Source organism: Amycolatopsis bartoniae, from assembly GCF_014191255.1.
Lineage (GTDB): Bacteria > Actinomycetota > Actinomycetes > Mycobacteriales > Pseudonocardiaceae > Amycolatopsis_E > Amycolatopsis_E bartoniae.
Genome location: NZ_JACHWH010000002.1, coordinates 1 through 55514, shown reverse-complemented (window position 1 = coordinate 55514; position 55514 = coordinate 1). Strand labels below are relative to the sequence as shown.

Here is a 55514-nt window from a genome sequence, read left to right as displayed (position 1 = left end):
GCGCGTGAACCCGGCCGTGAACGCCGTCGTCACGCTCGTCGCGGAGCGTGCGCTGGCCGAGGCGCACGAGGCCGACGAGCGCGCCGCCTCCGGTGTGGAACTGCCACCGCTGCACGGGCTTCCGGTGGCGCACAAGGACACCCACGACACCGCGGGCATCCGCACCACCTACGGTTCGCCGCTGTTCGCCGACCACGTGCCCGAGCGGGACGAGCTGGTGGTGGCGCGGATGCGGGCGGCGGGCGCGATCACCATCGGCAAGACGAACGTGCCGGAGTGGGCGGCCGGGTCGCACACCTTCAACCCGGTGTTCGGACTGACGCGCAACCCGTACGACCTGAGTCGCTCGGCGGGCGGCAGCAGCGGCGGTGCGGCGGTGGCGCTGGCCTGCGGGATGCACCCGCTGGCCGACGGCAGCGACATGGGCGGCTCGCTGCGCAATCCCGCGTCCTTCACCAATGTCGTCGGGTTCCGGCCGTCGCCGGGGCGGGTGCCGACCGTGCCCGCGAAGCTGGCGTGGAGCACGCTTTCCGTGCAGGGGCCGATGGCCCGGTCGGTGGAGGACGCGGCGCTGCTGCTGTCGGTGCTCGCCGGGCCGGACCCGCGTTCGCCGATTTCCCTGGCGGAGCCGGGATCTTCGTTCGCCCGGCCGCTGGCCCGGGACCTTGCCGGGGCGCGCGTGGCGTGGTCGCCGGACCTGGGCGGGAGTGTGCGGGTGGACCGCGAGGTGCGGGCGGTGGTGGAGGCGTCGGCGAAGGTGTTCGAGGAGCTCGGGTGCCGCGTGGAGCGGGACTGCCCGGACTTCTCCGGCGCGGACGAGGTGTTCCGGACGCTGCGGGCGTGGCAGTTCGGGGTGCGGTTCGGGCCGCTGCTGGGAACCGGGATGGTCAAGGAGTCGATCCGGTGGAACGTCGAGGAGGGCCGCAGGCTGACCGGACCGGACCTCGGCCGCGCGGAGGTGCTGCGGACGGAACTGTTCCAGCGGGTGCACGAGTTCTTCACGCGCTACGACTTCCTCGTGCTGCCGGTCAGCCAGGTGCCGCCGTTCGACGCCGGCCTCGAGTATCCGGTGGAGATCGACGGCGAGCCGATGGAGACGTACCTCGACTGGATGCGCTCGGCGTACTTCGTGTCCGCCACCGGGTGCCCCGCGCTGGCGGTGCCCGCCGGGTTCACGGGTGCCGGTTTGCCCGTCGGCGTCCAGATCGTGGGGCCGCACCGGGCCGATTTCGCCGTGCTGCAGGCGGGGCACGCGTTCGAGCGGGCCACGGGGTTCGGTGAGCGGCGCCCCGTGACGGACTAAGACGAATGTCATAAGGTGGGCTATGACAGGCGTCTTAGGAGGGCTTGATGACGGTCGAGGCAGTGCGGCAGAAGACGATCACGTGGGAGGACCCGCTGGCGGCGGCGGAGCGGGGCCGGAGCATGCCGGGCCTGGCGTACCTGACCGAGATCGCGGAGGGCCGGATCCCCGGCGCGCCGATCGCGGCGCACCTGGGGATGCGGCTGGTCAGCGTGAGCGACGGCGAGGTGGTCTTCGCCGCCGAGGCGGACGAGTCGCTGTACAACCCGATCGGCATGGTGCACGGCGGCGTGGCGGCGACGATGCTGGACTCGGCGATCGGGTGTGCGGTGCACACCAAGCTGCCCGCGGGGGTGTTCTACTCGTCCATCGACCTGAAGGTGAGCTATCTGAAGGCGATCCACCCGTCGGCGGGCGAGCTGCAGGCGCGTGGCTATGTGGTGAAGGTCGGCTCGCGGGTGGGCTTCGGAGAGGCGGAACTGCGGGACGCGCAAGGCACGCTGCTCGCCACCGGCTCGGGCAGCTGCCTGATCACGCGGCCGTGACATCGCAGATCGCCCCAGCACCGCGCACAGACCCCGCACGCCGGTCATGCCCGCGTGATCAGGCAGCTCCAGCACATCCCACAAAACCCGCACACCCATCACCGGCACCACCACCCCACAACCCCACCCCGGTCACGTACTTCAGGCCGCGGCCGTGATCGGCGGACGCGGCCTCTGGATCATGCTGGAGGCGATTCACGATGTCACCTGATCACACAGTCGTGATCCGAGCGCGGGAGCTGTGGGCCGTGCTGGAGGCGGTCCACGACGTCACCTACTTCACGCCGCAGGCGCGGGCGGCGCACGAAGCCGCCGGGCTGCGGGGTTTCTGGCGGGGCTACGTTGCGACCCGGGCGGCGCCGCTCGGTGCGGTCACCCTCGGCCCCGTCGTGGCCGCCTTCCACAACTTCGCCCCGTCGTTCCTGGCGCGCACGGTCCCGGCGATCTGGGCCGTCGTGCCACCGGAGCAGGCGCTGACCGCGAGGCTGGCGGGCGCGGTCACGGCGCTGCGCGAGCACCTGCCGGGCCTGGACCGCGAGCCACTGGCCGAGGTCGTTTCCGTGTTGTGGCGGATCGTCCGCTCAGCGAGCTGGGAGGGGCGCCCGCTCGGCGCGGCGAACGCGGACCTGCCGGAGCCCGAGGACCCGGTGGCCGCGTTGTGGCTCGCGACCACGGCGCTGCGAGAACACCGCGGCGACGGGCACGTGGCGGTCCTGGTGGCGGAGGGCATCGGCGGACTGGAGGCACACGTCCTACGTGACGCGGCGGACGGCAGTCGCGACCTCGTCCTACCTCATCGAGGGTGGACGGACGACGAGTGGTCGGCGGCGCACGCCCGGCTCGTCGAGCGCGGCCTGGTGGCGGACGGACTGACCGAGGAGGGCCGGCGCCTGCGCGAGCACATCGAGCGCCGCACCGACGAGCTGGCCGCGCAGGCATACGCGGCCGCGACGGAGGCCGAACTGGCTCGCGTCGATGCCGTGCTGCGCCCCCTCGCGAAGCGGCTCGCCGGGGGAGCGGTGCCCTATCCCAATCCGGTGGGAGCACCGGCGCCCTGAGTTGACGGTTAACCGCGGCTGGGATCTGCATTGGGTTGACTGTTGACCGCGGCTTACGCATCCGCACGCCTCCCGCTCGTGAGACGGGTGGCCGGAGGAGTGGTGTCGTCTCCGAATCCGGTCGGAGCCGGGCGTCTTGGTTGACGGTTAACCGCGACTTGTGCGCTCCCGCATGTCTCCTGCTCGCGAGGCCGCTGCTGAAGGGTGGTGGCGTCTCCCGAAGCCGGTTGGGAGCGCCGGTGTCTCGGTTGACGGTTAACCGGAGCCTGCGCAATCGCGGCTGGGTCCGCGGTTGACCGATAACCGCGGCTTACGCGTACGCACGCTTCCCCTCTCAAGAAGTGGTGCCGCATCCGGATCCGGCTCGAGCGCCGGTGCTTTGGTTGACTGTTAACCGGCGCCTGTCGGGTTGACCGTTAACGGTATACAGTACCCGCATGGAGAAGGAGTTCGTCGCGCGCGACGATCCGCGGTTCGCGCATTCGCACGCCTCGACCGTGTTGCCGCTGGGTGGCGGCGCGGCGCTGGTGGCGTGGTTCGGTGGCTCGCGGGAGGGCGCCGCGGATGTCGGCATCTGGCTGGCGCGTCGCGAGGGCACCTGGGGCACGCCGTGGCGGGTCGCGGGTGGGGACGAGCCGCACTGGAATCCCGTGCTGCACGCGGACGGCGACCGCGTCCTGCTGTTCTACAAGGCGGGCTCGCCGATCCCGCGGTGGCGGACCATGGTGCGCGAGTCCCGCGACGGCGGCCGCACGTTTTCGCCCGAACGCGAGCTGGTGCCCGGCGACCGAGGCGGGCGCGGCCCGGTGAAGAACAAACTCCTCGTGCTCGCCGACGGCACCTGGCTCGCGCCCGCGTCCGTCGAGGGGGAGCGCTGGGATGCCTTCGCCGATCGAAGCGAGGACTGCGGAAAGACGTGGCAGCGCGGCGAAAACGTGCCCGCCGGGCCGAACGTCATCCAGCCCGCGGTGTGGCAGAACGACCGCGGCCAGGTGCGGATGGTGCTGCGCAGTTCCGCGGGCGCCGTGTACGAGTCCACTTCGGATGATGGTGGCCGCACGTGGGCACTCGCCCGGCCGACGGAACTGCCGAACAACAACAGTGGCCTCGACGCGGTCCGGCTCGACGACGGGCTCGTGGTGCTGGCGCACAACCCGGTGGCCGCCGACTGGGGCGCGCGCAACCCGCTCGTGCTGTCGGTGTCCACAAGCGACGGTCGACGGTGGTTCCGGGCCGTCACGCTCGAAGAACGGGTGCCGGACGCGGACGCGATCGTCCCGGCCGAGACGGGCATCCAGACCGGTGGCCGGGCCGAGTTCTCCTACCCGGCCATCGTCCCTTGGTGCGACGGGGTCGCCGTCACCTACACCTGGCAGCGCCGCGGCATCGCCTTCGTGACCGTCAGCCGCGCCGAGCTGGAAGGTGCTCGTTGAGCGCCATCCGCCACCCGCCACTCGCGCGGAGCCGGAAGGCACCGGCGCCGGACCGTCGACCGCGGCGACGGCGAGGCGCTGGCGGTAAACGGTTAACCGTCGGCCTGAGAGGGCTGCGGTAGACGGTTAACCGCACGCCCGGGCTGGGAGGTGGCGGGGCGTGAACGGTTGCCGCGTCGGTCTGGAGGCGCTCGCGGTAGACGGTCGACCGCGCCGGACTGGGAGGTGCTGACGGTAGACGGATAACCGTCCCGTGTTGGAGGTGCTGGCCGTAAACGGTTTGCCGTGTCAGTCCAGGGGGTGGCGGTAAACGGTTAACCGTCTGGCCGCCGGGAGGCGTCGGATGTGAACCGTCGCCGTGGCGGTCTGGGACGCGCTGGCCGGTAGACGGTTAACCGTGCCGGGTTGCGGGGCGTTGGGTGCGAGCGGCTAGCCATGCCGGGTCCAGGAGGCGTTGGCGGTAAACGGTTAACCGCGCAGGCCGGGCTGGGAGGTCCTGGGTGTCAACGGTTAACCGTGCCGGGTTGGGAGGCGCTGATCGGGCCTGCCGCCTGCGCCGCATCGCCGCCTGCGCCGCGCCGCCGACTGGCACCGCCACCCGCCGTACCGCCTGCCGCCCGCATCGCCGCCTGCGCCGCGCCGCCGACCGGCACCGCCACCCGCCGTACCGCCTGCCGCCCGCACCGCCGCCTGCGCCGCGCCCCCCGATCGGCACCCGCCGTACCGCCTGCCGCCTGCGCCGCGCCGCCGCCGCCTGCGCCGCCCGCACCGCCGCCTGCGCCGCGCCCCCCGATCGGCACCCGCCGTACCGCCTGCCGCCCGCGCCGCACCGCCGCTGCCCCCGGCGGGGCTGGAAGGCCGTGGTCGCCCGGCCGCCGCTTGCACCGCCTAGAAGTGCAGCCAGCCGACGGCGGAGGACACCACGAGGGCCGCGATCAGCAGTGCCAGGATCACCGCGATCACAATCGTGATCCACGGGACCGACCTGGGCTGGTGCGGTTCCCGGTTCGACAGGCCGAGCGTCGTCGAGCCGGAGTCCGGCGGGGTGTCACCGGGTTGCACGCCGCCGCCCGGTTCGAGGCCCGGGGTGTTGTCGGGGTCCGGATCGGGGTTGCTGCTGCGGGTCATGGAGTGCTCACTTTCCCACCGAGGCGGTGACGTCGAAGGACAGGCCGTGCTCGCCGGCCGACACCCGCACCCGCGAACCGGGGCCGACGTCGCCGCGCAGCATCATCGTGGACAGCTGGTTGTCCACCTCGCGCTGGATCGTCCGGCGCATCGGACGGGCACCGAACTCGGGCTGGTAACCCTCGCGCGCCAGCCAGGAAACCGCTTCCGGCGTGAACTCGACCGCGATGTTCTGCGCGTGCGCCCGCCGCTCGGTCTGCTCCAGCAACAACCGCGTGATCCGCTCCAGCTGCTCGGCGTCGAGCTTGCGGAACACGATGATCTCGTCGATCCGGTTGAGGAACTCCGGCCGGAACGTCTCCCGCAGCCGCCGCATCAGCCGTTCCCGCAACGGGCGGTCGGTGTCGGTTCCGTCCGCGCGGCTGAAACCCAGCGCGCCCTGCGTGCCGCTGGTGATCAGCTCCGAGCCGATGTTGCTCGTCATGATCAGCACCGTGTTGCCGAAGTTCACCGTGCGGCCGCGGCCGTCGGTCAGCCGTCCGTCGTCGAGGACCTGCAACAACACGTTGAAGATCTCCGGATGCGCCTTCTCGACCTCGTCGAGCAGCACCACCGAGTACGGCCGCCGCCGCACGGCCTCGGTCAGCTGCCCGGCCTCCTCGTACCCGACGTAGCCCGGCGGGGCGCCGATCAACCGCGAGACCGTGTGCCGCTCGCCGTACTCCGACATGTCGATCCGGATCATCCGGTCCTGGTCGCCGAACAGCGCCTCGGCGAGCGCCCGCGCCAGCTCCGTCTTGCCGACACCGGTGGGCCCCAGGAACAGGAAGCTCCCGAATGGACGGTCCGGTTCGGACAGTCCCGCCCGCGACCGGCGCACGGCCTCGGCCACCGCGGAGACCGCCTCGTCCTGGCCGACCACGCGCTGGTGCAGGTGTTCCTCCAGACGCAGCAGGCGATCGCGCTCGTCCTCGGTGAGCTGGTGGACCGGCACCCCGGTGAGCCGCGAGATCACCTCGGCGATGTCCTCGGGCGTGACCTCGATCGTGCCGGTCGGCCTGCCCTGGGAGTCGGCGTCGTGGAGCCGCTCCCGGATCGCCGCGATCTCGTCGCGGGCCTGCGAAGCCCGCTCGAAGTCCTCCTCCGCCACGGCCTGGTCCTTGACACGCGTCAGCTGTTCGAGACGGTCCTCCAGCTCACGCACCTGGTTCGGCCTGCGGCCGGAACGCAGCCGCACGCGGGCACCCGCCTGGTCGATGAGGTCGATGGCCTTGTCCGGCAGGAAGCGGTCGGTGAGGTAGCGGTCGGACAGGTCCGCGGCCGCGGTGAGCGCGTCGTCGGTGAACCGCACCTGGTGGTGCGCCTCGTACCGGTCGCGCAGCCCGTGCAGGATCGAGATCGTGTCCTCCACGCTCGGCTCGGGCACCAGGATGGGTTGGAACCGCCGTTCGAGTGCCGGGTCCTTCTCGATGTTCTGCCGGTACTCGTCGAGCGTGGTCGCGCCGACGATGTGCAGCTCGCCGCGGGCCAGCGCGGGCTTGAGCATGTTGCCCGCGCCCATCGAACCCTCCGACGCGCCCGCGCCGACGACGGTGTGCAGCTCGTCGATGAACACGATCAGGTCGTCGCGGTGACCCCGGATCTCGCTGAGCAGGCTGGTCATCCGCTCCTCGAAGTCGCCGCGGTACCGCGTTCCGGCGACCATCGCGGTGAGGTCCAGCTGCACGACACGGCGTCCGGCCAGGCTGTCGGGTACGTCACCGTCGGCCAGCCGCTGCGCGAGCCCCTCGACGATGGCCGTCTTGCCGACACCCGCCTCGCCGATCAGGACGGGATTGTTCTTGGTACGACGGGAAAGCACCTCGATCGTCTGCTCGATCTCCTCGTCCCGCCCCACCACCGGGTCGATGCCGCCCTCGCGCGCCTGCGCGGTCAGGTCCCGGCCGAACTGGTCCAGCGTCGGGGTGTCGCCGCCGCGCTGTGTGCGGGAACCGCCCTGCTGCGCGCGTCCGGGGGGCGGGCTTTGCAGCGACTGGGGATCGGCACCGGCGCGCGCGAGGATGCGGCCCGCCGCGGACTGCGGGTTGACCGCCAGCGCCAGCAACAGGTGCTGCGGGCCGATGTAGGAAGAGCCCATGCTGCGGGCGATGCCGTGCGCGTCCAGCAACGCGCGCTTCGCGCCGGGCGCGAGTGCCGTCGGAGTCGTGCGCTCGGCGCCGGGCTGACCGCCGACCTCGCCCGCGAGGGCATCCGGTTTCGCGCCCGCGTTCTCCAGCAGCTGCCGCGTCACGGGCACCTGCGTGGCCGCCCACAGCAGGTGCTCGGTGTCGACGTCGGCACGCCCCTGCTCGGCCGCCTTCTCCGCGGCCTCGGAGATCAGTTCCCTGGCCTGGTCGGTCAGCAGCCGGGTGATGTCGACGGACTGCGGCCGCCGCCCGGGCATCGCGTTTCCGAAGAACTGCGCCAGGAACTGGTCGAAGGGGCTGCCGCCGCCGGGGAAGAAACCAGTCATGGCCTCGCGGCTACCCGGCGCCTTCCGGCGCGAAACGGCTCACGGCTCGTCGGTGAGCTTCTCGCGCAGGTGCTGCAGTGTCTGGGCGAGCAGCCGCGAGACGTGCATCTGCGAGATGCCGACGCGCTTGGCGATCTGCGTCTGCGTCATGTTGCCGAAGAAGCGCAGCATCAGGATCGTGCGCTCGCGCTCGGGCAGGTCACGCAGAAGTGGTTGCAGCGCCTCGTGGTTCTCGACCGACTGGAGACCGTTGTCCTCTTCGCCCAGGGTGTCCGCGAGCGAAGCGGATTCGCTTTCCTCTCCGGCGGGCTTGTCCACGGAGATGGCGTAGTAGGCGTTTCCGGCCTGCAGACCCTCGCTCACCTCGTCGACCGTGAGGTCCAGCGCGCGGGCGATCTCCGTCGGCGTGGGCGCGCGGCCGAGGCGCTGGCCCAGCTCGCCGCTGACCTGGCCGATCTGCAGGTGCAGCTCCTTGAGCCGCCGGGGTACGCGGACCGACCAGCTCGCGTCGCGGAAGTGGCGGCGGACCTCGCCCATGATGGTGGGCACCGCGAACGACAGGAAGTCGCTGCCGCGCTCGGGTTCGAACCGGTCCACCGCGTTGATCAGGCCCACGCGCGCGACCTGCACCAGGTCGTCGTAGGCCTCGCCGCGGCCGCTGAAGCGGCGGGCGATGTGCTCGGCGACCGACAGGTACTCCGTGACCAGCGCGGTGCGCAGGGTCTCGCGGCGCGGGTCCGCGGGGTCGGTGGCCGCCAGCTGCTTGAACAGCGAGACCTTCTCGTCCTCGGTCAGCTCGCCGCCGGAGGCCGGTGTACGGGGCTTCGCCACCGTCATGCTCCGGGCGCCCGGAGGACGGGGACCCCGCAGGTCCTGTGGTCTGCTCGCATGGTCCGGGCTACCCCGTCACTTCCGGGACCAATCCTGGTTGGCGACACCCTTCCCGGGAAACCCTGGCCGCAGAAAACCGGCGAGGAGGTAACACCATGACCACATCCGACACCCGTTCGCGTAAGCGCGTCGCGGTTCCGCGGGCGCTGGCGCTCGTGATCGGTGTCGTGTATCTCGTGCTCGGCGTCGTCGGGCTGTTCCTGATCGACCAGCCGATCCTGTGGTTCCACACCGGCCCGCTGCTGGACGTCGTGCGGATCGCGATCGGCGTGCTGGCGCTCGGCGCGGCCTGGCGCGGCGGTGCCGCGGCCCAGGTCATCGGGTTCGTGCTGTTCTTCGGGCTCGCCGGCTACACGGTGTACGGCGCGCTGTCGGCGGCGACGAACCAGCCCGGTGACGTGCGGCACTTCTTCGACGTCGGCTGGGGGGACAACGTGCTGCACGGGGTCACGGCCGTACTCGGACTGATCATGGGACTGCTGCCGCAGCGCGATGCACACGATGGGAGGAAGAACGAACACGGAGAGTAGCAGTTCTGCTTCCCGGGTTTAGCTGCTCCGCGCCAGGTGAATGTTCCCCAGCATGACGAGGGCGCAGCGCGATCGGCTCCGGGTACTCGTGTGGCACAGCCATGGCTCCTACACCGGGGCCTTCGTCCAGGGACGGCACGAGTACCTGTTGCCGGTGCTTCCGGAAGGCGGCAAGTGGGGGATGGGCCGGGCGGGACGGGCCTGGCCCGACACCGCGCGTGAGGTTTCCCCGGACGAGCTGCGCGACGAAGGGTTCGACGTCGCCGTCCTGCAGCGGCCCGAGGAGTTCGAGCTGCTGGAGCGCTGGACGGGGCTGCGGGCCGGGCGCGACGTGCCCGCGCTCTACCTGGAGCACAACACGCCGACCGGGGACGTGCCGCGCACGCGGCACTTCCTCGCCGACCGCGACGACGTCCCGATCGTGCACGTCACGCACTACAACCGCCTGATGTGGGACTCGGGACGGGCGCCGACGAGCGTGATCGAGCACGGCATCCCCGACCCGGGCGAGCGGTACACGGGCGAGGAGCCGGTGGCCGGCGTCGTGCTGAACGAACCGGTGCGCCGGGGACGGGCGGTGGGTACGGACCTGCTGCCCGTTTTCGCGGAGGTCGCACCGTTGCAGGTGTACGGCATCGGGGTCGAGAAGCTGGCCTTCGGTGACCGCGTGCGGCCGAGGGGCGACCTGGGTCAGGACGAGCTCTACACCGACCTGGCCCGGTGCCGCCTTTACCTGCACACCCCCCGCTGGACCTCACTGGGTCTGTCGCTGCTCGAAGCGATGCACCTGGGGATGCCGGTGGTCGCGGTGGCCAGCACGGAGGCCGCGCGCGCGGTGCCCCGCGAGGCCGGGTTCGTCTCGGCCGACCTCGCGGAGCTCACGAACGCGGTCCGTGAACTCGTTTCCGAACCGGAGCTCGCGCACCGCATGGGCAAGAGCGCGCGCGAGTTCGCACTGGCCCACTACGGGCTGGACGCCTTCCTGCGCAACTGGGACGTCCAGCTCACCGGGCTCGTGCGCAGCTGATGTCTGGAGGTAGAGCATGAAGATCTCGATGGTCTCCGAGCACGCCAACCCCTTGGCCGCGCTCGGCGAGGTCGACGCGGGTGGGCAGAACGTCCACGTGGCCGAACTGTCGGCGGCGCTGTGCCGGCAGGGGCACGAGGTGACGGTCTACACCCGGCGCGACGACGCCGGGCAGCCGGAGAGCGTGCGCACCGAGGCCGGGTACGAGGTGGTGCACGTGCCCGCCGGGTCGGCGCGGTACCTGCCGAAGGACGAGCTGCTCCCGCACATGACCGAGTTCGGCCGGTTCCTCGCCGCGCGCTGGGGCGCCGACCAGCCCGACGTGGTGCACGCGCACTTCTGGATGTCCGGGCTGGCCTCGATCCTCGCCACGCGGGAGACGGGCATCCCGGTGATCCAGACCTTTCACGCCCTGGGCGCGGTCAAGCGCAGGCACCAGGGCGCCGCCGACACCAGCCCGCCGGACCGCGTCCGGCTGGAGCGGCTGATCGGCAAGAACGCGGCGCAGGTCGCGGCGACCTGCTCGGACGAGGTGTTCGAGCTGGCCAGGATGGGCCTGCCCCGGGCGAAGATGTCCGTGGTGCCGTGCGGGGTGAACCTCGACCGCTTCGGTGCGGAGGGCCCGGCCGCGGAGCGCGGGGCGAAACACCGGATCGTCAGCGTCGGCAGACTGGTGCCGCGCAAGGGTTTCGCCACGGCGATCTCCGCACTGGCCGGGGTGCCCGACACCGAGCTGGTGATCGCCGGTGGTCCGGACCACGGCAAGCTCGCCGACGACGCGGAGGCGCGGCGGCTGCGCGAGCTGGCGCAGCGGTGCGGGGTCGCCGACCGCGTGCACCTGCTGGGCAAGGTTTCGCGCACGGAGATGCCGGCGCTGCTGCGCTCGGCCGACCTCGTGGTGTGCACGCCGTGGTACGAGCCGTTCGGCATCGTGCCGCTGGAGGCGATGGCCTGCGGCCGTCCCGTCGTCGCCGCGGCGGTCGGCGGGCTCACCGACACGGTGGTCGACGGCGTGACCGGTGAGCTGGTTCCCGCGAAGCGGCCCGACCTGCTGGCCGCGACCCTGCGCCGGCTGCTGGACAACCCGGCCCAGCGTGAAGCGTACGGCGTCGCCGGGATGGACCGGGCGCATTCGCGCTACTCCTGGGATCGCATCGCCGTGGACATCCTGCGGGTGTACGAGAAAGCGCTCCCCGAGCGGGTCGCCCCGTCTTCGCGGGCCGCGGTCGGCCGCGCCTGATCTTCCTTACCTCACAACGAAAAAAAGGAGGGGCCCTCACCGCGAGGGCCCCTCCTTCCGTCCTACGTGAGCTTGCTCTTCACCGACTGGGCCTTGCCCTTGACGGTGCCGACCGCGTCCTGGGTGGGGGAGTACGTGCCGTAGAGGGCCGGGTCCGGCTTCGGGGCCGTGCCCGGGCCGCCCAGCGGCTTCGGGTCCATCAGGTACTCGATGCGGTCCTCACCGGTGCTCCAGCCGCCCTTGTTGCCGTCGGGGCCGTCGGACAGGTGCCAGATCGTGTTGTTGTGTTCCTGGTTCTCCTCGTCGAACAGCGCGCTGGGGGCGATGTCGGTCTCGAGGCCGTCGGCTTCGAGCTCCTCGATCGCCCGCAGCCACTGCTTCTGGTGCACGGTGTCACGGGCGAGGTTGAACTTCAGCATCTCCTTCACGCCCGGGTCGTCGGTCATGTTGTACAACCGCGCGGTCTGCAGCCGTCCCTGCGCCTCCGCCGCCGCGTTCGCCCGGAAGTCCGCCAGCAGGTTCCCGCTGGCCACGATGAACTTCCCGTTCCACGGGTAGCCGTTCGAGTCCGCCGGCAGCGCACCCCCACCTGCCACGATGGCCTGCTGCGGATCCATGCCCCCGATCACCGCGGCCATCACCGGGTCCTTGACCGCCTCGGCGGTCATCGTGGCCGGCGCGCCCTCCAGTAGCCGCGCCACCATCGTCGCGAGCATCTCGACGTGCCCGATCTCCTCGGTCGCCGTGTCCATGATGAGGTCCTTGTACTTGCCCTCGATGCGGCAGTTCCACCCCTGGAACAAGTACTGCATGGTCACGGTCATCTCGCCGAACGCGCCGCCGATCAGCTCCTGCAGCTTGTGCGCGTATACCGGGTCCGGCCTTTCCGGCTTGGCCTCGAACTGCAGCTGCTTCGTGTGCCTGAACACTCGTTGTCCCTTCCTCGCGCTTCCGCCCAGTGCGGCGTGGGGACGGGCTTCCCCTTGTCGGCGGGGCTATTCACGGAATTTCCTGTGTGTTCGTCCGATCCTGATGTCAGTACCTGAAGTCGCTGCGGACAGTTTGAGAAGTCGCCACGGGGGGTAACAGAGCTGCGTGGGAGTGCGTCAGGGGAGTGACTACCGTTCGTGTCCGGCGGGGAACGCAGGGCAAGGTTCGGAAAACGGCGGAAAATTCCCGCTCCGGGATTTCCTCGCTGATTCCCGGGCCGGCCGGCTTCCCGATCTCGGCTGGTAGGCCCCGCGCGGGTGGATCTTCCCGGAAATTCCGGAATTGCCGCAGGTCGGGGCTTTCCGTATTTCACGCGCGACTCGTCCTCGTTTAGAAGTCGCTGCGCCGGGTAGCGGTAGTAGGAGAAGGAGGTGACCATGCGGATGACCGGAGCCGGGTACACGGTGGTCGTACCCACGAGCGGCCGGAACTCGCTGCAGGCACTCCTTTCCTCGCTGGAGCACGGCGCCGGGCCCGCGCCGGCCGAGGTGATCGTGGCCGGGCCCGTGCCGGACCTGCCCGGGCTGTCGGTCCCGGTGCGCGTGGTGGCCGGCGGGCGTAACGCCGGCTGGCGCGCGGCGAACACCGAATGGGTGGTTTTCCTCGACGACGACGTGCGGCTGCCCGCCGATTGGCGCGAGCGGCTGGCGACCGACCTGACCGGGCTCCCGTCGCGCGTGGCCGCGTCCTACGGCCACCTCGTCGTGCCGCCGCCCACCGGCGGCCGGCGCCCGGCCGACGACGAGCGCCGCTGCGCGGAGCGCGCGGCGGGCTGGCACCTCTCCGACTTCGCCTGCCGCCGCGACGTGCTCGCCGCGCTCGGCGGGTTCGACGAGCGCACCTCCCGCGTCGGCAGCGACTTCGTGTTGCGGCTGCGGCGGGCGGGGCTCGACTGGGAGCGCGGCTCCCGCCTGTCCCTGCAGCCTTCGCGGGAACGCGGTTTCTTCGACAGCGTGACCGAACAGCGGGCGCACGCCGGAGACGCGGTGCTGCGCCGCCGTTACGGCCGGACCTGGCGAGACCTCACGGACGCGGGTCCCAGCCCGATGGGCCGCCACTTCCTGACCACCGCGGCGCTCGCGGCCGCGAGCCTCGCCGGAAGGCGGCGCGGTGTCGCGGCCGCCGCCTGGCTGGCGCTCACCACCGACTTCGCGCTGCGCCGCATCCTGCCCGGTCCGCGAACGCCGCGGGAGATCGCGCGGATGGTGGTCACGAGCGCGCTCGTCCCGCCCGCCGCCGTGCTGTCCCGCCTGCGCGGGGAGATCGCGGCCCTGCGCGAGAAACCCAGTGCGCCCAAGGCAATCCTGTTCGACCGCGACGACACGATCATCGTCAACGAGCCGTACCTGGCCGACCCGAAGCTCGTGCGCCCGATGCCCGGCGCCGAGCAGGTGCTGCGGCGGCTGCGCGAGGCGGGCGTGGCCATCGGCGTCGTCAGCAACCAGTCCGGCGTCGCCCGCGGGCTCATCACCGAGGAGCAGCTGACCGAGGTCAACGCGCGGGTCGAGGAGCTGCTCGGGCCGTTCGACACGTGGCAGGTGTGCGTGCACGGCGAGGCCGACGGCTGCGCGTGCCGCAAGCCGAAGCCCGGTTTGGTGCGCCAGGCCGCGAAGGCGCTCGGGGTGCGGCCGCGGGACTGCGTCGTGATCGGCGACATCGGGGCCGACGTCGGAGCCGCCGCGGCGGCCGGGGCGGCGGGCATTCTCGTGCCGACCGAGCACACCAGGGAAGAGGAGATCCGCTCCGCCCCGCGCGTCGCGCGCGACCTGACGGAGGCGGTCGGGCTGGCGATGGGGGAGCGGGCATGGTGAAGGTCCTGGTCGCGCGGCTGGACAACGCGGGTGACGTGCTCATCACCGGTCCGGCGGTGCGCGCGGTGGCGGCCGCGGCGGACTCGGTCACGATGCTCGCCGGGCCGCACGGCCGCTCCGCCGCCGAGCTGCTGCCCGGCGTCGGCGAGGTGCTCACGTGGTGCGCGCCGTGGATCGACCCGCAGCCGCCCGCCGTGACGCCCGGCTACCTCGACGAGCTGCGCGACCAGCTCCGCGCCCGCGACTTCGACCGGGCGCTGGTCTTCACGTCGTTCCACCAGTCCGCGCTGCCGCTCGCGCTGCTCCTGCGGGAGTGCGGGGTGCCGTGGATCGGGGCCATCAGCGAGGACTACCCGGGTGCGCTGCTCGACCTGCGCCACCGCGTGGACGGCGACCCGCCCGAACCCGAGAGAGCGCTTTCTTTGGTGCGCGCCGCGGGTTTCGAGCTGCCGCCGGGCGACGACGGCAGGCTCGCCGTCCGCGAGCCGCTGCCGGACGTGTCCCACCTGGTCGGCGAACCCGGTTACGTGGTCGTGCATCCGGCGGCCTCGGTGCCCGCCCGGCAGTGGCCGTCGGCGCACAACGCGGAAGCCGTGCGGCTGCTGGCGGAAAGCGGTTACCGCGTGGTCGTCACCGGCGGCCCCGGTGAAGCGGAGCTGACCGCCGAGGTGGCGGGGGACCGCGCGGTGAACCTGGCCGGCCGCACGAACTTCGCCGAGCTGGCCGCGGTTCTGGCGGGCGCCCGCGTGCTCGTCGCCCCCAACACCGGACCCGCGCACCTCGCGGCGGCGGTCGGCACCCCCGTGGTGTCGCTGTTCGCGCCGGTGGTGCCCGCGGAGCGGTGGGCGCCGTACGGGGTGCCCGTCGTCCTGCTCGGGGACCAGAACGCGCCGTGCCGGGACTCCCGCGCACGCGTCTGCCCGGTCCCGGGGCACCCGTGCCTGGCCGGGGTTCCGCCCGAGGACGTCCGCCAGGCCGTCGAGAAACTAGGAGGTGCAGCGTGATCGAAGAGCGGTTCGGAGCGTTGTCCGACGCGATGCTGAGGCTCAGCGTGGACGCGCCGAGGATCGAGGCATGGGGCCGACATCTCGCCGACGTCTTCGCGCGCGGTGGCCGGCTGCTCGCGTGTGGCAACGGTGGCAGTGCGGCGGAGGCCCAGCACCTCACCGGGGAGCTGGTGGGCCGGTTCGTCAACGACCGGCAGCCGCTGTCCGCCATCGCGCTGCACGGCGACACGTCGGCCACCACCGCCATCGTCAACGACTACGGCGAGCACGAGGTGTTCGCCCGCCAGGTGCGCGCCCACGGCCGGCCCCGCGACGTGCTGGTGGCGCTGTCCACCAGCGGGCGCAGCCAGAACGTGATCCTCGCGGCGAAGGCGGCGCACGAGATCGGCATGACGACGTGGGCGCTGACCGGTCCCGCGCCCAACGACCTGGCCTCGCTGTGCGACGACGCGATCGCGATCGAGGCCGAGCGCACGGGCACCGTGCAGGAGGCGCACCTGGCGGTCGTGCACGGGTTGTGCGCCGCGCTCGACGAGGCGCTGGGAGTGCCCTCGTGAGCGGGCCGCTGGTGGTGGTCGGCGATGCCCTGCTCGACATCGACGTCGAGGGCACGGCCGAACGCCTCTGCCCGGAAGCGCCGGTGCCCGTCGTGGACGTCGGCCGCGAGTGGCAGCGCCCCGGTGGCGCCGGGCTCGCGGCGCTGCTGGCCGCCCGGTCGGCGGCCGAGGTCGTCCTGGTCACCGCGATCGGCGCCGACGAGAGCGGCGCCCGGCTCGCCTCGCTGCTGGAGAGCGAGGTCGAGCTGTGCACGCTGCCGCTCGACGGCGAGACGCCGTGCAAGACCCGCATCCGCGCCGCCCAGCAGTCGGTCGCGCGGCTCGACCGCGGCGGCGGCCGCGCCTCCCGGCGCGCGCTCGACGACCGCACGGTTTCGGTGCTGCGCGACGCGGGCGCCATCCTGGTCGCGGACTACGGCCGCGGCGTCGCGGACCATCCGCAGATCCGCGAGCTGCTCGCGGAGGCGGCCACCCGCGTCCCGGTCGTGTGGGACCCGCACCCCCGCGGCGGCGCGCCCGTGCCCGGCGCCCGGCTCGTGACGCCCAACGACAGCGAGGCCGTGAAGTTCACCGGCGCCACCGGAGAACCGGCCGAGCTGGCGGAAGCGTTGCGGGACAAGTGGAACGCGCACGCGGTGGCCGTCACGCTGGGCTCGAAGGGTGCGGTGCTCGCCTCGCCCGAAGGCGTGCGCCGGGTGCCGATCCCGAACTCCGCGAAGGTCGCCGCCAGCCTGCGGCCCGACACCTGCGGCGCGGGCGACCGCTTCGCCAGCGCCGCCACCGCCGCGCTGTTCGAGGGCGCGGACCTGTCCGCCGCCGTGGCGACCGCCGTCGAGTCCGCCGCCCGGTTCGTCGCCGCGGGTGCCGCGACCGCCGTGTCCCAGCCCGTCGACGAGATCGAGCCGGAGCCCGTGAGCGACGCGCTCGAGTTCGCCGAGCGCGTGCGCCGCCGCGGTGGGCGCCTGGTGGCCACCGGCGGCTGCTTCGACCTGCTGCACCCCGGGCACGTCTCACTGCTGCGGCACGCCCGCTCGCTCGGCGACGCGCTGATCGTGTGCGTGAACTCCGACGCCTCCGTGCGGCGGCTGAAGGGCCCGACGCGGCCCGTCGTGCCCGCCGCGGACCGGGTGCGGGTGCTCGCCGCGCTGGAGTCCGTCGACGCGGTCGCGGTGTTCGACGAGTCTTCCCCCGCCGCGCTGCTGGAGAAGATCCGGCCCGACGTATGGGTGAAGGGCGGCGACTACGCGGGCACCGAGCTGCCCGAGGCCGGAGTCGTCCGCGCGCACGGCGGCGAGATCGTGCTGGTTCCGTTCGTCGACGGCTATTCGACGACCCGACTGCTGGAGGGAGTCTCCCATGGATAACCCGGGCAAGGTACTGATCACCGGTGGCGCGTCCGGACTGGGCGCCGCGACCGTCGAGGCGGTCGCGAAGGCCGGTGGTCAGCCGCTCGTGCTCGACCTCAAGCCGCCGGCGGCCGACGTGCCGTACGTGCCGGTGGACCTGACCGACACCGCCGCCACCGAGCGGGCGGTGAACGAGATCGTCGAGACCGCGGGCGGGCTGGACGGCGTCTTCACCGCCGCCGGCATCGACACCCCGGGCAAGCTGGACTCGGTGTCCACTGCGGACTGGGAACGCGTCGTGCAGCTCAACCTGTTCGGCACCGCCGCGGTGGTCCGCGCCGCGCTGCCGCACCTGAAGCGCTCGCACGGCAAGGTGATCACGGTCGCCTCGACGCTGGGCATCAAGGCGGTCAGCGACGCGACGGCCTACTGCGCCTCGAAGTGGGGCGTCGTCGGGTTCACCCGCGCGCTCGCCGCGGAGACCGCCGGCGAGATCGGCGTGACGCTGCTGATCCCCGGCGGCATGCACACGGCGTTCTTCGACAACCGCGACGAGCAGTACAAGCCGCCGGCGGACGCGAAGCTCAACCACCCGGAGAACGTCGCCAGGGCCGTGTTGTTCGCGCTGTCGCAGCCCGCGGGCTGCGAGGTGCGGGAGCTGGTCGTGGCGGCGTCGGAAGAGGGCTCCTGGCCGTGACGGACGTGCTCGTGCTGCGGGCGCTGGGCGTGGGCGACCTGCTCGTGTCCGTGCCCGCGCTGCGCGGGCTGCGCAGGGCCTTCCCGCGGGCGCGGCTCGTCCTCGCCGCGCCCGCGGGCCTGCGCCCGCTCGTGGACCTCGTCGGCGCCGTCGACGACGTGCTGCCCACCACCGGGCTGGGCGGCCTGTCCTGGCCCGGCGAGCCGCCCGCCGTCGCGGTCAACCTGCACGGCAGCGGCCCGCAGAGCATCGACGACCTGGTGGCCACCCGGCCCGGGCGCCTGCTCACGCACCGTCATCCCGGGCACCCGGACCTGGCCGGCCCGGCGTGGCGGACGGACGTGCACGAAGCGCAACGCTGGTGTGATCTCCTGGCGTACTACGGAATTTCCGCCGACCGGCGTGACCTGGCGCTGGCGCGGCCCGAGGCCGGCAGCCCGGCGCCGGACGCGGTCGTGCTGCACCCCGGCGCGGCCTACGGCTCGCGCCGCTGGCCCGCCGACCGCTTCGCCGCCGTCGGCCGCGCCCTCGCCGCACGGGGACACCGCGTGGTGGTGACCGGCAACGCGGCCGAGTACGGGCTCGCGAAGTCGGTCGCCGAGGCGGCCGGGCTGGGGGAGGAGGCGGTGCTCGCGGGCCGGACCACGCTGTCCGAGTTCGCCGCGCTGATCGCGGACGCGGCACTGGTCGTGTGCGGGGACACCGGCGCCGGGCACCTCGCCACGGCGTACGGCACCCGCTCGGTGCTGCTGTTCGGGCCGGTCACCCCGGCCCAGTGGGGCCCGCCGCCGGGCACCGAGGACCGGCACGTGGCGTTGTGGCGGGGCAGCTTCGCCGACCCGTTCGCGGACGAACCGGACCCGGGCCTGCTGCGGATCACCGCCGAGGACGTGCTGGCGGCGGTCAGAGCACCGCGGCCGGCCGGAGTGCCTTCAGCGAGCTGATCGCGGCGGGCACCGTCGGCTGCAGCGGCAGCGTGCCCGCCAGCCCGGTGAGCTCGATGGGACGCAGCACCACGCGGTGGTTGCCCACCACCGCCCACCGCCGGTGACGCAGGGCGGCGGACCGCTCGGTGTCGACGAGGACCTGCAGCCCGGACGAGCCGAGGAAGGTGACCCCGTCGAGGTCGACGACGAAGTCGACGTCGTCGCCGAGGTAACCGTCGAGATGTTCGCGCAGGACCGGTGCGCCCAGCGAGTCGAGTTCGCCGCTGGTGCGAGCGAGCACGATACCGTCGTCGCGACGCTCTGCCTCGATCCGGACGTCGTTGGATGCGTGCACGGCGTCTTCCGATCTGTTGGAGGTTCGAGCGGACCGCACACCATCGCGGAAAAGTGAAATCCCGCCGGTCGCGTGCGAACCGCCCTCCCGGCACGGCTGCGCTTTCAACCGCTTCTTCCGACCGTACGGACTCCCATCGCGGAGACGCAAGGCACTGAGTCGGGTAAACCTGCTGCTACCCGCGGTTATTCATGAACGAATTACGCGACCAGGGTGGCCCACACCGTCTTTCCGCCGGAAGGCGAGAGCGTGCAGCCCCAGTCCTTCGCCGTCTGCTCGATCATCACCATGCCGAACCCGCCCCGGCCGCTGCCGGAGCGCACGAAGGCCCGGTCGGGGCTGTCGTCCGACACCGCCACGGTCAGCTCCCCGTCGTCCAGCTCCAGGCGCAGCCGCGGCGTCGACCGGGTGTGCTGGATCGTGTTCTCCACCAGCTCGCTCGCGACCGTCTCGGCGTCCGGTGTGAGGCCGGTGATGTGCCAGTCCACGCACACGCCGTCGACGAAACGGCGCGCCCAGCGCGCGGCCTCCGGCGTCCTGACCAGCGTGATCTCCGCTTGGCTTCGCATCGGACTGCTCTCCCCAAATCTCTCGTCCCAGCCCCGAGGTACCCCCGGGAAGGGGGGCGGAAACGCGCGCCTTGTGTCCAAAGTGGACTTGGTTTTCGCGAGGTGGGGGGCGGGTATCCGGCGGAAATGGACGAAAAGAGCCTGCTGCGGACGCTGACGAAGGTGGTGAACACCCTCGCCGCCGCCGGGATCGACTTCGCGGTCGCCGGCGGCTGTGCCGTGTACGCCCGCGGTGGGCCGCCGTCGGACCACGACGTCGACGTGTTCGTCCGCGAGGAGGACGTCCGGCGCGCGCAGCAGGCGCTCGTGGACGCCGGGATGCGGCCGGAGGAGCCGCCGGAGGACTGGCTGACCAAGGTCTACTACGAGGACGTGCTGGTCGACCTCATCTTCCGCCCCAACTACCGCTCGGACATCGCGGACGTGCTGGCGCGGGCCGAGGAGATGCGGATCGGGCCCGCGCTGGCCAAGGTGGTCACCGGCACCGACCTCATGGTCGACAAGCTGCTGGTGCTCGACGCGCACCGCTGCGACTTCACGCCCCTGCTGACCATCGCCCGCGACCTGAGGGAACAGGTGGACTGGGGTCGCGTGGCCGCCGAGACGCAGGAGTCGCCGTACGCCCGGTCCTTCATCACGCTGCTGGAAGCGCTTTCCGTGGCCGAAGTCGAAAGGAGCGGGACATGACCGGCGAGAGCCCGCAGTACCGGGTCGCGCACGTGCGCCGTGCGCTGGCCGAGGACCCGCGCACGGCCGAACTGGGCGTGCGCGTCAACGTGCGCGGGGACCACGTCCACCTCTCCGGCGAGGTCGCCACCGAGCAGCGGCGCGCCGAGCTGGAGCAGGTGCTCGCCGAGGTGGCGCCGGACGTGGAGCTGCACAACGACGTGCGGGTGGCCGACACCCGCGAACCAGCACGACGGGAGGAGCTGCGGTGATCCGGGTCGCTGCCGTCGGGGACGTGCACCTCGGGGAGGACGCCCGTGGCCGTCTCCGGCCCGCTCTCGACAACCTGGCCGGACACGCGGACGTGCTGCTGCTGGCGGGTGACCTGACCCGCCACGGCGCGCTCGACGAGGCCCGCGTGGCCGCCGAGGAGTTCGCCGGCCTGCCGGTGCCGGTGGTCGCCGTGCTCGGCAACCACGACCACCACAGCGACGCCGCCGACGACATCGCCAAGCTGCTGGAGGACTCCGGTATCCGCGTGCTCGAAGGCGAGGCGGTGACGCTGGAGGTCGGCGACCAGCGGCTCGGCGTCGCCGGCGTCAAGGGCTTCGGCGGCGGGTTCGCGGGCAAGTGCGCGAGCAACTTCGGCGAGCGCGAGATGAAGGCGTTCGTGGGTCACACGATCGAGCGCGCCGACCGGTTGCGGGCCGCGTTGAAAACCCTGGACACGGACGTGCGGATCGCGCTCACGCACTATTCGCCGATCCCGGAGACGCTGCGTGGCGAACCGCCCGAAATATACCCTTTCCTCGGGTGTTACCAGCTCGGCGAGGTGATCGACGAATGCGGGGTGGACCTGGCGATCCACGGCCACGCGCACTTCGGTTGCGAGCAGGGCGTGACACCGGGCGGGGTGCGGGTGCGCAACGTGGCCCAGCCGGTCATCCGCAGCGCCTTCGCCACGTACGGACTGGGCTCGTGATCCTTTTCCCGGCCTGCGGTGGCGCGCGAACCGCAATACATTTCTCGTGGGCTTGATTCACTACTGCGCCTGGAGCACAGTGGGAAGGCCCCGGTCGGCACTGAGCGCGACGAAGGCGAGGAAGCGATGACGGAGTTGCGGGCCCGGCCCGTCGTACTGGGGAACCGCTACGAGCTGCCTGCGCGCCACCGGCGGGGCCAGGCGATCCTGCGGCTCGCGCGCACCACCGATCACAAGCAGATCGGCCTGCTGTACCTGTTCACCTCGCTCGGGTTCTTCGTCATCGGCGGCTCGATGGCGCTGCTCATGCGGGGCGAGCTGGCGCGGCCGGGGCTGCAGTTCCTGTCGAACGAGCAGTACAACCAGCTGTTCACCATGCACGGCACGATCATGCTGCTGCTGTACGCGACGCCGAACGTGTTCGCGTTCGCCAACCTGATCCTGCCGCTGCAGATCGGTTCGCCGGACGTGGCGTTCCCGCGGCTCAACGCGTTCTCGTACTGGCTGTTCCTGTTCGGCGGGCTGATCGTGCTGGGGTCGTTCGCGACGCCGGGCGGGGCCGCGGACTTCGGCTGGACGGCGTACACCCCGCTGTCGGACGCGGTGCATTCACCCGGCATCGGCGGGAACATGTGGGCCGCGGGGCTGATCGTGTCCGGGCTCGGGACCATCCTCGGTGCCGTCAACATGGTCACGACCGTGGTGTGCCTGCGCTGTCCGGGGATGACGATGTGGCGGATGCCGATCTTCACCTGGAACATCCTGTTCACGTCGATCCTGATCCTCGCCGTGTTCCCGATCCTCACCGCCGCGCTGTTCGCGCTGCTGGCCGACCGGCTCATCGGCGCGCACGCGCTCGATCCGGCGAACGGCGGGGCGATCCTGTGGCAGCACCTGTTCTGGTTCTTCGGCCATCCCGAGGTCTACATCATCGCGTTGCCCTATTTCGGGATAGTCACGGAGATCATTCCGGTGTTCAGCCGGAAACCGTTGTTCGGTTACCGGCTGATGGTGTTCGCGACGATCGGCATCACCGCGTTGTCGTTCGCGGTGTGGGCGCACCACATGTTCGCCACGGGCGCGGTGCTGCTGCCGTTCTTCTCGTTCATGACGTTCCTGATCGCCGTGCCGACGGGCATCAAGTTCTTCAACTGGATCGGCACGATGTGGAAGGGGCGCATCAGTTTCGAGAGCCCGATGCTGTGGTCGGTCGGGTTCCTGGTGACGTTCCTGCTGGGCGGCCTGACGGGCATCATCCTGGCGTCGCCGCCGCTGGACTTCCACATCCACGACTCGTACTTCGTGGTCGCGCACTTCCACTACGTGCTGTTCGGCACCATCGTGTTCGCGACGTTCGCGGGCGTGTACTTCTGGTTCCCCAAGATGACCGGGCGGATGCTCAACGAACCGCTCGCGAAGCTGCACTTCTGGACCACGTTCATCGGTTTCCACACCACGTTCCTGGTGCAGCACTGGCTCGGGGACATGGGGATGCCGCGCCGCTACGCCGACTACCTGCCGAGCGACGGGTTCACGCTGCTGAACACCATCTCGACCATCGGCGCGTTCATCCTCGGCGCGTCCATGCTGCCGTTCATCTACAACGTGGTGCGCAGCTACCGCTTCGGTGATCCGGTCGAAGTGGACGATCCGTGGGGCTTCGGCAACTCGCTCGAATGGGCCACGACGTGCCCGCCGCCGCGGCACAACTTCCTGGAGCTGCCCCGGATCCGCTCCGAGCGGCCCGCGTTCGAGCTGCACTACCCGCACATGGTCGACCGCCTGCACGACGAAGGGCACATCACCCTGACGGGCAAGCCGGTGCCGCATTCGGAGGCGCGGGAGACGCCATCGGAGAAGGCTTCGCAGGCGAGCACGCCTCACGATTAGCCCTGTACAGCGGCGACGACCGCTCCGCGGGACCTGCGGGGTTAGTGCTCAGCACCTCCGGGTAGCCGGTCGGCAGACCGACTTGGAGGGAACGACGATGAGTGAGACAGCCGGTCGTGGATCGACCGCGGTCGAGGACCGCTCGATCGCGCAGCTGATCCAGGACCTGTCCGAGCAGATGCGCCGTCTCGTGCGGGACGAGCTGCGTCTGGCCACGGAGGAGCTGAAGGAGAAGGGCAAGCGCGCGGGCATCGGGGCCGGGTTGACCGGTTTCGCCGGGGTGACCGCGTTCTTCGGGGCCGCGGTGCTCGTCGCCGCCGCGGTGCTGGGGCTCGCCCTGGTGCTGCCGGGCTGGGCCGCGGCCCTGATCATCGGAGTCGCTCTGCTGGCCGTCGGGGGAATCGCCGCGCTGCTGGGCACGAAGCAGATCAAGCGCGCGGTGCCGCCGATCCCGGAGGAGGCGGCCGAGGGTGTCCAGAAGGACGTCGAGGTCGTGAAGCAGAGGGGGCGGACGACGGATGTCTGAGTCCGACACCTTCCCCCGCAACGCGGAGCAGGCGCGGCTGGACGCGGAGCTGACCCGCCAGGAACTGGGCGAGACAGCGGAGGCCCTGGCCGCGAAGGTCAAGGAGACCGCGCACACCACCGAGCGGGCGGCGCTCACCACGGGCGCCGCGGTCGGGGTGGCACTGTTGGTGTTCCTGATCATCAAGAAGATCGTCAGCCGGAGGTGAGTCATGGCGCACCACGTCGAGGTCGAGACCGAGCTGTGGGACGAGTTCCACCGTGTGGTCAACATGTCCTCCCGAGAGCTGAGCGAGTGGCTCCGCACCCGCTCGGCCGATGAGAACGCCGAAGAGGTGCCGGATCACGCGGGCACCCAGACCGGTCAGCACGTGCTGAACATCCTGCAGAAGCGGCGCGTGGACCTGACCGACGACGACGAGCGGATCATGCGCAAGGTGGTGGACCGCATCCACGCCGAACGGCGCGATGACCTCGAACCCACCGCGGGCCAGGAGAACTGGCGCCACCGCCTGATGACGCTCGGCCACGACCCGCTGAAGGGAGCCCGATGATGGAGCGAGTCAGCGACAAGAACGGCCCACGCGAGGACGACGCACTGAAAGCCGAACTGCGAGGGACGTTGCAGGGAAACCGGTCGAGCAGGGCCGAGGAATGGCGGGACCCGGAGCCACCCGCGGATGACGACCCGGATGTGCCGAACGCCGGGCCCGTGGAGCGGTAAGGGCCGTTAGGCCGCTTTGAACAGAACCCGAGAGTTGGGTGGTCATCCCGTCGCCTGAAACCTCACAAACCGCAGGCGACGGGATGACCACACGACTCGACCACCTCGCCAAGGTGAGATCGGTGCATCCCCTGGCTCATCCTGGAGCCTGCCCGCCGGCGAGGCATCTTTTGATCTTTGAACCCGCGCCTTCGCGCATGACGCGCCCAAAGACCCGCGCTTCGCGCGAAAAACCGGGGTTGCGGGCGCCCCGATCGCCGATTGTTTAACGGTTGACTCGCCGCGTCAAGGGCGCCTTCGGCGTCGCTTCGCGATGAGGCTTCGCCTCACCCTTGACGCGGCGAGTCAACCGCTAATGACGGCTTCGTATCGGGGGCGGGGGAGGGGTGGGCGCCCTTTTGGTTGCGTTTTGGTTGCCGGGTGGCTGTCAGCCGTAGAGTTTTTCTGCGTATTTGGGGCCGTAGTAGGTTTTCAGCTCTTCCAACGTGTCGTTTGGGCGTTCCAGGGTTTTCGCTATCACTGGTCTTGCTGCCACTGCCTCCGGGGTCCAGGTTTCCGGTTTCCACAGGTTCGAGCGCATGAAGGCTTTCGCGCAGTGGTGGAAGATCTGCTCGATTTCCACCACCAGGGCGAGCACCGGCTGGTGGCCTTTGACGGTCATGTGCTCGAAGAACGGTGCTTTTCGTACCAGTTTGGCCCGGCCGTTGATGCGTAGGGTGTCACCGCGGCCGGGGAGGAAGTAGATGAGCCCTACGTGGGGGTTCACGAGTATGTTCCGGAATCCGTCGGCGCGTTTGTTGCCGGGGCGTTCCGGGATGGCGATGGTGGTGTCGTCCAGTACCAGCGTGAAGCCTGGTGGGTCGCCCTTGGGGGAGACGTCGCAGGAACCCGCCGCGTCGGCGGTGGCGATCAGGCAGAACGGGGAGTGGGCCAGCCACTCGCGGTCCAGTTCGTGCAGTTTCGCGCGCTCCTTGCGCCGGGCGGCGGCGTTCGGCTCGCCGAGCAGTTCGCGCAGCTCCTCCTCGGAGGTCACCTCATCGACGTCCATCCGCCGACCGTAGCCGGACCCCGGGGGCGCGTCGCCGGATTTTCAGGATCGGACGGCGACCGGCAGTGTGAAATGCACCGTTTCGCGCGTGATTTCCCGTTCCTCCACCGTCAACGGGCCGAGACCGCCGAGTGCCGACACCACCGCGTCCACCAGGCGGGGCGGGGCGGACGCGCCGGCGGTCAGGCCGATCACCGACGCGCCGGTGACCCACTCCGGGCGGAGGTGGCGCGCGTCCTCGATGAGGTGCGCCGGGGTGCCCTGCCGCCGGGCCATTTCCACCAGGCGCACGGAGTTGGACGAGTTCGCCGAGCCCACCACGAGCAGCACGTCCGCCTCCTCCGCCACCACCTTGAGCGCGTCCTGCCGGTTGGTCGTGGCGTAACAGATGTCGTCCGACGCCGGGCCTCGCAGCGCCGGGAAACGCGACCGCAGGGCTGCGACGACCGCCGCTGTCTCGTCCACGCTCAGCGTCGTCTGCGTCAGGTACGACACGCGGGACGGGTCCGGCACCCGGACGCGGCGCGCGTCTTCGACCGACTCCACCAGGATCGTCCGCTCGGGCGCCTCGCCGAGCGTGCCCTCGACCTCCTCGTGCCCGGCGTGCCCGATGAGCAGCACGGTGTGGCCGTGCCCCGCGAAGCGCCGCGCCTCCGTGTGCACCTTCGTGACCAGGGGGCACGTCGCGTCGATGACGTTCAGGCGGCGCCGTTTGGCTTCCGCGCGGACGGCGGGGGAGACACCGTGCGCGGAGAACACGACCGTCGCCTCGCGGGGGACCTCCGACAGCTCCTCCACGAAGACCGCGCCCCGCGCCCGGAGGTCGTCGACCACGTGGCGGTTGTGCACGATCTCCTTGCGCACGTAGATCGGGCCGCCGCGCTGGTCCAGCAGGCGTGCCACGATCTCGATCGCCCGTTCCACCCCGGCGCAGAACGAGCGCGGCGCGGCGAGCAGCACCTTTCGCGTGCGGCCCGCCGCGGCGAGCCACGCCGCGCCCGCCGAGTACACCGCGGCCGTCACCTCCGGCGACGGGTGGCCGGGGATCGCGAGGCCCAGCCCGGCTTCCCCGCCGGTCACGGGGAACACGGCCCGCAGCGCGACCGGCACGCGGTCGGCCGTGCCGACGTGCAGGTGCCCCCGCGCGGTCCGCACCCCGCGGCGGCGCAGTTCGCCCTCCAGCAACACGGCCGCCGGGCACGGCACGGCGGACCTGCTGGGCCACAACAGGTCGTCCGCGACGAGCACGGCCCCCGCCGCCGCCCGGTGTGGATCGTTCGCGGCGAGAATGCTTTGCGCGGCGGTGAAGGACATGGCTTCTCCTAGAACGAGCGGCGGGTGATGAGCTGGGCGAGAACGGCGAGCTCGGCGTGAGCGCGCTGCCGGAGGCCGGCGGCTTCCAGGTGCACGAGTGCCTGAGACAGCAACCGGTCGGCCTGGGCCTGTGCCCACGCCCGTCCGCCGGCCTGGTCGACGAGGTCCGCGGCGTGCGCCAGCTGTGCGTCGGAAAGCGCTTCCTTCGCGCCGTACAACGCCGCCAGCTCCCGGCTGGCCTCGGTGCCCGCCGCGAGCGCCGCGACCACCGGCAGCGACTTCTTGCGGTTGCGCAGGTCCGAGAACACCGGCTTGCCGGTCACCTCGGCCTGGCCCCAGATGCCGAGCAGGTCGTCGACGAACTGGAACGCCAGCCCGGCCGCCTCACCGAACCGGCGCAGCTCCCGGACCTGCTCCGCCGTGCCGCCACCGGCGAGCGCGCCGAGCGCGCATGCGCAACCGAGCAGCGCCCCGGTCTTGCCCGCCGCCATCTCCCGGCACTCCTCGGCCCCCACGAACTCGCGCCGCTCGAACGCGAGGTCCGCGCTCTGGCCCTCGACGAGGTCGAGGACGGCGGTCATCAGCACCTGCAGCTCCCGCGGCCGTTCGGCGAGCAGCTGTGCCGACAACGCGAGCAGCGCGTCCCCGGCGAGGATCGCCGTTTCGGTGCCGAACCGCTTCCACACCGTCGGACGGTGCCGCCGCGTCGCGTCCCCGTCCATCACGTCGTCGTGCACGAGGGAGAAGTTGTGCACCAGTTCCACCGCGACCGCGGCGGGAAGCGCTTTCCGCGCCCGTGCCCCCACCGCCTGCGCGGCCAGCAGGACGAGCGCGGGCCGGATCGCCTTGCCACCGCTCGTGTTGTCGTCCCAGCCGAAGTGGTGGCGCACCGGCGCACGCATCGACGGGGGCAGGAGCTCGGCCGCCGCGCGCAGCTCCGGTTCGGCCAGCTCCTTGGCCCAGCCGAGGATCTCCCGCGCCGTGCGGGCTCCGGTCACCAGTTCCGCCGTCATCGTCCCAGCTCCACGTTGTCCAGGATGCCGAGCGCGTCGGGCACCAGCACCGCCACCGAGTAGTACGCACTGACCAGATAGGACAGCCGGCCGCTTTCGTCGATCCCCATGTAGCGTGCGTTGAGGCTGGGTTCGATCTCGTCGGGCAGCCCGCTCTGCCGCAGCCCGATGACGCCCTGGCTCTTCTCGCCGACCCGCATCGCGAGGATCGACGTGGTGTTCGTCCGCGACACCGGGATCTTGTCGCTGGGCAGGAGCGGCACCCCGCGCCAGGCCGTCATCGGGCTGCCGTCCACGTCGGCGGTCGCCGGCGTGATCCCGCGCCTGCTGCACTCCCGGCCGAACGCCGCGATGGCACGGGGATGGGCGAGGAAGAACGCCGTCTTGCGCCGCCGGGACAGCAGCTCGTCCAGGTCGTCCGGAGTCGGTGGCCCGGAACGGGTCTGCACGTGCTGCCGGAAGTCCACATTGGACAAAAGTCCGAAGCGCGGGTCGGTGAGCAGCTGTTCCTCCTGCCGCTCCCGCAACGCGGCCACCGTGAGCCGCAGCTGTTGCTCGACCTGGTCCATGGGCTTGTTGAACAGGTCGGCCACCCGGGTGTGCACGCGCAGCACGGTCTGCGCGACGCTCAGCTCGTACTCGCGCGGGTCCAGCTCGTAGTCGGCGAACGTGCCGGGCAGCACCGGCTCACCGGAATGCCCCGACGCGAGGGCGATGTCGGCCTCGCCGTACTTGTTCTGCGGTTCCCGGGCGGCCCGGCCCAGCCGCTCGACGTGCGCCCGCAGCTCGTCGGAGGTGTCGAGGAACTGCCGGAAGTCCTGGTGCCGCAACACCAGCGCCGTGACCGGGGTAAGCGCTTTCGCGGTGTGCGGCCACGTGCCGGGATCCTCGGCGAGCAGCTGCCGCCCCAGGAACTGCCCGTCGGCGAGCACGCCGAGCGTCACCGGGTCGCCGTAGCGGGCCGTGCCGATGGTGGCCACCTTGCCGGAAGCGACGAGGAAGCCGGCGTCCGCCGGCTGCCCCGCCTCGGCGAGCAGGTCGCCGGGCTGGTACGTGCGCTGCTCGAACCGCCCGGCGACCGTCGCCAGCACGATCGGGTCGTCGAAGCCGCGGAGGATGGGCAGCTCGCCCAGGCTCTCCGGCACCACCCGGACCTCGCCTCCGGTGCTGTAACAGGCGGCCCGCCCCTCACCGAGCGCGTGGCTCAGCCGCCGGTTGACCCGGTACGTCCCGGCGTCGGTGTCCACCCACGGCAGCTTGCGCAGCAGCCACCGCGAGCTGATGGCGCGCATCTGCGGCACCGACTTGGTCGTGGTCGCCAGCTTCCGGGCCGCGGTGGTGCTGAGGCTCAGGCTGACGCGTGTCTCCACTGTCGTCACGAGGACCGCCTATCAGGAATGTCGGGCTTCAGCGGCCGATTTCGACGTTCTCGAGGATGCCCAGCGCGTCGGGCACGAGGACGGCCGCCGAGTAGTACGTGGTCACCAGGTAGGAGATGATCGCCTTCTCGTTGATCCCCATGAACCGCACCGAAAGGCCCGGCTCGAACTCGTCCGGCAGGCCCGTCTGGTGCAGCCCGACCACACCCTGGTTCTTCTCGCCCGCGCGCAGCAGGATCACCGAGCTGGTGCGGGTCTCGCTCACCCCGATCTTGTTGCACGGCAGGATCGGCACCCCGCGCCACGACGGCACCTGCTGGCCGAAGAAGTCCACATTGGAGGGATACACGCCGCGCGCGGAGCACTCCCGGCCGATCGCGGCGATCGTGCGCGGGTGCGCCAGGAAGACCGTCGGCTCCTTCCACACGGTGGCGAGCAGGTCGTCGAGGTCGTCCGGGGTCGGCGGCCCGGAGCGGGTGTGGATGCGCTGCTCGACGGCCGCGTTGTTGAGCAGGCCGAAGTCGGCGTTGTTGATCATCTCGTGTTCCTGCCGCTCGCGCAGGGCCTCGATGGTCAGCCGCAGCTGCTGCTCGACCTGGTTCATCGGCTTGTTGTAGAGGTCCGCGACGCGGGAGTGCACCCGCAGCACCGTCTGCGCGACGCTCAGCTCGTACTCGCGGGGCGAGGTCTCGTAGTCGACATAGGTACCGGGCAGCTCCGGCTCACCCTCGTGGCCCGACGCCAGGTCGATGGCCGCCTCACCGAAGTCGTTCTGCGGCGCCAGTTTGCCCGCCCGGAACAGCGCCACGTGCTCCCGCAGCGCCTCCGACGCGTTGTACACCTCGTCGAAGTCCCGCTGGGACAGCACCAGCACGGTGCACGGCGTGACGGCCTTGACCGAGTACTCCCAGATGTCCTCCGGGTCGGCGAGCGTCTCGTCGCCGAAGTGGTCGCCGTTCGCGAGCACGCCGAGCGTCGTCTCGTCGCCGTACTGGCCGGGCCCGATCTTGCTCACCTTGCCGTGCGCGATGAGGAACGCCTGGTCGGAGGTGTGTCCGAACTCGACGATCACGTCGCCCGGCTGGTAGGTCTGTTGCACGAACCGGTCGGCCAGCGCGGACAGCACGGTCTCGTCGGCGAACCCGCGCAGCAGCGGGAGCTCGCCCAGCTCCGCGGGGATGACGCGGACGTCGCTGCCGGTGCTGACGAACGTGACGCGGCCGTCGCCGACGGTGTAGGTCAGCCGGCGGTTCACGCGGAAGACACCGCCGTCGGCCTGCACCCACGGCAGCACGCGCAGCAGCCACCGCGAGGTGATCGACTGCATCTGGGGGACGGACTTGGTCGTGGTCGCCAGCTGCCGCGCCGCCGCGGTGCTCAGGCTCTGCCTCGGCGCGTCCTCTACGCTCGACGCGGCGGGTTCGGTAACGGTCACGGCAAATACCACCCATCGTTGTTCATACGCCAACCAGCGAAATTCGTGATTTTCGCGTCCGGGATTGTTCTCCAGAGGCCCGAAATCTGCGGGCGAAATCGACGTTAGCACCGGGGCCCGAGGCCGTACAGTCACTCGACCGAGTGCCCGGACCGGCGGAAATGCGACGGCCGGAAGGGTGGGCCGTGTTACCGGGGAAATAGATCACCCGGAACGACCAGTGATGGCGTTCCCGGCCAGGTGACGGTGACGGGCGAACGGTCGCGGACTGGGCCGAACACGGTAGTGCGCGGAGCTGCCGTTCACCCGAACCGCCCAGCGTGTGGGCGCTTTCCGTTGCGGCGGAGGAGTTTTCGCAGCTCAGCGCGGTGTGGTCACCTGGTGTGACAGTGCTGCCCCGGTCGGCCCAGTGGTACCGCCGGGCCGGGTCATCGGCGGCACCGTTGTGCGCCGGAAAACGCGTGTCCCGGCAATTCCGGTTGCTCCGGTCCGGCGACTTTTCCGGGTGGCCCCGCGCCGCACGACTGAAAACAATTGTTCGATCTTGTACCCGGTATCGATGCGCCATTAACGTGTGGGTCCGGTGAAATTGTCCCCGCTCGGCGAACGGAACCTGCGCATGAACGTGTACGTGACCGGCCTGCTCTGGGTGGCCGGTGCGATGGTGGTGGGCGCGCTGATCGCGTACCTGGTGCGCCGGTACGGGCTCGACGAAGGCAGGCCGGACAACAACGACGCGGCGGGGCAGGCGTTCACCATCGTCGGCGGCCTGCACGCGGTGGTCGTCGCGTTCGTGCTGATCTCCCTGTTCGACGCGGAGGGCACCGTGCGGGACGGGTCCTACCAGGAGACGCAGGCGCTCGTGTCCGCTTCGTGGGCGGCGGAGTCACTGCCCGAGCCGGCGCACTCGGAGGTGCCGCGGCTGGCGCACGAGTACGCCGAGACCGTCGTGGCGAAGGAGTGGCCGCGGCTGCAGGACGGGCGGGACCCTGGACCGGAGGGCTGGACGCTGCTGACCCGGATGCGGTCCGCGCTGGACGCCACCGAGCTGCCCGACGACGACTGGCTGGTGAACCAGAAGACGGACGCGGCGAGCGACCTCACCGACGTCTACGAGCAGCGGCAGGCCCGGCTGAACGCGGTGCGCGACAACAATGTCGGCACCGTGCTGTGGTTCGTGCTCGCGATCGGCAGCGTGATCTTCGTGCTGCTGCCCAACCTGTTCGGCGGCACGAAGCTGGCCACACACGTGATCATCGTGTCCACGCTGGCCGCCACCACGACGTTGCTGCTGTACGCGATCTACCAGATGCAGAACCCGTTCGCGGGCGGGGCGAAGGTCGGGCCGGACGCGTTCAGCCAGGCCGTCGCCCGGCTGAGCTGACATGGCGGCCTCGGCGAGGCGGCTGGCACGGGCCGCCACGGTGGCCGCGCTGGTCGCGGTGACCACGGGGATGCCGCAGGCGGAGTCGGCGGGGCAGAGCTGCGTGGCGATGCGGGTCCGCGACGACGGCGGTCCCTCCACTGTGGACCGGACAGAGTATCCGGCGGTCGCGACGACGAAGCTGGGCCGGGTCCCGTACCGGCTGAACGCGCTGGGGTACCTGCGGTCGCGGGACCTGGCGTACGGCGTGACGCCGGACGGGCACGTGGTGACCATCGACCGCCGGGGGCGCACGGCGGACCTGGGCGAGCCCGACGGGCGGACCCTGGCCGGTGCGACGGCGGGCACGATCAGCGGGAAGGTCTGGTACGTCAAGCGGGGCGCGTTGTTGTCGCTTGTGGACATCGAGCCGGGGAGCGTCTCGGTGCGCTCGTCGGTCGTGCTCAGGCCGGCGTTGCTGGCGGCGCGGGTGGACGACTTCGTGCTCGTGGACGGGCTGCTCTACGGCGTGGCATCGGAGGGCGAGGTGGTGACGATCGACCCGGACAGCGGCGAGGTCCGCACGCTGCCGGGGAAGGAGCTGCCGCCGGCGAGCGCGTACGGCTCGGTGGTCGGCGGCCCGGACGGCGCGCTGTACACCACGGCGAACGGGGTACTGGGGCGCAGCCGGGAGTACCGGGTGGTGGTCTCGGGAGGTGCGGTGACGGGGGTGTCGCTGCTGGCCAGCGGCCCGGCGGTCTCGGGCAGTGACGCCGCGGGCTGTCTGGCGCCGCTTCCGACTCCGCCTCCACCACCGCCTCCGCCCCCGGTGGCACCGCCACCTCCGCCGCCTCCGCCGGTGGTGACGCCGCCCCCACCTGCGGTGCCACCCCCGCCGCCGGTTCCAGCGCCACCCCCGCCACCGGTCCCCGTGGTGGCTCCGGCCCCGCGCCCGGTGCAGCGTCCGGTGCCGCCTCCGCCGACGCCGTCGGTGACCCCGGCGCCACCCCCGGTGCCGGTCTCCCACGCGAGCCCGCCGCCCCCGCGCCCCCGCCCGGCGCCGACGCCGAAAAAGAAGCCGGAACAGGTGGCGGACCCGCTGAAGGCGACGAAGGTCAAACGCGACTGGGCACTGACGGCGCTGATCCTCATCCTGGGAGGCAGCATCGTGGCGCGGCGCATCGCCCGCTGACGCGGAAGCGGTTTCGGAGGATGGACAGCCTGCCGTTCGTAAGGAGGCTGTCCACCCTCACCCGGTGAGCCGCAACCCTCACACGCCCAGCGCGAAGACCGTCTTCGTGCGGTAGGTCTGGCCCGGGCGCAGCACCGTGCTCGGGAAGGACGGGTGGTTCGGCGAGTCCGGGAAGTGCTGCGTCTCCAGCGCGAAACCGTAGCTCTGCCGGTACGTCCTGCCGCTCGTGCCGACCAGCGTGCCGTCCAGGAAGTTGCCCGAGTAGAACTGCAGGCCCGGCTGGTCGGTCAGCACCGTCAGCGTCCGGCCGCTCGCCGGGTCGCTCGCCTTCGCCGCGACCGCCAGTGAACCCGAGGAGTCGAGCACCCAGTTGTGGTCGTAGCCCTGGCCGGTGAGCAGCTGCGGGTCGTCCTCCGCGATGCGCGCGCCGATCGCCGTCGGCCTGCGGAAGTCGAACGGCGTGCCCTGCACCGGCGCCAGCTGTCCCGTCGGGATCTGCGTCGTGTCGGTGGGCGTGTACCGGCCGGCGTTGATCTGCAGCTTCTGGTCGTAGATGTCCCCGGACGCCTCGCCCGCGAGGTTCCAGTACGTGTGGTTGGTCAGGTTCACCACAGTCGGCTTGTCGGTGGTGGCCGTGTAGGCGATGCTCAACCGGTTCTGACTGTCCACTGTGTACGTTACGGTCGCGTGCAGGGCGCCGGGGTAGCCCTGGTCGCCGTCCGGGCTCGTCACGCTCAGCCGGATCCCGCCGGGGACCTCCGTGACGTCCCAGACCTTCTTGTCGAACCCCGCGAGCCCGCCGTGCAGGCTGTTGCCGTTGTTGTTCACCGGCACGTGGTAGGTTTGACCGTCCAAAGTGAACGTTCCGTGTGCGATCCGGTTGGCGTACCGGCCGATCAGCGCGCCGAAGTACACGCCACCGCCCGCCTCCGGGCTGTTCTTCGCCACGTAGTCCGCGAGTGTCGGGAAGCCGAGCACGATGTTCTCCGCGCGGCCGTGGCGGTCGGGGGCTTCGAGGGTCTGGATGATCCCGCCGTAGGACAGGATGCGCACGCGCAGTCCGTGTCCGCTGTCGAGGGTGTAGCGGGAGACGGCTGCACCGCCGACCCGGCCGTAGTACTCCTTGGTCACCGTGGGCGGCTTGGCCGCGGCAGCTTGGCTCACACCCGTGAAGCCTACTGTCGCCAGTCCGGCCGCACCGGCGGCTATCGCGGTGCGCCGGGAGAAGACGGTTCCCATTGACCCTCCTGGTGTTCAGGTTGCGGTACTGACCCGGTATTCGGCGTGCACGAGCTCCAGCAGTTCCGCCACGGAGGTCTCCTTCGAAGCCTTGTCGAACGTGATCTCCCCGTGCTGCAACAGGTTGACGCGGTCACACACGTCGACCACCTGGCTGTAGTTGTGCGCGATGAGGATGATCGCGATGTCGCCTCGCTGCTTGAGCTGCGCCAGCAGCCGCAGGATGAGCCCGCCCTCCTTGGCCCCCATGGCGGCCAGCGGCTCGTCGAGCAGCAGCAACTTCGCGTTGTTCGAGTACACCGAGCGGGCCACGGCGATCGCCTGCCGCTGCCCGCCCGACAGCTGTCCCACCTCGGCGGTGACCGAGGGGATGTTGATGCCGATGGCGTCGAGCGCCTCGCGCGCCCGGCGCTTCATCTCCTTGCGCCGCAGGAACGGCAGCGGCCGGTGCACCAGCTCCTTGTTCAGGTGCAGGTTCAGGTACACGGGCAGGTCGTTGACCATCGCCAGGTCCTGGAACACCGTCTCGATGCCGAGGCTGCGTGCGTGGGTGACCGACTTGAGCTGCACCGGCTCCCCGTCGACGAACAACGTGCCGCGGTCCGGCTGGTGGAACCCGGTGAGGATCTTGATCAGGGTGGACTTCCCGGCGCCGTTGTCGCCGATGAGGCCCAGGATCTCGCCCTTGTTCACGGACAGGTTGATGTCCGTGAGCGCCTGGACGGGACCGAAGCTCTTGCTGACGTGCTCGGCCCGCATCACCTCCGCCACTACTGCCTCCCGAGCCGTTTGCGAATGACGCTGACGTACACGTTGAGCAGCGCGGCGATGAGGATCGCGCACCCCAGCACCATGTAGAACGCGTTGGCGCTGATGCCCGTCAGGTTGAACCCGTCGTAGACCAGGCCCAGCAGCAGCGCGCCGAGGAACGCGCCGATCACCGTGCCGGACCCGCCGAGCAGCGCGGTGCCGCCGATCACCGCGGCGGCCACCGCGTAGAACATCGTGTTGAACCCGCCGTTCGTCGGGTCGTAGGAACCGACGCGCGTGCCCTGCAGGATGCCCGCGAACCCGGCGAGCCCGCCGGTGATCGCGAAGCAGATCACCTTGACGCGCCCGGTGCGGATGCCGGACTCGGCCGCCCCGACGGGGTTGCCGCCGGTGGCCTGCGTGGCGATGCCGAAACGCGTGGTGGACAGGACGGTCTGCACGACCGCCACGACCACCAGCGCCCACAGGAACTCCGACCAGCCCCAGCCGCCGAACGTCGAGGAGACCCAGTTGCCCGTCGGCGCGCTCACCGGGGAGCCGCCGGAGATGATCAGCGACAGCCCCCACAGCAGGAACGCCATGCCGAGCGTGGTGATGAACGCGGACAACCCGAAGATCGTGTGGATCAGCCCGTTCACCATCCCGATCAGCGCGCTCACCACGACCGAGCCGATCAACGCGAGGAACAGCGGGAAACCGTTGTTGTAGAACAACATCAGCACGAACGGCGACAGCGTGAACACGAACCCAGCGGACAGGTCGATCTGCCCGCAGATCAGCACCAGCACCTCGCCGGCCCCGACGATCGCCCACGGTGCGACGTACTGGGCGATCGTGTGGTAGTTGTCGGACGTCGCGAAGCCGGGCCCGCTGGTGAGGCTGAAGTAGATCGCCGCGGCGATCGTCACCAGCAGGATGCTCAGCTCCTTGACGCGGAGCAGGCCCAGCCAGAAGCCGGGGCGGGCGGGGCCCGCGCCGGGCTCGGTCCGCCCCGGGGACTTGCGGGTGAGGGCGTCGGTCATGGAGCGCTCCTAGCGGGTCGACGAGGTCGCCGCGGGCAGCGGGATCGAGGCGGGCATCGGCACCAGGTCCGTCTTCGGCCCGCCCTCGAACTTGCTGTTCGCCGACAGGTAGGGCCCGACGTTCTCCTTGGTGACGAACGTGAGGCCGGTGTCGGTGACCGGGGGCGCGACGAGTGTGCCGGACAGCCGGAACAGGTACATGTACAGCACCGGCAGGAAGCCCTGCAGGTAGGCGGACTGGTCGATGGTGAAGTCGAGCGCGCCCGAGTCGACGCCCTTGAGCGTGTCGGACAACGTGTCGTACCCGCCGGCGTGCACCTTGCCCTGCAGCCCGCGGTTGCCGATCAGCTGCGCGATGGACGCGGTGCTGCCGGCGTCCACGGCGTAGATGCCCTTGGCGTCGGTGTGCCCGTCGTAGGCGGCGGTGATCGCGTTCAGCTCGTTGGCCTGCTCGGCGCCGGTGTTGACCGACTGCACCTGCACACCCGGCGCGGCCTGCTTGAGCGCGTCGGTGATGCCGTCCAGCCGCGGCTGCACGTTGTTGCCGCCCGGCTGCGAGATGCCCACGAGGATCAGCCCGGACGTGACGTCCTTCGCGATCCGCTGTCCCATCTGGAACCCGGACTGGTAGAGGTCCTGCCCCACGTACGTGAGCGGGTAGTTGCCCGCCGCGGTCGCGTTGTACGCGATCACCGGGATGCCCTTGGCCAGTGCCCGTTTCGTCGGTTCCACGAAGGCGTTGTTGTCGGTCAGCGCGATCGCGATGCCGTCGACGTTGCCGTTGATCGCGGTGGAGAAGGCGTTGGCCATCTCGGACACGTTGCCCTCGGCGGAGCCGGTCCACTGCGGTTCCGGCAGGCCGAGCAGCTTCGCCGCGTCCTGCATGCCCGTCTTGGTGGGGTTGAAGAACGAGTTCGTGGTCACGTGGTTGATGAACGTGAACCGCCAGCCCGGGGTGCTGGGGAAGGCGCCGACACCGCCCGACCCGGAGTTCGACTGCACTCCGTTGCAGGCGGTGAGCAGAGCGCTCGCGGCGACCGCCCCACCCCCTGCCCCGAGGAATCTGAGTGCGGCCCTCCGCGAGGTCGCGGCCTGCGCATCCGTCATATGAACCACCCATCCACTTCGGCGGGGAACCCGGGGTCTGCAGCGTGCCTGAATCATTGGATGATTAGTCGAATCCGTCAAGGCTCCGCGGGACGATGATCGCGGCCGAGGTAACGATTCGGACAAGGCCCTCGTTTGACTTTGTGGATTTATGATTTGAGGATTACTCCGTGCGCATGACCAAGGAGGGGCCACTCGGCAGGCACCGGACGATCCACGGGCGGGTCGTCGAGTGGCTCGGCCGCCGGATCGTGTCCGGCGAGCTGCCCGCGGGCAGCAGGCTGCCGAACGAGGGGGAGCTGGCCGCGCAGCTCGACGTCAGCCGCGGCGGCGTCCGCGAGGCGGTGAAAGCCTTGGCCGCCAAGGGAATGGTGGAGGCACGGCCGCGGCTGGGCACGCGCGTGCTGCCGCGGGACCAGTGGAACCTGATGGACCGCGAGGTGATCAACTGGCACGGTGAGCTGGCCAAGTCGGACTTCCTGGCCGACCTGCTGGAGCTGCGGCTGATGGTCGAGCCCGGTGCCGCGCAGCTCGCCGCCCAGCGGGCCACCACCGAGCAGGTGGCGGTGCTGCAGGACGCGTACCAGCGGATGGAGAGCCACGCGCCCGGGCTGCCCGAGGGAGCGGACGCGTTCGTCGACGCCGACCTGACGTTCCACCTGACCCTTCTGCGGGCCAGCGGAAACCAGCTCATCGAGCAACTCGGCCGGCTGCTGGAAACCGGGCTGTACCACGGGCTGGAGGCCAGCTCGCACGCGCCGGGCGGGGTCGCCGCGACCCTGCCCCTGCACCAGGCCGTGCTCGTGGCGGTGCGCGGCCGCCGCCCGGTGGCCGCCGGGCGCGCGATGCGCAAGCTGCTCGAAACCACCACCGAAGCGGTCCGGCGGATGACGGAGGAGCAGTAGTGTCCACAGTGGAACAGGTGACGGATCCCGTTGCGGAGCACGGGGAAGGGCCCGTGTGGCACGACGGCTGGCCGGGTCTGCGGTACGTCGACATGCTCGCCGGGGACGTGTTGGAACTCGTCGGCGAGCGGGTGGCCCGCCACCACGTGGGCTCGGTCGCCGCGGCCCTGCGCCCGCGCGCGGGCGGGGGCGTGGTGCTGGCCGTCGAGCGGGGTTTCGCGCTCGCCGACGAGTCGCTTTCGGACATTCGGCCGCTGCCGGAACTGTGGCAGGACAAGGATGTCCGGATGAACGACGGCGGTTGTGACCCCGACGGCCGGTTCTACTGTGGATCGATGTCCTATCAGGAGACCGAAGGACGCGGCAGCCTGTACCGGCTGAACGCCGACGGCTCCACGGAGCTCGTGCTCACCGGCGTGACGATCTCCAACGGCCTGGCCTGGAGCCCCGACGGCAGCACCGCGTACTACATCGACACTCCCACGCACCGCGTCGACGCCTTCGACTACGACACCGGGCGTGGGCTCACCGGCCGCCGCCCGGTGGTGGAGATCCCGGAGGAGGCGGGCTCGCCCGACGGCATGACGGTGGACGCCGACGGCAGGCTGTGGGTCGCGTTGTGGGGTGGCGGTGCCGTGCGGTGCTACACGCCGGACGGGCGCCTGGAGGAGCACGTGCCGCTGCCGGTCACCCAGGTCACCGCCTGCACCTTCGGTGGCCCGGCGCTCGACGAGCTGTACGTGACCACCTCGCGCCAGGGTGTTTCCGAGGGGACGCAGCCGGAGGCGGGTGCGCTGTTCCGGTACCGCCCAGAGGTGCGGGGCCTGCCTGCGTTGCCCTACCGCGGAGCCTGACGGCAACCGTTTTCCGGAAAGTTCCCGGTGTTCGCCGAGCGGCCTACACTGGCGGCTGTGTCCGGCTCGCCGAGGACTTCTGGCAACCTGCCCGCCGAGCTGACCGGCTTCGTGGGCAGGCGGGAGGAGCTGGGCGAAACGAAGCGGCTGCTCACCGCGGCCCGGCTCGTGATGCTGACCGGGGTCGCCGGAGTCGGCAAGAGCAGGCTCGCTGTGCGCGCCGGTGCCGGGCTGCGGCGCGCGTTTCCCGACGGAGTGTGGCTCGTGCGGCTGGCCGGGCTCACGGATCCGGCGGCGCTGCCCGCCGCGGTCGCCGCCGGGCTCGGACTGGCCGAGAGCGAGGTTCCGGCCCGGCTACGGGACAGCAGGCTGCTGCTGATCCTCGACAACTGCGAGCAACTGGTGCCCGCGTGTGCCGCGTACGCCACGGAACTGTTGTCGCAGACGGAAAACGTGCGGATCCTCGCCACCAGCACGCAGCTCCTGCGCGCGGACGGCGAGCAGGTGCTCGTCGTGCCGCCGCTGCCCGTGACCGAGGACGCCGTGGCGTTGTTCGCCGACCGCGCCGCCGCGGCGCAGCCCGGTTTCCGGCTCGACGCGGGCAACCGGGACCTGGTGACGCGTATCTGCCGCCGCCTCGACGGGATACCGCTGGCGATCGAGCTCGCGGCCGTGCGGCTGCGGGTGCTCTCGCCCGAGCAGCTGCTGCACCGCCTCGACGACCGCTTCGGCCTGCTCACCACGGGCCACCGCACGGCGGCGCCGCGCCAGCGGACGCTGGAGGCCGCGATCGCCTGGAGCTTCGAGCTGTGCACGCCGCGGGAACAGACGGTGTGGGCGGCGACGTCAGTGCTGGCGGGCGGGTTCGACCTGGAGACGGCGGAGGCCGTGTGCGGCGACCTCGCGGGTGAGGACGTGCTCGACCTGGTCGCCGCGCTGGTCGACAAGTCGGTCCTGGCGCGGGAAGACGGCGGAGCGGGGCACAACGCGTGGTACCGGATGCTCGAAACCGTGCGGGAGTACGGGGAAGTCCGGCTCGCGGAGTCGGGGTGGGCGGCGGAGGTGCACGCCCGGCTGCTCGCGTACGTCCGGCGGCTCGGGCGGCACTTCGAGGCGGAGTCGTTCGGGCCCCGGCAGCTGGAGTGGCTGGACCGGCTGCGCCGCGAGTACCCGAACGTGCGGGTGGCGCTCGAACACCGCGGCTCGCCGGAGATTTCCTTGGCACTGCGCGACTTCTGGTGTGCGAGCGGCCTGGCAGCCGAGGGCAGGCGGCTGCTCGCCGCCGCGCCGGCGCACGCCGGGCCGGAGCGCGCGCGAGCCTTGGAGGCGGCCGCGTTCCTGGCGTTGCAGACCGCGGAACCCGCGCGGGCGATGCTTGTCGAGCTGCGCGAGCTGGCCGACGAGACCGGCGACGAACGGGCGCACGCAGGTTACGCGCGGTGCACCGGTCTCGCGCGATTCCTGGACGGGGACCTGGTCAGCGCGCGGGCACGGCTGGAGAAGGCGCTGGCCACCTACCGGCGCCTCGACGCCGGCTCCGAAATCTTTCCGACGCTGGTCCTGCTGGCAGGCGTCGCGTTCTTCCTCGACGACGCCGCCGGGATGAAGGCCGCCGAGGAGGCGCTCGCGCTGAGCGAGACGCGGCGCGCGGAGTGGTCCCGGGGGTACGCGCTGTGGGCGGTCGCGCTGCACGAGTTGCGGCGCGGCGACCACCTGCGTGCCTCGGCCCTGCTTCGTGAGGCGATCGCGCTCCGGACGGGCGATCCGGCGCAGCTCGCCCTCGCCGTCGACGCGCTCGCGTGGTGCGCGGAGGCAGCGGGTCTGCCCGAACGGGCGGCCGGACTGCTCGGCGCCGCGCGCGCCGCCTGGCGCTCGGCGGGGTGGCGGATTGCCGGAACCACGCCGTACCGGGAGTTCGGCGAACACTGTGCGACTCGGGTGCGGCGGGTGCTCGACGACCGGACCTTCGAGACCGCGTTCGACGCGACCGCACACGGCGGAGCCGACGAGGTGCTCGCGTTCGCGCTGACCGAAAAGACGGCGCCTCCCTCGCCCGGCCCGGCGCCGCGCCCGGGCGGCCTCACGCGGCGGGAGCGGGAGATCGCGGGGCTCGTCGCGGAAGGGCTCAGCAATCGCGAGATCGCCGCACGGTTGGTGATTGCCCAACGCACGGCCGAAACGCACGTGGAGAACATCCTGGCGAAGCTCGGATTCTCCTCCCGGGCCCAGATCGCCGCGTGGCTCACCGAGCGCCGCGCAGCCGGAGCCGGAACTACGTAGTTCTCTCCGTAGAACTCCCGGTTCGCCCAGTGGATCGGCACGTCATGCTGGACGGGCCACCTCGAACCAGGCCGGCGGCTCCCGCTCTCCCCCTCGGAGCCGCCGGCCGGCGCGGCGGGACGCCCCGCCTGCCCGTGACGACGTCCCGCCGCGCTTTCCCTCGTTCCAGTGATGTGAAGTTCACAAGAGTGGACTCGAAATTCACAGGTAACTGTCAGATATCCCGTGGAGAATGGGTATCACCGGAACAGGTGAGGCAGGGGAGGGATCGAGGTGCGCTGGAGGCCGGTCGCCTACACGGCTCTCGGGCTCGTCTCCGTCCTCGTGCTCGGCACCACCGGCTACGCCTGGACGCAGGTCAGCCGCCTGAGCAGCGGCCTGGCCACCGCCGACGTCATCGAGCCCGGCGCGCAGCTGCCCGGCAGCACCCCGGACGTCCCGATCCCGGAGCAGAACATCCTGCTGGTCGGCGTCGACTCGCGCACGGACGCGCAGGGCAACCCGCTGCCGCAGAACGTGCTCGACCAGCTGCACGCCGGGGACCAGAGCGACGGCGGCGACACCACCGACACCATGATCGTCGTGCACATCCCGGAGGGCGGCGGCGAGGCGACGGCCATCTCCATCCCGCGCGACTCCTACGTCCAGCTCGCGGGGACCTACGGCAAGCACAAGATCAACTCCGCGTACAGCTACGGCAGGCACCAGGAGTACGACGAGCTGACCCAGCAGGGTGTTACCGGCGCGGCCCGCGAACGCCGGGCCGACCAGGCGGGCGCCCGCACGGCGATCCAGACCGTCGAGCAGTTCACCGGGCTCAGGATCAACCACTACGCGGCGGTCAACCTCGTCGGCTTCTACTCCCTCAGCCTGGCCGTCGGCGGCGTGCCGGTGTGCCTCAAGGAGCCGGTGCACGACAGCTACTCCGGCGCGGACTTCCCGGCCGGGCAGCAGACGCTGTCCGGGGCGCAGGCGCTCGCGTTCGTCCGGCAGCGGCACGGGCTGCCCAACGGCGACCTCGACCGGATCGCGCGGCAGCAGGCGTTCCTGGCCAGCGCGGCGAAGGTCGTGCTCGGGGCGGGCACGCTCGCCAACCCGGTGAAGCTGGAGAACCTCATCGAGGCCGTGCAGCAGGCGGTGCTCATCGACCAGGGCTGGGACATCCTCACGTTCGCCCAGCAGATGCGCTCGCTCAGCTCCGACGGGCTCACGTTCGCCACGATCCCCGTGCAGTCGCTGAGCCTGCAGACGCCGTCCGACGGCGACGCGGTGAAGGTCGATCCCGTGCAGGTGCGCTCGTTCATCGCGAACCTGCTGGGGGAGAGCGTGCCGGCGTCGTCCTCCTCGCCGCCGACGAGCGTGGCGGCGCAGGCGGCCGAAAGCAGTGCCCCGCAGACCACGGAGACCTCGCTCGTGCCCAGCGCCGACAGCACCGACCTGTCGGGCTGCGTCAACTAGCTTTTCCGCCGCGGGACGTCGTTCCCCGTCGTCTTGCCTGTTATTTCCCAACCCCCGTCCCGGAGGCTCCGCCGTCCGTGTGCCCGGGTGTGGCCGCGAAAGCAGGTCGCGACCCGGTCCCCGACAGCTGGAGTGATCGAATGAAGCGAACGAGCCTGACGAAGTGGGTGGGCGCGGGGGCGGCGGTGGCCGCCGGTGCCGCGCTCGCCGTATATCTCACCGCCCCCGCCGCCGGTCCGGTGCGGCCCGTCGAGAACGCGATGCAGGCCGACCTCGGCCTGACCGCGGAGCAGGTGCAGGTCCGCCTGGCCCACGAAGCGACGGCGATGACCTCCGAAGCCGCCGCGCGGGACGCCGCGGGCGCGGCGTACGGCGGGTCCTGGTACGACGCCGCCGCCGGCAAGCTGGTGGTGGCCGTGACCGACGCGGCCAGGGCGGGCGCGGTGCGCGCGGCCGGGGCGAACGTCGTGACCGTGGCCCACACGCAGGCCGCGCTGGACTCCGCGAAGGCCGCCGTCGACGGGTACGCCGGGCAGACCGCGCCCAGGGAGGTCACCGGCTGGTACGTCGACGAGCGCGCGAACTCGCTCGTCGTGCAGGTGCGCCAGGGCGCCACGGGCGCGGCCGTGCGGCAGTTCCTCGACTTCGCCGAGTCCTCCGGGCCGGTGCGCGTCGAGTCCGTTGCGTCGGCGCCCCGCCTGTACGGGGGCGACGTCGTGGGCGGGCAGGCGTACTTCATCAACAACACGGCTCGCTGCTCGATCGGCTTCTCCGTCACCGGCGGGTTCGTGTCGGCGGGGCACTGCGGGCGCGCGGGCGACTCGGTGCGGGGCGCGGACGGCACGGCGATGGGCACGTTCCAGTCGTCCTCCTTCCCCGGCAACGACTACTCCTTCGTGCGCACGAACTCCAGCTGGACACCGACGTCCACAGTGGACGGATTCGGGCACGGCGACGTGACGGTGACCGGTTCCACCGCGGCCGCGGTGGGGTCGTCGGTGTGCCGGTCGGGCTCCACCTCGGGCTGGCACTGCGGCACGATCCAGGCCACGAACCAGACGGTGAACTACCCGGAGGGCACGGTCTCGGGCCTGACGAAGACGAACGCGTGCGCGGAGCCCGGCGACTCCGGCGGCTCGTGGGTCAGCGGCACCCAGGCGCAGGGCGTCACCTCGGGCGGCTCGGGCGACTGCACCCGCGGCGGCACGACGTTCTTCCAGCCCGTGAACGAGATCCTGTCGGCCTACCGGCTGACCCTGGTCACCGGCTGAGGACTCCGGGGCGGGGTGCCCGCCGGGGCGCTCCGCCCCGCGGCTCAGGCCGTGGCCGGGCGCCAGGCGCGTTCGGCGGCCGCCAGGCTCGCGCGGCGGCGCAGCCCGGCCAGGCTGTGCTTCGCCGGGACGAGCAGGGCCGTCAGCCACGTGCGCCGGTACTCCTCCAGCGCCAGCGCGATGGAACGATGCTCCACGCAGTGCACCAGCCCGGGCGTGCCGAGGCGGTGCTTCCCGACGTGCTTGACTGGCATCGTTCCTCCGTGTGGGCTACCTTCCGCCGCGCACCGTACGCAACGGACGTGCGAAAACGGGAGAACGTGGTCGGCGTGTCACCCGTATCGGTTCGATCACGACGGAAGTCCACCTGATTGAATGCCCCCATGCTGCGAGTGGGGCTCACCGGAGGAATCGGGGCGGGGAAGTCGACCGTGGCGGCGCGGCTCGCCGAGCACGGGGCCGTCCTCATCGACGCCGACAAGCTCGCCCGGGAGGTCGTGGAGCCCGGCACGCCCGGCCTCGCCGCGCTCGCCGAGGCGTTCGGCGAGGGCATCCTGACCGCCGAAGGCGCGCTCGACCGGCCCGCGCTCGCGGCGAAGGCGTTCGCGGACGAGGACTCGCGCCGCCGCCTCAACGGCATCCTGCACCCGCTGATCGGCGCCAGGACCGCCGAGCTGATGGCCGCGGCCGCGCCGGACGCGATCGTCGTGCACGACGTCCCGCTCCTGGTCGAGGGCAACCTCGGCGCCGCCTACCACCTGGTGCTCGTGGTCGACGCGCCCGTCGACGTCCGCGTCCGGCGCCTCGTCGAGGTCCGCGGGATGGCCGAGGACGACGCCCACGCCCGCATCGCGGCGCAGGCCGACGAGGCCGCCCGCCGTGCCGCCGCCGACGTGTGGCTGGACAACAGCGGGACGCCCGACGTGGTGCTCGCCGAGGTCGACCGGCTGTGGGCCGACCGGCTCGTGCCGTACGAGGCGAACGTGCGCCTGCGCCGTCCGCGTGCGCCGATGTCGCCGAAGCTGTCGGACTACGACCCGCGGTGGCCGGCACAGGCCGCGCGGGCGCTGGCCCGCATCCGCGCCGCCGTGGGCGAGCGGGCCGTGCGGGCCGACCACATCGGCTCGACCTCGGTGCCCGGCCTCGTCGCCAAGGACGTCGTGGACCTGCAGCTGGTCGTGTCCACTTTGGACGAAGCGGACGCGCTCGCGGACGCCCTGTCCGACGCCGGTTTCCCCCGCGCCGAGGGCGAGTGGTGGGACGACCCGCAGGACGGCTCGGACCGGTGGCCCAAGCGCTTCCACTACGGCGGCGACCCCGGCCGCATGATCAACCTGCACGTCCGCTCCCCGGAGACCCCGGCGTGGCGGCTCGCCCTGCTGTTCGCCGAGTGGCTGCGGCAGAACCCGGCCGAGCGTGACGCGTACGCCGAGGTGAAGCGCCGGCTGGCCGACGCGCACGCCGCCGACGGCACGGTCCTCCCGTACGCCGAGGAGAAGCAGGAGTGGGTCAACGCGGCTTTCCGCCGGGCCGAAGCCTGGGCCGGGGCCAGCGGCTGGACGCCCTGACCGCCGCTCAGAGCAGCCCGCGCTGGAAGGCCACCGCGACCGCGGCCGCGCGGTCCTTCACCCCGAGCTTCGCGTAGACGTGCAGCAGGTGCGTCTTCACCGTCGCCTCGCTGATGAACAGCCTGGTGGCCGCCTGCTTGTTCGTGCAGCCGCTCGCGACCAGGCCCAGCACCTCCACTTCGCGCGCGCTCAGCTCCTCCGGCACCGGCGCCCGCATCTGGCCGAGCAGCCTGCTCGCCACGGCGGGCGACAGGACGGCCTCGCCGCGGGCCGCCGCCCGGACCCCGCGGAACAGCTCCTCCCGCGGCGCGTCCTTGAGCAGGTACCCCGTCGCGCCGGCTTCGAGTGCGGGCAGCACGTCGGAGTCGGTGTCGTAGGTGGTCAGCACCAGCACCCGCGCGGAACTGCCGCTCTTCGCCAGGCGGCCGATCGCCGTGACGCCGTCGGTGCCGGGCATCCGCAGGTCCATCAGCACGACGTCGGGCCGCAGCCGTTCGGCCAGCGCCACCGCCTCCGCGCCGTCCGCGGCCTCGCCGAGCACCTCGAAACCCTCGGCGGCGGCGAAGATCCCGCGCAGCCCGTCGCGCACCACCGGGTGGTCGTCGGCGATCACGAGCGTGATGGTCATCGGGCCACCGCGGGCAGGCTCGCCGACACCGCGGTGCCGCCACCCGGCTCGGACTCGACCACGAGCGACCCGAGCAGCCGCGCGGCCCGCTGGCGCATCCCGGACAGGCCGAAGCCGCAGGTCGCGGTCAGCGGGTCGAAACCGCGGCCGTCGTCGCGGACGTCGAGCGTCACCTGGTCCTCCATGTAGGACAGCGTGACCCCCACCCGGTTCGCGCCGGCGTGTTGGGCCACATTGGACAGTGCCTCCTGGGTGAGCCGCAGCAACGTGGCCTCCAGCTCGGGGTGCAGCGGCCGCGCGTCACCGGTGACGGCGAACTCGCCGGACACGCCGGCGCGCTCGGTCCAGCGGGTCACCACCCCGCGCAGCGCGTCGCCCAGCTGGTCGCGGTCCAGCGCCTCCGGGCGCAGCGCGTGCACGGAACGCCGCGCCTCCGCCAGGTTCTCCCGCGCCAGGTCGAGCGCGGTGTGCACGCGTCGCCGCCACGCGGGGTCGTCCTCGGCCGCCTCCAGCTGCGTGATGATCCCGGTGAAGCCCTGCGCGAGCGTGTCGTGGATCTCCCGGCTGAGCCGCTGCCGCTCGTCCGAGATCCCGGCCTCCCTGGCCTGCGCGAGCAGCTGCCGGTGCAGCCCCGCGTTCTCCTCCTGCGCGGCCTCCAGCTCGGCCAGCGCGCGCCGCCGCGCCTCGTTCTGCTCGGCGACCTTCGCCGCGATGATCGAGCCGCCCGCGATCGCGCCCGTCTGCACGAGCACGACCGTCACGAAGACGAACCCCTGCTCGCGCAGCGCGGCAACGGGTCCGCCCGCGCCGAGGGTGTTGATCAGCAGTGAGGTCGCCGCGAGCCCGAGCACCGACAGCGGCACCGGCTTGAGCCGCAGCGCGGAGAAGAAACAGCCGATCATGAACACCAGGAACAGCAGGTCCCGCGTCATCAGCACGGCCGCCAGCGCGAGCGTCCCCGCGAACGACACGACGAGCACGAAACCGTTGTCCCGCAACGGTTTCGGTAGTACGACGCCGGTGAGCAGCAACCACGCGAGCGCGAGCCCGGCGAGCCCGAGCGTGCCCGGCTGGAACCCGTGCACCAGGCTCACGAGCGCCGCCACGACGAGCAGGCCGGGGGACAGCCACGCCCGTAGCCGGTCGTAGGGGCGCCAGAGCGCCGGTCCGTGGGCCGGCGGTTCCAGCGAGGCCGACCAGAAACTGCTCACCCGCGTCATTATGCGGCCCAGTTCCGCAGCCGCGGCCAGAGCACCGACCACGGTTCGGTCCGGCCGGTCGCCAGGTACATCGGCATGCCCTGGCTGGTGTTCGCCACGCCGTGCCCGTTGTCGACCGTGCCCACCTGCCGCAGCTCGGCGAAGGAACCGAGCAGCGGCCGCGGGTCCCAGCCGACGAACAGCACGTCGTAGGCGCTCTCCGGCGGAGTGCCCAGCGTCCAGTAGCCACGGCTGCCGCTGTAGGGCTCCGGCAGGCCGAGAGCCGGTCCGAAGTGGTCGATCGCGGCCGCCTGCCAGTAGAAGCCGGTCACGATCGCCGTGTCGCGGGGGAGCGTGGCGTAGACGCGGGCGACGGAGGCGGTGACCTCCGGCCAGCCGACCTCCTCGGCCGCGAACGTCGGCTCCGGCATCCCCGGTTTCGTGGCGAGCCAGGACTCCGGCGCCAGCGGCAGCGCGTTCGGCAGGGTGAGCAGCACGCTGAGCGTGAACACCGGCCATGTGGGCACCCAACGCCACCAGCGGGCGGGCCGCCGCGCCTCGATGCCCACCGCGGCGGCCGCCCAGCACACCGGGTACATGCCCGTGAGGTAGTAGTACCGCCCGTTCACCAGCATGAACAGCACGGCGAGGCCCACCGTGGTCCAGCCGAGGAAACGCAGCTCGGGCGAGCGCAGGAGCCGCCACAGCCCGGCCACGAGCAGCACCGCGCCCACGAGCAGCCCCGCCCCCAGCAGCGCCGCGGGCACGAACACCAGCCGCCCGCCCCAGACCTGCCCGACCTCGGCCGAGATCGCCTCGCCCATCCGCAGCTGCGGCCAGCCGTGCAGCGACTGCCAGACCAGCGTCGGCAGCGCGCCGGCCACCGCGATCGCCGCCCCCGCCCACAGCTTCGGCCGCCGCAGCAGCTCCCGCGGTCCGCACAAGAGCAGGCAGATCCCCGCGACCAGCCAGAACCCGAGTACCAGGAACTTCACGTTCACCGCGATGGCCGTGACCACTCCGGCCCACACCAGCAGCCCGTCGGCACGCGTGCGCAGCCACCGGGTCAGCAGCCACAGCAGCACCGTCCACAGGAACGGGTCGAGCGTTGAGGTGGCCAGGTAGTGGCCGGTGCCCAGCAGCTGCGCCGAGCACGCGTAGGTGGCCGCGGTCACCACCTGCGCCCGGCGGCCACCACCGAGCTCCCCGGCGATCAGTGCCGCCACCACGACCCCGGCCGCGGTGGCGGCGATCGCGGGCAGCCGCAGCACCGTCACCGAGCCCGGCGCCAGCGTGTCCATCGCCCGCGCCAGCAGCGGCAGCAACGGCGGCTGGTCGGCATACCCCCAGGCCAGATGCCGACCAGCCGCCAGGAAGTACAGCTCGTCCCCGAAGTAGCCGTACCTCCCGCTCACCGCGAGCAGCAGCACCGCGACCGCCGCGGCGAGCAGGAACACCGGTTTCACCGCCAGGCGCGGCCCGGCGAGCACGCTCACTCCCACCGGAACCACCGCACGGCGACCGCACCACACCCGGCGGCCACGACCGCGAGCGAGACCAGCTGCACCGCGCTCGGCGCGGCCCCCGTCGCCGCCTGCCGGAGCGCGTTGAGCGTCGCGCCCAGCGGCAGCACGTCGGCCACGTGCCGCAGGAAGCCCGGCAGCTGCTCCTTCGGCACCCACACCCCGCCGAGCGCCAGCATCGGGAAAAACACCGCGGACCCGATTCCGCTCGCCACCTTTCCGGACGGCGCGAGCGCGGCGATCACCGTGCCCACCGCGAACAACGCGAGCGCGCCCAGCACGAGCACCAGCAGGAAGCCGCCCGGGTTCGCGGGCGCGGCCATCCTCAGCGCGAGCGTGCCGACCCCCAGCACCAGCACGACCACCACCAGCGCGGCGACCACGTTGACCAGCAGCTGCGCGGTCAGCAGGCGCGACGGCGGCACCGGGCTCGCCGACAGCCGCCGCAGCACCCCCTTCTCCCGGTAGGTGGCGATCGCGGCCGGGAAGACCGTGAGCGCCAGCATGCCGAGCAGGACGGCGAGCGCCAGCGGCGCGATGAAAGCCGAGAGCGGGACCTGGCCGCCGAAGTCCGCACTCGGTTGCCGGATGCCGGGCTGCAGCCCGAACACCAGGAGCAGCCCCAGCGGGATTCCGGCGACCGCGATCGGGGCCGCCGGGTCCCGCAGGAACAGCTTCGCCTCGGTCAGCGTCAGTTTCGTCAGCACGATGTCCCCTCAGTCCAGGTTCCGGCCGGTCAGCGCGACGAAGGCCTCGTCGAGCCCGGCTTGGTCGACTCGCAGCTCGTTCGCGACGACGCCCTTGCGCGCCAGCACGGACGTCACCGCGTGCAGCACGTTCCCGCCGCCCACGATCACCACCTGCCCGCTGTGCCGTTCGACCCGGCGCACCTCCGGCACCGCGGTGAACACGGCGTCCGCGATCGGCTCCGACGGCCGGAACCGGATGCGCTGCTCGCCGTCCACGCGGGCCACGAGCCCGGCCGGGGTGTCGAGCGCGACGACGCGGCCGGCGTCGACCACCGCGATCCGGTCGCACAGCCGCTCCGCCTCGGCCATGAAGTGCGTGACGAGCAGGATCGTCACGCCGCGGTCGCGCACCGCCTCGATGAGCTCCCACGTGTCCCGCCGCGCCTGCGGGTCCAGGCCCGTGGTCAGCTCGTCGAGCACCGCGATCTCGGGGTTGCCGACCAGCGCCAGCGCGATCGACACGCGCTGCTTCTGCCCGCCCGAGAGCTTCCGGTACGCCGTGTTGCGGTGCCCGGCGAGCCCGAGCTCCTCCAGCAGCGCGTCGGGGTCGGCGGGCGAGGGGTAGAACGAGGCGTACAGCTCCAGCGCCTCCCCGACCCGCAGCCGGTCCGGCAGTTCGCTCTCCTGCAGCTGCACGCCGAGCCGCCGGCGCAGCTCCGCGGTGTCCCGCCGCGGGTCCAGCCCCAGCACCGAGATCGTCCCGCCGTCGGGCACCCGCAGGCCCTCGACGCACTCGACCGTCGTCGTCTTGCCCGCCCCGTTCGGCCCGAGGAGCCCGAAGATCTCCCCGCGCTCGACCGTGAAGGACACGTCCTCCACCGCCACCCGCCGCCCGTACCGCTTGGCCAGGTGCGTCACCTCGACCACCGCCATCGCGTTCCCCTTCCTCGAAGTTCCCACCGAGGATTTCGCGACAGGGGGGTCCGGCGAATCGACTGCGCGGTCAGGCCGGAATCAACCGATCGGTGGACTCAGTGCCGCCGCCAGGCCAGCTCGATGTCCAGAGTGGACAGCCAGTCGCGCAGCTTGTACCCGTGCGCGGCGAGCCCGTCGACGGCACGGTAGGTGGTCTCCAGCGCGCGCCGGGCGTCGGCGGGGCCGAGCAGCCCGGCCGCTGCGGCGGCGAGCAGCTCGTCGGTGTCCAGCACGTCCAGCCCGCGGCCCTCGCGCAGCACGATGTCCAGGTACCAGTCGGTCGAACGCCACGTCTGCCCGTCGCGGTCCACCGTCACCACATCGAGGTAGAAGTCCTGGTCGCGTTCGTGCCCGGGGCTGAACCAGAAGTCCGTGAGCCGCAGGCCCAGCCCGGGCAGCAGCCACGACTCCAGGTAGTGGAACTGGGGCCGGCCGGGTGCCGGGCGCGCGAGGTACAGGCCGAACGGTTCGACCCGGTACTCCTCGACCTCGCGGACGACGCCCTTCGGATCGGTGTTCGTGCCCGCGGTGACGTCGAAGGTCTCGATCTTCGGCGGGTGGATCGTCCCCGCGTGGTCTGCCATGCGGCCCATTTTCGCGGGTTTACAGCCCGAAAACGAGTGTCACGACGCTATGGTGATCACGTGTTGGACGACGAGGCCGTGACCGAAGCCGTCGCCCGCCTCGCCGCCGGCCTGGGGGAACGCGTCGGAGAGCTCACCGCTGACCTGCTGGAGCTGTACTCCGCCGAGCTGCCGAACCTGGTGCACGACGACGAGACGGTCGTGAGCCTGCTGTCGGCGAGCCTGTTCCAGAACCTCGACACCGCGATGCGGATCTTCCAGCACGACATCGACCCGCACCGCGTCGAGGCGCCCGCCGCGGCGATGGAGTACGCGCGCCGCCTCGCCCAGCGCGGCACCCCGGTGATCGACCTGATCCGCGCCTACTACCTCGGGCAGTCCGCGATCCTGAACCAGGCGCTCGCCGAGGGCAGGCGCCAGGTGCACGACCCGGAGCTGCTCGGCGCGATGATGCAGCGGGCGCTGACCGGGGCGTTCGTCTTCATCGACCGGATCACCCGGCAGGTGGTGTCGGCCTACCAGGAGGAACGCGACCGGTGGCTGCTCAACCGCAGCGCCGTGCGCGCGGCCCGCGTCCGCGAGCTGCTCCGCGGCGTCGGCACCGAGTCCGCCGTCATCGAGGCCGCGCTGGGCTACCGGCTGCGCGGCCTGCACCTGGCGATGATCGTGTGGCACGCGGTGGAGCCCTCTCAGGGCAACGCGCTGGGCTCGCTGGAGTCGGTCACGGCCGCCGTCGCCGAGGGCCTGCCCGTGACCGGCCAGCCGCTGCTGGTGCCCGCGGACGAACGCTGCGCCTGGGTGTGGTTCCCCGTCGAGCGGGCGGTGCTGCCGGACGAGGACCACGTCCAGCGCGTGCTCGCCAAGGCGGAGCCGACGGTGCGGCTCGTGCTGGGCGACCCGGGCGACGGCATCGAGGGGTTCCGGCGCAGCCACCGGCAGGCCGAGCGCGTGCACACGCTCGCGGTCACCGCGGGGGAGCAGTGCGAGCGGGCACTGACCTTCCGCGACGTCGGCGCGATCGCGCTGATGACCTCGGACCTCGCCGCCACGCGCAGCTGGGTCGGCGACATCCTCGGCGAGCTGGCCACCGACGACGAGCAGCACGAACGGCTGCGCGAGACGCTGCTGGTGTTCCTCGCCACCGGCTGCAGCTACACGGCGGCCGCGGCCAAGCTCACGATGCACAAGAACTCGGTGCAGTATCGCGTGCGCAAGGCTGAGGAGGCTCTCGGCCGCACCGTCGCCGACAACCGGCTGGACGTCGAGCTGGCGCTGAAGGTGTGCCAGCGGCTCGGCACCGCGGTCCTGGTCACCCCCTGAGCGGGGGAAGCCCGAAGGGCTGAACGCCGCCCGTTCCGGGGCCGCGATTACCGGGCGCTTTCGGTCCACCGCACCAGTCGTCCGAGTGATCATTGGGCCATTGGCACGAAGCGATCGCGATTATTCCGGTTTACGCTCTGCCTATGGGAAACCTCGTCCACGCCGAACCCGCGGCCGAGCTGCTGGCGGTCATCCGCCTGCGCCGCGGCGTGGTGGGCGAGTGCCGCCGGGTCAGCCACATCGTGCCGCTGCCCGCGCGGGGCCCCATCCCCGAGGAACTGGTCGCCCTGTGCGGCGCCGTCATCCTGCCCGCGCAGGCCGAGGTGCTCGACGGCATCGCCGGGATGCCGTGCGAGGCGTGCCTGGCCCGCCAGGCCCGGCGAGCCTGCCGCTACCTGGCCTGACCTGCGCGAATCCCCTGCCGCCGAAAATTGTCGGTGGGGAGGCTTACCCTGGTTCCCGTGGCTTTCGCAACCGAACACCCCGTGCTCGCCCAGTCCGAGTTCCGCCCGGTCTCCGAGATCCCCCGGAGCGGCGGGCGGTTCGAGGTCGTCAGCGACTACCAGCCCGCCGGTGACCAGCCGGCGGCCATCGACGAGCTCGAACGCCGCATCAAGGCGGGCGAGAAGCACGTCGTGCTGCTGGGCGCCACCGGCACCGGCAAGTCGGCCACCACGGCGTGGCTGATCGAGCGGGTGCAGCGGCCCACGCTCGTCATGGCGCCGAACAAGACGCTGGCCGCCCAGCTGGCCAACGAGCTGCGCGAACTGTTCCCGCACAACGCGGTCGAGTACTTCGTCAGCTACTACGACTACTACCAGCCCGAGGCGTACATCGCGCAGACCGACACGTACATCGAGAAGGACTCGTCGATCAACGACGACGTGGAGCGGCTGCGCCACTCCGCCACGATGAACCTGTTGTCGCGGCGGGACGTCATCGTGGTCGCCTCGGTGTCGTGCATCTACGGCCTTGGCACGCCGCAGTCGTACCTCGACCGGTCCACCAAGCTGGCGGTCGGAGCACAGGTCGACCGGGACGTGTTCCTGCGCGCGCTGGTCGACGTGCAGTACACGCGCAACGACATCGCGTTCGCCCGCGGCACCTTCCGGGTGCGCGGCGACACGGTGGAGATCATCCCGGCGTACGAGGAGCTGGCGATCCGCGTCGAGTTCTTCGGCGACGAGATCGACAAGCTGTACTACCTGCACCCGCTCACCGGTGAGATCGTGCGCGAGGTCGACGAGGTGCGCATCTTCCCGGCGACGCACTACGTGGCGGGGCCGGAGCGGATGGAGAAGGCCATCCGGGGCATCGAGGCCGAGCTGGAGGAGCAGCTGGCGAAGCTCGAGAAGCAGGGCAAACTGCTGGAGGCGCAGCGGCTGCGCATGCGCACCACCTACGACATCGAGATGATGCGGCAGGTCGGGTTCTGTTCGGGCATCGAGAACTACTCGCGGCACATCGACGGCCGCCCCGCCGGTTCCGCGCCCGCCACCCTGATCGACTACTTCCCGGACGACTTCCTGCTGGTCATCGACGAGTCGCACCAGACGGTGCCGCAGATCGGCGGCATGTACGAGGGCGACATGTCGCGGAAGCGGAACCTGGTGGAGTACGGCTTCCGGCTGCCCAGCGCCACCGACAACCGGCCGCTGACGTGGGAGGAGTTCTCCGAGCGGATCGGGCAGACGGTGTACCTGTCGGCGACGCCGGGCCCGTACGAGATGGGCCAGGCGGGCGGCGAGTTCGTCGAGCAGGTGATCCGCCCGACGGGCCTGGTCGACCCGAAGGTGGTCGTGAAGCCCACCGAGGGGCAGATCGACGACCTGGTGCACGAGATCCGCGAGCGCGCCGACCGCGACGAGCGGGTGCTGGTCACCACGCTGACCAAGAAGATGGCCGAGGACCTCACCGACTACCTGCTGGAGCTGGGGATCCGGGTGCGGTACCTGCACTCGGAGGTGGACACGCTGCGCCGGGTCGAGCTGCTGCGGCAGCTGCGGTCGGGGGACTTCGACGTGCTGGTGGGCATCAACCTGCTGCGGGAGGGTCTGGACCTGCCGGAGGTGTCGCTGGTGGCGATCCTCGACGCGGACAAGGAGGGGTTCCTGCGCAGTGGCACCTCGCTGATCCAGACGATCGGCCGCGCGGCGCGGAACGTGTCCGGCGAGGTCCACATGTACGCGGACAAGGTCACCGACTCGATGAGCTACGCGATCGAGGAGACCAATCGCCGTCGCGCGAAGCAGATCGCGTACAACGAGGAGCGCGGGCTCGACCCGCAGCCGCTGCGGAAGAAGATCGCCGACATCCTGGACCGCGTCTACAGCGAGGCCGAGGACTCCGAGCGGGAGATCGAAGTGGGCGGCTCGGGCCGCAACGCCTCACGCGGCAAGAAGCCGGTACAGGGCGGCGGCGCGCGTTCGTCGGGGGTCCTGGTGGACCGCGACGTGTCGACGATGCCGCGGGCGGAGCTGGCGGACCTCATCCAGTCCATGACGGACCAGATGATGCAGGCGGCACGCGACCTGCAGTTCGAGCTGGCGGCCCGCCTGCGCGACGAGATCGCCGACCTGAAGAAGGAACTGAGAGGCATGGACGCGGCGGGCATCAAGTAGGGATACGGCGCGCGCCGGCGGGCGTTTCCCGGGGAGGAGCGGCC

Annotated in this window: 53 protein-coding genes (1 of these 53 running past the window's edge); 31 read left to right on the top strand and 22 right to left on the bottom strand. The window is 71.5% G+C overall.

Going from position 1 to position 55514, the window contains the following annotated elements; all coding sequences use genetic code 11:
• From FHX82_RS12125 to FHX82_RS12110, 4 genes are all read left to right on the top strand, one after another.
• On the top strand, positions 1-1303 hold the 3' portion of the coding sequence (locus FHX82_RS12125; RefSeq protein WP_145937174.1) for an amidase. 104 nt of this gene lie to the left of the window's left edge; the window shows 1303 of its 1407 coding nt (coding positions 105-1407); its start codon lies off the left edge, out of view; it ends in the stop codon at positions 1301-1303.
• 47 nt (positions 1304-1350) lie between these two features.
• Positions 1351-1848, top strand: coding sequence for a PaaI family thioesterase (locus FHX82_RS12120; protein WP_145937175.1), 498 nt, complete (start codon positions 1351-1353; stop codon positions 1846-1848).
• 221 nt (positions 1849-2069) lie between these two features.
• A complete protein-coding gene (locus tag FHX82_RS12115; RefSeq protein WP_221215890.1) occupies positions 2070-2906 on the top strand; it encodes an SCO6745 family protein in 837 nt (278 codons plus the stop codon).
• Between the two features lie 437 nt (positions 2907-3343).
• A complete protein-coding gene (locus FHX82_RS12110; RefSeq protein ID WP_145937177.1) occupies positions 3344-4339 on the top strand; it encodes a sialidase family protein in 996 nt (331 codons plus the stop codon).
• 888 nt (positions 4340-5227) lie between these two features.
• Here the strand turns inward: FHX82_RS12110 and FHX82_RS12105 are convergent.
• The 3 genes from FHX82_RS12105 to FHX82_RS12095 are packed head-to-tail and all read right to left on the bottom strand — an operon-like array spanning position 5228 to position 8816.
• Positions 5228-5467: a DUF6480 family protein gene (locus FHX82_RS12105; RefSeq protein WP_145937178.1), complete on the bottom strand. Its 240-nt coding sequence runs from the start codon at positions 5465-5467 to the stop codon at positions 5228-5230.
• A 7-nt stretch (positions 5468-5474) separates the two neighbouring features.
• On the bottom strand, positions 5475-7979 hold the full coding sequence (locus FHX82_RS12100; RefSeq protein WP_145937179.1) for an ATP-dependent Clp protease ATP-binding subunit: 2505 nt from the start codon (positions 7977-7979) through the stop codon (positions 5475-5477).
• Between the two features lie 39 nt (positions 7980-8018).
• Positions 8019-8816 (bottom strand): SigB/SigF/SigG family RNA polymerase sigma factor, encoded by a 798-nt coding sequence (locus FHX82_RS12095; protein ID WP_183176607.1) that lies wholly within the window; start codon positions 8814-8816, stop codon positions 8019-8021.
• Positions 8817-8965: 149 nt separating this feature from the next.
• On the opposite strand from FHX82_RS12095, the gene FHX82_RS12090 reads away from it, so the two are divergent.
• Genes FHX82_RS12090 through FHX82_RS12080 form a run of 3 tightly spaced genes read left to right on the top strand, consistent with a single transcriptional unit; the run spans position 8966 to position 11667 of the window.
• Positions 8966-9400: a DUF4383 domain-containing protein gene (locus tag FHX82_RS12090; protein WP_145937180.1), complete on the top strand. Its 435-nt coding sequence runs from the start codon at positions 8966-8968 to the stop codon at positions 9398-9400.
• Between the two features lie 52 nt (positions 9401-9452).
• Positions 9453-10427, top strand: a complete 975-nt coding sequence (locus FHX82_RS12085) for a glycosyltransferase (protein ID WP_183176606.1) — start codon at positions 9453-9455, stop codon at positions 10425-10427.
• A 16-nt stretch (positions 10428-10443) separates the two neighbouring features.
• A complete protein-coding gene (locus FHX82_RS12080) occupies positions 10444-11667 on the top strand; it encodes a glycosyltransferase (protein ID WP_145938709.1) in 1224 nt (407 codons plus the stop codon).
• A gap of 62 nt (positions 11668-11729) precedes the next feature.
• Here the strand turns inward: FHX82_RS12080 and FHX82_RS12075 are convergent, their stop codons facing one another.
• On the bottom strand, positions 11730-12596 hold the full coding sequence (locus FHX82_RS12075) for a manganese catalase (RefSeq protein ID WP_145938708.1): 867 nt from the start codon (positions 12594-12596) through the stop codon (positions 11730-11732).
• 444 nt (positions 12597-13040) lie between these two features.
• On the opposite strand from FHX82_RS12075, the gene FHX82_RS12070 reads away from it, so the two are divergent.
• Genes FHX82_RS12070 through FHX82_RS12050 form a run of 6 tightly spaced genes read left to right on the top strand, consistent with a single transcriptional unit; the run spans position 13041 to position 19019 of the window.
• Positions 13041-14468: an HAD-IIIA family hydrolase gene (locus FHX82_RS12070; RefSeq protein WP_145938713.1), complete on the top strand. Its 1428-nt coding sequence runs from the start codon at positions 13041-13043 to the stop codon at positions 14466-14468.
• Entirely contained in the window at positions 14462-15472 is a 1011-nt protein-coding gene (locus tag FHX82_RS12065; RefSeq protein ID WP_145938707.1) for a glycosyltransferase family 9 protein, read from the top strand. Before FHX82_RS12070 ends, FHX82_RS12065 begins: the two co-directional genes overlap by 7 nt.
• Complete coding sequence (locus tag FHX82_RS36535) at positions 15469-16032, top strand: D-sedoheptulose-7-phosphate isomerase (protein WP_222426006.1); 564 nt, start codon at positions 15469-15471, stop codon at positions 16030-16032. The genes FHX82_RS12065 and FHX82_RS36535 overlap by 4 nt, the downstream gene beginning before the upstream one ends.
• The gene (gene rfaE2, locus FHX82_RS12060; RefSeq protein WP_145938706.1) at positions 16029-17396 is read left to right on the top strand and encodes a D-glycero-beta-D-manno-heptose 1-phosphate adenylyltransferase; all 1368 of its coding nucleotides are present in this window, start codon (positions 16029-16031) and stop codon (positions 17394-17396) included. The genes FHX82_RS36535 and rfaE2 overlap by 4 nt, the downstream gene beginning before the upstream one ends.
• Positions 17389-18075 carry an SDR family oxidoreductase gene (locus tag FHX82_RS12055; protein WP_145938705.1) on the top strand — a complete coding sequence of 229 codons (687 nt, stop codon included), beginning with the start codon at positions 17389-17391 and terminating at the stop codon, positions 18073-18075. The genes rfaE2 and FHX82_RS12055 overlap by 8 nt, the downstream gene beginning before the upstream one ends.
• On the top strand, positions 18066-19019 hold the full coding sequence (locus FHX82_RS12050) for a glycosyltransferase family 9 protein (protein ID WP_145938714.1): 954 nt from the start codon (positions 18066-18068) through the stop codon (positions 19017-19019). The genes FHX82_RS12055 and FHX82_RS12050 overlap by 10 nt, the downstream gene beginning before the upstream one ends.
• Here the strand turns inward: FHX82_RS12050 and FHX82_RS12045 are convergent.
• Positions 18979-19356: an STAS domain-containing protein gene (locus tag FHX82_RS12045; RefSeq protein WP_145938704.1), complete on the bottom strand. Its 378-nt coding sequence runs from the start codon at positions 19354-19356 to the stop codon at positions 18979-18981. The two genes, FHX82_RS12050 and FHX82_RS12045, sit on opposite strands and share 41 nt — an antisense overlap.
• A 200-nt stretch (positions 19357-19556) precedes the next feature.
• On the bottom strand, positions 19557-19925 hold the full coding sequence (locus FHX82_RS12040; RefSeq protein ID WP_145938703.1) for an ATP-binding protein: 369 nt from the start codon (positions 19923-19925) through the stop codon (positions 19557-19559).
• 126 nt (positions 19926-20051) lie between these two features.
• Here FHX82_RS12040 and FHX82_RS12035 point away from each other — a divergent pair, with 126 nt between their 5' ends.
• From FHX82_RS12035 to FHX82_RS12005, 7 genes are all read left to right on the top strand, one after another.
• Positions 20052-20612: a nucleotidyltransferase family protein gene (locus tag FHX82_RS12035; RefSeq protein WP_183176604.1), complete on the top strand. Its 561-nt coding sequence runs from the start codon at positions 20052-20054 to the stop codon at positions 20610-20612.
• Positions 20609-20863, top strand: coding sequence for a BON domain-containing protein (locus FHX82_RS12030; protein WP_183176603.1), 255 nt, complete (start codon positions 20609-20611; stop codon positions 20861-20863). The genes FHX82_RS12035 and FHX82_RS12030 overlap by 4 nt, the downstream gene beginning before the upstream one ends.
• Complete coding sequence (locus FHX82_RS12025) at positions 20860-21573, top strand: metallophosphoesterase family protein (protein ID WP_222426005.1); 714 nt, start codon at positions 20860-20862, stop codon at positions 21571-21573. The genes FHX82_RS12030 and FHX82_RS12025 overlap by 4 nt, the downstream gene beginning before the upstream one ends.
• 126 nt (positions 21574-21699) lie before the next feature.
• Positions 21700-23463: an aa3-type cytochrome oxidase subunit I gene (ctaD, locus tag FHX82_RS12020; protein WP_145938702.1), complete on the top strand. Its 1764-nt coding sequence runs from the start codon at positions 21700-21702 to the stop codon at positions 23461-23463.
• 97 nt (positions 23464-23560) lie between these two features.
• Complete coding sequence (locus tag FHX82_RS12015; RefSeq protein WP_145938701.1) at positions 23561-23989, top strand: phage holin family protein; 429 nt, start codon at positions 23561-23563, stop codon at positions 23987-23989.
• Complete coding sequence (locus FHX82_RS12010) at positions 23982-24197, top strand: DUF3618 domain-containing protein (protein WP_145938700.1); 216 nt, start codon at positions 23982-23984, stop codon at positions 24195-24197. Before FHX82_RS12015 ends, FHX82_RS12010 begins: the two co-directional genes overlap by 8 nt.
• 3 nt (positions 24198-24200) lie before the next feature.
• A complete protein-coding gene (locus FHX82_RS12005; protein ID WP_145938699.1) occupies positions 24201-24542 on the top strand; it encodes a DUF3140 domain-containing protein in 342 nt (113 codons plus the stop codon).
• Positions 24543-25139: 597 nt separating this feature from the next.
• Here FHX82_RS12005 and FHX82_RS12000 read toward each other — a convergent pair.
• Genes FHX82_RS12000 through FHX82_RS11980 form a run of 5 tightly spaced genes read right to left on the bottom strand, consistent with a single transcriptional unit; the run spans position 25140 to position 30901 of the window.
• A complete protein-coding gene (locus FHX82_RS12000; protein WP_145938698.1) occupies positions 25140-25760 on the bottom strand; it encodes an MSMEG_1061 family FMN-dependent PPOX-type flavoprotein in 621 nt (206 codons plus the stop codon).
• Positions 25761-25802: 42 nt separating this feature from the next.
• Positions 25803-27074: a 4-hydroxy-3-methylbut-2-enyl diphosphate reductase gene (gene ispH, locus FHX82_RS11995; protein WP_145938697.1), complete on the bottom strand. Its 1272-nt coding sequence runs from the start codon at positions 27072-27074 to the stop codon at positions 25803-25805.
• An 8-nt stretch (positions 27075-27082) separates the two neighbouring features.
• Positions 27083-28087, bottom strand: coding sequence for a polyprenyl synthetase family protein (locus FHX82_RS11990; protein ID WP_145938696.1), 1005 nt, complete (start codon positions 28085-28087; stop codon positions 27083-27085).
• Positions 28084-29466, bottom strand: a complete 1383-nt coding sequence (locus FHX82_RS11985) for a family 2B encapsulin nanocompartment shell protein (RefSeq protein WP_229881495.1) — start codon at positions 29464-29466, stop codon at positions 28084-28086. The genes FHX82_RS11990 and FHX82_RS11985 overlap by 4 nt, the downstream gene beginning before the upstream one ends.
• Before the next feature lie 28 nt (positions 29467-29494).
• Positions 29495-30901: a family 2B encapsulin nanocompartment shell protein gene (locus FHX82_RS11980; protein WP_145938695.1), complete on the bottom strand. Its 1407-nt coding sequence runs from the start codon at positions 30899-30901 to the stop codon at positions 29495-29497.
• 619 nt (positions 30902-31520) lie between these two features.
• Between FHX82_RS11980 and FHX82_RS11975 the strand changes: the two genes are divergently transcribed.
• On the top strand, positions 31521-32285 hold the full coding sequence (locus tag FHX82_RS11975) for a bestrophin-like domain (protein ID WP_145938710.1): 765 nt from the start codon (positions 31521-31523) through the stop codon (positions 32283-32285).
• Position 32286: 1 nt separating this feature from the next.
• Entirely contained in the window at positions 32287-33456 is a 1170-nt protein-coding gene (locus FHX82_RS11970) for a DUF6923 family protein (protein WP_183176602.1), read from the top strand.
• A 78-nt stretch (positions 33457-33534) separates the two neighbouring features.
• On the opposite strand, the gene FHX82_RS11965 is transcribed toward FHX82_RS11970, so the two are convergent.
• From FHX82_RS11965 to FHX82_RS11950, 4 genes are read right to left on the bottom strand one after another with little or no spacing between them, the layout of a single operon-like run.
• On the bottom strand, positions 33535-34695 hold the full coding sequence (locus FHX82_RS11965) for an aldose epimerase family protein (protein ID WP_145938741.1): 1161 nt from the start codon (positions 34693-34695) through the stop codon (positions 33535-33537).
• Between the two features lie 15 nt (positions 34696-34710).
• Positions 34711-35466 (bottom strand): ATP-binding cassette domain-containing protein, encoded by a 756-nt coding sequence (locus FHX82_RS11960; RefSeq protein ID WP_229881494.1) that lies wholly within the window; start codon positions 35464-35466, stop codon positions 34711-34713.
• Complete coding sequence (locus FHX82_RS11955; RefSeq protein WP_145938742.1) at positions 35466-36488, bottom strand: ABC transporter permease; 1023 nt, start codon at positions 36486-36488, stop codon at positions 35466-35468. Before FHX82_RS11955 ends, FHX82_RS11960 begins: the two co-directional genes overlap by 1 nt.
• 9 nt (positions 36489-36497) lie before the next feature.
• Complete coding sequence (locus tag FHX82_RS11950; RefSeq protein WP_145938743.1) at positions 36498-37595, bottom strand: sugar ABC transporter substrate-binding protein; 1098 nt, start codon at positions 37593-37595, stop codon at positions 36498-36500.
• Between the two features lie 176 nt (positions 37596-37771).
• Between FHX82_RS11950 and FHX82_RS11945 the strand changes: the two genes are divergently transcribed.
• The 5 genes from FHX82_RS11945 (at position 37772) to FHX82_RS11925 (ending at position 44363) form a co-directional block, all read left to right on the top strand.
• Positions 37772-38500: a FadR/GntR family transcriptional regulator gene (locus FHX82_RS11945; protein WP_221215888.1), complete on the top strand. Its 729-nt coding sequence runs from the start codon at positions 37772-37774 to the stop codon at positions 38498-38500.
• The gene (locus tag FHX82_RS11940) at positions 38500-39354 is read left to right on the top strand and encodes an SMP-30/gluconolactonase/LRE family protein (RefSeq protein ID WP_373308700.1); all 855 of its coding nucleotides are present in this window, start codon (positions 38500-38502) and stop codon (positions 39352-39354) included. The genes FHX82_RS11945 and FHX82_RS11940 overlap by 1 nt, the downstream gene beginning before the upstream one ends.
• A 57-nt stretch (positions 39355-39411) precedes the next feature.
• Positions 39412-41634 carry an ATP-binding protein gene (locus tag FHX82_RS11935; protein WP_145938745.1) on the top strand — a complete coding sequence of 741 codons (2223 nt, stop codon included), beginning with the start codon at positions 39412-39414 and terminating at the stop codon, positions 41632-41634.
• A gap of 273 nt (positions 41635-41907) precedes the next feature.
• Complete coding sequence (locus FHX82_RS11930; RefSeq protein ID WP_229881492.1) at positions 41908-43092, top strand: LCP family protein; 1185 nt, start codon at positions 41908-41910, stop codon at positions 43090-43092.
• Between the two features lie 140 nt (positions 43093-43232).
• Positions 43233-44363: a S1 family peptidase gene (locus FHX82_RS11925; protein WP_145938747.1), complete on the top strand. Its 1131-nt coding sequence runs from the start codon at positions 43233-43235 to the stop codon at positions 44361-44363.
• Positions 44364-44407: 44 nt separating this feature from the next.
• Here FHX82_RS11925 and FHX82_RS11920 read toward each other — a convergent pair whose 3' ends face one another.
• A complete protein-coding gene (locus tag FHX82_RS11920) occupies positions 44408-44617 on the bottom strand; it encodes a hypothetical protein (RefSeq protein ID WP_145938748.1) in 210 nt (69 codons plus the stop codon).
• A gap of 129 nt (positions 44618-44746) precedes the next feature.
• Between FHX82_RS11920 and coaE the strand changes: the two genes are divergently transcribed.
• The gene (gene coaE / locus FHX82_RS11915; RefSeq protein ID WP_145938749.1) at positions 44747-45931 is read left to right on the top strand and encodes a dephospho-CoA kinase; all 1185 of its coding nucleotides are present in this window, start codon (positions 44747-44749) and stop codon (positions 45929-45931) included.
• Positions 45932-45938: 7 nt separating this feature from the next.
• Here coaE and FHX82_RS11910 read toward each other — a convergent pair whose 3' ends face one another.
• The 6 genes from FHX82_RS11910 to FHX82_RS11885 all read right to left on the bottom strand — a co-directional run bounded on the left by FHX82_RS11910 (position 45939) and on the right by FHX82_RS11885 (position 51529).
• A complete protein-coding gene (locus FHX82_RS11910) occupies positions 45939-46559 on the bottom strand; it encodes a response regulator (RefSeq protein ID WP_145938750.1) in 621 nt (206 codons plus the stop codon).
• On the bottom strand, positions 46556-47770 hold the full coding sequence (locus FHX82_RS11905) for a sensor histidine kinase (RefSeq protein WP_373308699.1): 1215 nt from the start codon (positions 47768-47770) through the stop codon (positions 46556-46558). Before FHX82_RS11905 ends, FHX82_RS11910 begins: the two co-directional genes overlap by 4 nt.
• A gap of 8 nt (positions 47771-47778) precedes the next feature.
• On the bottom strand, positions 47779-49260 hold the full coding sequence (locus tag FHX82_RS11900) for a glycosyltransferase family 39 protein (RefSeq protein ID WP_229881491.1): 1482 nt from the start codon (positions 49258-49260) through the stop codon (positions 47779-47781).
• Positions 49251-49988: an ABC transporter permease gene (locus FHX82_RS11895; RefSeq protein ID WP_145938752.1), complete on the bottom strand. Its 738-nt coding sequence runs from the start codon at positions 49986-49988 to the stop codon at positions 49251-49253. The genes FHX82_RS11900 and FHX82_RS11895 overlap by 10 nt, the downstream gene beginning before the upstream one ends.
• A gap of 9 nt (positions 49989-49997) precedes the next feature.
• Positions 49998-50903 carry an ABC transporter ATP-binding protein gene (locus FHX82_RS11890; protein ID WP_145938753.1) on the bottom strand — a complete coding sequence of 302 codons (906 nt, stop codon included), beginning with the start codon at positions 50901-50903 and terminating at the stop codon, positions 49998-50000.
• Positions 50904-51001: 98 nt separating this feature from the next.
• Positions 51002-51529 (bottom strand): ribonuclease FAU-1 family protein, encoded by a 528-nt coding sequence (locus tag FHX82_RS11885; RefSeq protein WP_145938754.1) that lies wholly within the window; start codon positions 51527-51529, stop codon positions 51002-51004.
• A 60-nt stretch (positions 51530-51589) separates the two neighbouring features.
• Here FHX82_RS11885 and FHX82_RS11880 point away from each other — a divergent pair, with 60 nt between their 5' ends.
• From FHX82_RS11880 to uvrB, 3 genes are all read left to right on the top strand, one after another.
• The gene (locus FHX82_RS11880) at positions 51590-52849 is read left to right on the top strand and encodes a PucR family transcriptional regulator (protein ID WP_145938755.1); all 1260 of its coding nucleotides are present in this window, start codon (positions 51590-51592) and stop codon (positions 52847-52849) included.
• A gap of 143 nt (positions 52850-52992) precedes the next feature.
• Entirely contained in the window at positions 52993-53253 is a 261-nt protein-coding gene (locus FHX82_RS11875; RefSeq protein ID WP_145938756.1) for a hypothetical protein, read from the top strand.
• A gap of 57 nt (positions 53254-53310) precedes the next feature.
• Positions 53311-55470 carry an excinuclease ABC subunit UvrB gene (uvrB, locus tag FHX82_RS11870; protein ID WP_183176601.1) on the top strand — a complete coding sequence of 720 codons (2160 nt, stop codon included), beginning with the start codon at positions 53311-53313 and terminating at the stop codon, positions 55468-55470.
• The last annotated feature ends 44 nt before the right edge of the window (positions 55471-55514 follow it).

What these genes read in the sequence shown, in the direction of transcription:
- FHX82_RS11875 (WP_145938756.1), top strand. Translation starts at nt 52,993, where the DNA reads ATGGGAAACCTCGTCCACGCCGAACCCGCGGCCGAGCTGCTGGCGGTC.
- FHX82_RS12010 (WP_145938700.1), top strand. Translation starts at nt 23,982, where the DNA reads ATGTCTGAGTCCGACACCTTCCCCCGCAACGCGGAGCAGGCGCGGCTG.
- FHX82_RS12035 (WP_183176604.1), top strand. Translation starts at nt 20,052, where the DNA reads ATGGACGAAAAGAGCCTGCTGCGGACGCTGACGAAGGTGGTGAACACC.
- FHX82_RS12030 (WP_183176603.1), top strand. Translation starts at nt 20,609, where the DNA reads ATGACCGGCGAGAGCCCGCAGTACCGGGTCGCGCACGTGCGCCGTGCG.
- FHX82_RS12070 (WP_145938713.1), top strand. Translation starts at nt 13,041, where the DNA reads ATGACCGGAGCCGGGTACACGGTGGTCGTACCCACGAGCGGCCGGAAC.
- FHX82_RS12095 (WP_183176607.1), bottom strand. Translation starts at nt 8,816, where the DNA reads ATGACGGTGGCGAAGCCCCGTACACCGGCCTCCGGCGGCGAGCTGACC.
- coaE (WP_145938749.1), top strand. Translation starts at nt 44,747, where the DNA reads ATGCTGCGAGTGGGGCTCACCGGAGGAATCGGGGCGGGGAAGTCGACC.
- FHX82_RS11945 (WP_221215888.1), top strand. Translation starts at nt 37,772, where the DNA reads ATGACCAAGGAGGGGCCACTCGGCAGGCACCGGACGATCCACGGGCGG.
- FHX82_RS12005 (WP_145938699.1), top strand. Translation starts at nt 24,201, where the DNA reads ATGGCGCACCACGTCGAGGTCGAGACCGAGCTGTGGGACGAGTTCCAC.
- FHX82_RS12085 (WP_183176606.1), top strand. Translation starts at nt 9,453, where the DNA reads ATGACGAGGGCGCAGCGCGATCGGCTCCGGGTACTCGTGTGGCACAGC.
- FHX82_RS11890 (WP_145938753.1), bottom strand. Translation starts at nt 50,903, where the DNA reads ATGGCGGTGGTCGAGGTGACGCACCTGGCCAAGCGGTACGGGCGGCGG.
- FHX82_RS12000 (WP_145938698.1), bottom strand. Translation starts at nt 25,760, where the DNA reads ATGGACGTCGATGAGGTGACCTCCGAGGAGGAGCTGCGCGAACTGCTC.
- FHX82_RS12080 (WP_145938709.1), top strand. Translation starts at nt 10,444, where the DNA reads ATGAAGATCTCGATGGTCTCCGAGCACGCCAACCCCTTGGCCGCGCTC.
- FHX82_RS11925 (WP_145938747.1), top strand. Translation starts at nt 43,233, where the DNA reads ATGAAGCGAACGAGCCTGACGAAGTGGGTGGGCGCGGGGGCGGCGGTG.
- FHX82_RS11990 (WP_145938696.1), bottom strand. Translation starts at nt 28,087, where the DNA reads ATGACGGCGGAACTGGTGACCGGAGCCCGCACGGCGCGGGAGATCCTC.
- FHX82_RS11965 (WP_145938741.1), bottom strand. Translation starts at nt 34,695, where the DNA reads ATGGGAACCGTCTTCTCCCGGCGCACCGCGATAGCCGCCGGTGCGGCC.
- FHX82_RS12065 (WP_145938707.1), top strand. Translation starts at nt 14,462, where the DNA reads ATGGTGAAGGTCCTGGTCGCGCGGCTGGACAACGCGGGTGACGTGCTC.
- FHX82_RS12040 (WP_145938703.1), bottom strand. Translation starts at nt 19,925, where the DNA reads ATGCGAAGCCAAGCGGAGATCACGCTGGTCAGGACGCCGGAGGCCGCG.
- ispH (WP_145938697.1), bottom strand. Translation starts at nt 27,074, where the DNA reads ATGTCCTTCACCGCCGCGCAAAGCATTCTCGCCGCGAACGATCCACAC.
- FHX82_RS12110 (WP_145937177.1), top strand. Translation starts at nt 3,344, where the DNA reads ATGGAGAAGGAGTTCGTCGCGCGCGACGATCCGCGGTTCGCGCATTCG.
- FHX82_RS11950 (WP_145938743.1), bottom strand. Translation starts at nt 37,595, where the DNA reads ATGACGGATGCGCAGGCCGCGACCTCGCGGAGGGCCGCACTCAGATTC.
- FHX82_RS12090 (WP_145937180.1), top strand. Translation starts at nt 8,966, where the DNA reads ATGACCACATCCGACACCCGTTCGCGTAAGCGCGTCGCGGTTCCGCGG.
- FHX82_RS12055 (WP_145938705.1), top strand. Translation starts at nt 17,389, where the DNA reads ATGGATAACCCGGGCAAGGTACTGATCACCGGTGGCGCGTCCGGACTG.
- FHX82_RS12120 (WP_145937175.1), top strand. Translation starts at nt 1,351, where the DNA reads ATGACGGTCGAGGCAGTGCGGCAGAAGACGATCACGTGGGAGGACCCG.
- FHX82_RS11955 (WP_145938742.1), bottom strand. Translation starts at nt 36,488, where the DNA reads ATGACCGACGCCCTCACCCGCAAGTCCCCGGGGCGGACCGAGCCCGGC.
- ctaD (WP_145938702.1), top strand. Translation starts at nt 21,700, where the DNA reads ATGACGGAGTTGCGGGCCCGGCCCGTCGTACTGGGGAACCGCTACGAG.
- FHX82_RS11975 (WP_145938710.1), top strand. Translation starts at nt 31,521, where the DNA reads ATGAACGTGTACGTGACCGGCCTGCTCTGGGTGGCCGGTGCGATGGTG.
- FHX82_RS12100 (WP_145937179.1), bottom strand. Translation starts at nt 7,979, where the DNA reads ATGACTGGTTTCTTCCCCGGCGGCGGCAGCCCCTTCGACCAGTTCCTG.
- FHX82_RS11970 (WP_183176602.1), top strand. Translation starts at nt 32,287, where the DNA reads ATGGCGGCCTCGGCGAGGCGGCTGGCACGGGCCGCCACGGTGGCCGCG.
- FHX82_RS11885 (WP_145938754.1), bottom strand. Translation starts at nt 51,529, where the DNA reads ATGGCAGACCACGCGGGGACGATCCACCCGCCGAAGATCGAGACCTTC.
- FHX82_RS11920 (WP_145938748.1), bottom strand. Translation starts at nt 44,617, where the DNA reads ATGCCAGTCAAGCACGTCGGGAAGCACCGCCTCGGCACGCCCGGGCTG.
- FHX82_RS12105 (WP_145937178.1), bottom strand. Translation starts at nt 5,467, where the DNA reads ATGACCCGCAGCAGCAACCCCGATCCGGACCCCGACAACACCCCGGGC.
- FHX82_RS12015 (WP_145938701.1), top strand. Translation starts at nt 23,561, where the DNA reads ATGAGTGAGACAGCCGGTCGTGGATCGACCGCGGTCGAGGACCGCTCG.
- FHX82_RS11910 (WP_145938750.1), bottom strand. Translation starts at nt 46,559, where the DNA reads ATGACCATCACGCTCGTGATCGCCGACGACCACCCGGTGGTGCGCGAC.